At 42.0% G+C, this 50,509-nt stretch carries 48 protein-coding genes and 1 other annotated feature; of the genes, 10 read left to right on the forward strand and 38 right to left on the reverse strand.

What is annotated here, in order from left to right; genetic code table 11:
- From QZ158_RS01465 to trpX, 19 genes are all read right to left on the reverse strand, one after another.
- Positions 1-571, reverse strand: a 571-nt coding sequence (locus QZ158_RS01465; RefSeq protein WP_366928167.1) for an FtsX-like permease family protein, incomplete at its 3' end; no start/stop codon positions are given.
- A 3-nt stretch (positions 572-574) separates the two neighbouring features.
- Positions 575-1,255, reverse strand: a complete 681-nt coding sequence (locus QZ158_RS01470) for an ABC transporter ATP-binding protein (protein WP_293873652.1) — start codon at positions 1,253-1,255, stop codon at positions 575-577.
- Complete coding sequence (locus QZ158_RS01475; RefSeq protein ID WP_293873655.1) at positions 1,252-1,827, reverse strand: TetR family transcriptional regulator; 576 nt, start codon at positions 1,825-1,827, stop codon at positions 1,252-1,254. The genes QZ158_RS01470 and QZ158_RS01475 overlap by 4 nt, the downstream gene beginning before the upstream one ends.
- 151 nt (positions 1,828-1,978) lie before the next feature.
- Positions 1,979-2,902: an aldo/keto reductase gene (locus tag QZ158_RS01480; RefSeq protein WP_293873658.1), complete on the reverse strand. Its 924-nt coding sequence runs from the start codon at positions 2,900-2,902 to the stop codon at positions 1,979-1,981.
- A 111-nt stretch (positions 2,903-3,013) separates the two neighbouring features.
- Entirely contained in the window at positions 3,014-3,637 is a 624-nt protein-coding gene (locus QZ158_RS01485) for a hypothetical protein (RefSeq protein WP_293873661.1), read from the reverse strand.
- Positions 3,634-4,242: a hypothetical protein gene (locus tag QZ158_RS01490; protein WP_293873664.1), complete on the reverse strand. Its 609-nt coding sequence runs from the start codon at positions 4,240-4,242 to the stop codon at positions 3,634-3,636. Before QZ158_RS01490 ends, QZ158_RS01485 begins: the two co-directional genes overlap by 4 nt.
- 10 nt (positions 4,243-4,252) lie before the next feature.
- Positions 4,253-5,857 (reverse strand): virulence protein, encoded by a 1,605-nt coding sequence (locus tag QZ158_RS01495; protein WP_293873667.1) that lies wholly within the window; start codon positions 5,855-5,857, stop codon positions 4,253-4,255.
- Entirely contained in the window at positions 5,848-6,210 is a 363-nt protein-coding gene (locus tag QZ158_RS01500) for a cingulin (RefSeq protein ID WP_293873670.1), read from the reverse strand. Before QZ158_RS01500 ends, QZ158_RS01495 begins: the two co-directional genes overlap by 10 nt.
- A complete protein-coding gene (locus QZ158_RS01505; protein WP_126404513.1) occupies positions 6,198-6,476 on the reverse strand; it encodes a TIGR04197 family type VII secretion effector in 279 nt (92 codons plus the stop codon). Before QZ158_RS01505 ends, QZ158_RS01500 begins: the two co-directional genes overlap by 13 nt.
- Before the next feature lie 207 nt (positions 6,477-6,683).
- The gene (locus QZ158_RS01510) at positions 6,684-7,898 is read right to left on the reverse strand and encodes an ABC transporter permease (RefSeq protein WP_293873680.1); all 1,215 of its coding nucleotides are present in this window, start codon (positions 7,896-7,898) and stop codon (positions 6,684-6,686) included.
- The gene (locus tag QZ158_RS01515; protein WP_048789195.1) at positions 7,895-8,788 is read right to left on the reverse strand and encodes an ABC transporter ATP-binding protein; all 894 of its coding nucleotides are present in this window, start codon (positions 8,786-8,788) and stop codon (positions 7,895-7,897) included. The genes QZ158_RS01510 and QZ158_RS01515 overlap by 4 nt, the downstream gene beginning before the upstream one ends.
- A gap of 11 nt (positions 8,789-8,799) precedes the next feature.
- Positions 8,800-9,522 carry a DUF3169 family protein gene (locus tag QZ158_RS01520; protein ID WP_293873687.1) on the reverse strand — a complete coding sequence of 241 codons (723 nt, stop codon included), beginning with the start codon at positions 9,520-9,522 and terminating at the stop codon, positions 8,800-8,802.
- 53 nt (positions 9,523-9,575) lie between these two features.
- A complete protein-coding gene (locus tag QZ158_RS01525; RefSeq protein WP_003002675.1) occupies positions 9,576-9,785 on the reverse strand; it encodes a helix-turn-helix transcriptional regulator in 210 nt (69 codons plus the stop codon).
- Positions 9,786-9,798: 13 nt separating this feature from the next.
- Positions 9,799-10,107 (reverse strand): hypothetical protein, encoded by a 309-nt coding sequence (locus QZ158_RS08205; protein ID WP_061455075.1) that lies wholly within the window; start codon positions 10,105-10,107, stop codon positions 9,799-9,801.
- 234 nt (positions 10,108-10,341) lie between these two features.
- On the reverse strand, positions 10,342-12,747 hold the full coding sequence (gene pheT / locus QZ158_RS01535; protein ID WP_293873718.1) for a phenylalanine--tRNA ligase subunit beta: 2,406 nt from the start codon (positions 12,745-12,747) through the stop codon (positions 10,342-10,344).
- A gap of 172 nt (positions 12,748-12,919) precedes the next feature.
- Complete coding sequence (locus QZ158_RS01540; protein WP_048691034.1) at positions 12,920-13,435, reverse strand: N-acetyltransferase; 516 nt, start codon at positions 13,433-13,435, stop codon at positions 12,920-12,922.
- Positions 13,436-13,437: 2 nt separating this feature from the next.
- Positions 13,438-14,484, reverse strand: coding sequence for a phenylalanine--tRNA ligase subunit alpha (gene pheS, locus QZ158_RS01545; protein ID WP_048691032.1), 1,047 nt, complete (start codon positions 14,482-14,484; stop codon positions 13,438-13,440).
- Positions 14,485-14,797: 313 nt separating this feature from the next.
- A complete protein-coding gene (locus QZ158_RS01550) occupies positions 14,798-15,217 on the reverse strand; it encodes a hypothetical protein (protein ID WP_048714892.1) in 420 nt (139 codons plus the stop codon).
- Between the two features lie 123 nt (positions 15,218-15,340).
- Positions 15,341-16,345 carry a tryptophan ABC transporter substrate-binding protein gene (trpX, locus tag QZ158_RS01555; RefSeq protein WP_048714894.1) on the reverse strand — a complete coding sequence of 335 codons (1,005 nt, stop codon included), beginning with the start codon at positions 16,343-16,345 and terminating at the stop codon, positions 15,341-15,343.
- A 130-nt stretch (positions 16,346-16,475) separates the two neighbouring features.
- Positions 16,476-16,710: a binding site (T-box leader), on the reverse strand.
- A 179-nt stretch (positions 16,711-16,889) separates the two neighbouring features.
- Between trpX and QZ158_RS01560 the strand changes: the two genes are divergently transcribed.
- Positions 16,890-18,551, forward strand: a complete 1,662-nt coding sequence (locus tag QZ158_RS01560) for an NFACT RNA binding domain-containing protein (RefSeq protein ID WP_293873725.1) — start codon at positions 16,890-16,892, stop codon at positions 18,549-18,551.
- Positions 18,552-18,586: 35 nt separating this feature from the next.
- Here the strand turns inward: QZ158_RS01560 and budA are convergent, their stop codons facing one another.
- The 3 genes from budA to QZ158_RS01575 all read right to left on the reverse strand — a co-directional run bounded on the left by budA (position 18,587) and on the right by QZ158_RS01575 (position 21,850).
- The gene (gene budA / locus QZ158_RS01565) at positions 18,587-19,303 is read right to left on the reverse strand and encodes an acetolactate decarboxylase (protein WP_048714898.1); all 717 of its coding nucleotides are present in this window, start codon (positions 19,301-19,303) and stop codon (positions 18,587-18,589) included.
- A gap of 149 nt (positions 19,304-19,452) precedes the next feature.
- Positions 19,453-20,691, reverse strand: a complete 1,239-nt coding sequence (locus QZ158_RS01570; RefSeq protein ID WP_293873728.1) for a tetratricopeptide repeat protein — start codon at positions 20,689-20,691, stop codon at positions 19,453-19,455.
- A complete protein-coding gene (locus tag QZ158_RS01575) occupies positions 20,681-21,850 on the reverse strand; it encodes an AI-2E family transporter (RefSeq protein ID WP_293873730.1) in 1,170 nt (389 codons plus the stop codon). Before QZ158_RS01575 ends, QZ158_RS01570 begins: the two co-directional genes overlap by 11 nt.
- 174 nt (positions 21,851-22,024) lie before the next feature.
- Here QZ158_RS01575 and QZ158_RS01580 point away from each other — a divergent pair, with 174 nt between their 5' ends.
- Complete coding sequence (locus QZ158_RS01580) at positions 22,025-23,035, forward strand: lactonase family protein (RefSeq protein WP_293873732.1); 1,011 nt, start codon at positions 22,025-22,027, stop codon at positions 23,033-23,035.
- A 76-nt stretch (positions 23,036-23,111) separates the two neighbouring features.
- Positions 23,112-23,297: a hypothetical protein gene (locus tag QZ158_RS01585; RefSeq protein WP_135782540.1), complete on the forward strand. Its 186-nt coding sequence runs from the start codon at positions 23,112-23,114 to the stop codon at positions 23,295-23,297.
- A gap of 103 nt (positions 23,298-23,400) precedes the next feature.
- Here QZ158_RS01585 and eno read toward each other — a convergent pair whose 3' ends face one another.
- Positions 23,401-24,705: a surface-displayed alpha-enolase gene (gene eno, locus QZ158_RS01590; protein WP_293873737.1), complete on the reverse strand. Its 1,305-nt coding sequence runs from the start codon at positions 24,703-24,705 to the stop codon at positions 23,401-23,403.
- A 187-nt stretch (positions 24,706-24,892) separates the two neighbouring features.
- On the opposite strand from eno, the gene QZ158_RS01595 reads away from it, so the two are divergent.
- Complete coding sequence (locus tag QZ158_RS01595) at positions 24,893-25,336, forward strand: DUF1694 domain-containing protein (RefSeq protein ID WP_293873740.1); 444 nt, start codon at positions 24,893-24,895, stop codon at positions 25,334-25,336.
- A 57-nt stretch (positions 25,337-25,393) separates the two neighbouring features.
- On the opposite strand, the gene QZ158_RS01600 is transcribed toward QZ158_RS01595, so the two are convergent.
- The 8 genes from QZ158_RS01600 to QZ158_RS01635 all read right to left on the reverse strand — a co-directional run bounded on the left by QZ158_RS01600 (position 25,394) and on the right by QZ158_RS01635 (position 36,408).
- Positions 25,394-26,512, reverse strand: a complete 1,119-nt coding sequence (locus tag QZ158_RS01600; RefSeq protein WP_293873743.1) for a glycerate kinase — start codon at positions 26,510-26,512, stop codon at positions 25,394-25,396.
- A 91-nt stretch (positions 26,513-26,603) separates the two neighbouring features.
- Positions 26,604-28,328, reverse strand: coding sequence for a septation ring formation regulator EzrA (gene ezrA / locus QZ158_RS01605; RefSeq protein WP_293873746.1), 1,725 nt, complete (start codon positions 28,326-28,328; stop codon positions 26,604-26,606).
- Positions 28,329-28,414: 86 nt separating this feature from the next.
- The gene (gene gyrB, locus QZ158_RS01610) at positions 28,415-30,364 is read right to left on the reverse strand and encodes a DNA topoisomerase (ATP-hydrolyzing) subunit B (protein WP_293873749.1); all 1,950 of its coding nucleotides are present in this window, start codon (positions 30,362-30,364) and stop codon (positions 28,415-28,417) included.
- Between the two features lie 12 nt (positions 30,365-30,376).
- On the reverse strand, positions 30,377-30,940 hold the full coding sequence (locus QZ158_RS01615) for an HAD-IA family hydrolase (RefSeq protein ID WP_293873752.1): 564 nt from the start codon (positions 30,938-30,940) through the stop codon (positions 30,377-30,379).
- A 179-nt stretch (positions 30,941-31,119) separates the two neighbouring features.
- The gene (locus QZ158_RS01620; protein WP_293873755.1) at positions 31,120-31,677 is read right to left on the reverse strand and encodes a DJ-1 family glyoxalase III; all 558 of its coding nucleotides are present in this window, start codon (positions 31,675-31,677) and stop codon (positions 31,120-31,122) included.
- Position 31,678: 1 nt separating this feature from the next.
- Positions 31,679-32,923, reverse strand: coding sequence for an FtsW/RodA/SpoVE family cell cycle protein (locus tag QZ158_RS01625; RefSeq protein WP_048789357.1), 1,245 nt, complete (start codon positions 32,921-32,923; stop codon positions 31,679-31,681).
- 16 nt (positions 32,924-32,939) lie between these two features.
- Positions 32,940-33,947, reverse strand: coding sequence for a YeiH family protein (locus QZ158_RS01630; RefSeq protein ID WP_293873763.1), 1,008 nt, complete (start codon positions 33,945-33,947; stop codon positions 32,940-32,942).
- 1 nt (position 33,948) lies between these two features.
- Positions 33,949-36,408, reverse strand: a complete 2,460-nt coding sequence (locus QZ158_RS01635) for a bifunctional DnaQ family exonuclease/ATP-dependent helicase (RefSeq protein ID WP_293873766.1) — start codon at positions 36,406-36,408, stop codon at positions 33,949-33,951.
- Between the two features lie 158 nt (positions 36,409-36,566).
- Here QZ158_RS01635 and QZ158_RS01640 point away from each other — a divergent pair, with 158 nt between their 5' ends.
- On the forward strand, positions 36,567-37,208 hold the full coding sequence (locus QZ158_RS01640) for an MBL fold metallo-hydrolase (protein WP_293873769.1): 642 nt from the start codon (positions 36,567-36,569) through the stop codon (positions 37,206-37,208).
- Between the two features lie 38 nt (positions 37,209-37,246).
- Here QZ158_RS01640 and ftsX read toward each other — a convergent pair whose 3' ends face one another.
- From ftsX to prfB, 3 genes are all read right to left on the reverse strand, one after another.
- Positions 37,247-38,173 carry a permease-like cell division protein FtsX gene (gene ftsX / locus QZ158_RS01645; protein WP_195348348.1) on the reverse strand — a complete coding sequence of 309 codons (927 nt, stop codon included), beginning with the start codon at positions 38,171-38,173 and terminating at the stop codon, positions 37,247-37,249.
- The gene (gene ftsE / locus QZ158_RS01650) at positions 38,166-38,858 is read right to left on the reverse strand and encodes a cell division ATP-binding protein FtsE (RefSeq protein WP_293873777.1); all 693 of its coding nucleotides are present in this window, start codon (positions 38,856-38,858) and stop codon (positions 38,166-38,168) included. The genes ftsX and ftsE overlap by 8 nt, the downstream gene beginning before the upstream one ends.
- Positions 38,859-38,900: 42 nt before the next feature.
- Positions 38,901-39,996, reverse strand: a protein-coding gene (gene prfB / locus QZ158_RS01655) for a peptide chain release factor 2 (protein ID WP_293873780.1) whose coding sequence is annotated in 2 segments (ribosomal slippage) — positions 38,901-39,923 and positions 39,925-39,996 — 1,095 coding nt in all. Because the reading frame shifts where the segments join, the coding sequence is not laid out codon by codon here.
- A 197-nt stretch (positions 39,997-40,193) separates the two neighbouring features.
- Here prfB and QZ158_RS01660 point away from each other — a divergent pair.
- Positions 40,194-41,051, forward strand: a complete 858-nt coding sequence (locus tag QZ158_RS01660; RefSeq protein ID WP_293873782.1) for a metallophosphoesterase — start codon at positions 40,194-40,196, stop codon at positions 41,049-41,051.
- Between the two features lie 56 nt (positions 41,052-41,107).
- Here the strand turns inward: QZ158_RS01660 and QZ158_RS01665 are convergent, their stop codons facing one another.
- The 3 genes from QZ158_RS01665 to QZ158_RS01675 form a co-directional block, all read right to left on the reverse strand.
- A complete protein-coding gene (locus QZ158_RS01665) occupies positions 41,108-41,776 on the reverse strand; it encodes an MIP/aquaporin family protein (RefSeq protein WP_293873785.1) in 669 nt (222 codons plus the stop codon).
- Positions 41,777-41,899: 123 nt separating this feature from the next.
- A complete protein-coding gene (locus QZ158_RS01670) occupies positions 41,900-44,584 on the reverse strand; it encodes a cation-translocating P-type ATPase (RefSeq protein ID WP_293873788.1) in 2,685 nt (894 codons plus the stop codon).
- A 194-nt stretch (positions 44,585-44,778) separates the two neighbouring features.
- Entirely contained in the window at positions 44,779-45,162 is a 384-nt protein-coding gene (locus tag QZ158_RS01675; protein WP_293873791.1) for a DUF1934 domain-containing protein, read from the reverse strand.
- A gap of 110 nt (positions 45,163-45,272) precedes the next feature.
- On the opposite strand from QZ158_RS01675, the gene QZ158_RS01680 reads away from it, so the two are divergent.
- Genes QZ158_RS01680 through QZ158_RS01695 form a run of 4 tightly spaced genes read left to right on the forward strand, consistent with a single transcriptional unit; the run spans position 45,273 to position 49,780 of the window.
- Positions 45,273-46,583, forward strand: coding sequence for an HD domain-containing protein (locus QZ158_RS01680; RefSeq protein ID WP_233331314.1), 1,311 nt, complete (start codon positions 45,273-45,275; stop codon positions 46,581-46,583).
- Positions 46,573-47,382, forward strand: a complete 810-nt coding sequence (gene yidA / locus QZ158_RS01685) for a sugar-phosphatase (protein ID WP_293873801.1) — start codon at positions 46,573-46,575, stop codon at positions 47,380-47,382. Before QZ158_RS01680 ends, yidA begins: the two co-directional genes overlap by 11 nt.
- A complete protein-coding gene (locus QZ158_RS01690) occupies positions 47,382-48,596 on the forward strand; it encodes an aminoacyltransferase (RefSeq protein ID WP_293873804.1) in 1,215 nt (404 codons plus the stop codon). The genes yidA and QZ158_RS01690 overlap by 1 nt, the downstream gene beginning before the upstream one ends.
- Positions 48,597-48,604: 8 nt before the next feature.
- Entirely contained in the window at positions 48,605-49,780 is a 1,176-nt protein-coding gene (locus QZ158_RS01695; protein ID WP_293873807.1) for an aminoacyltransferase, read from the forward strand.
- A 232-nt stretch (positions 49,781-50,012) separates the two neighbouring features.
- On the opposite strand, the gene tpiA is transcribed toward QZ158_RS01695, so the two are convergent.
- Positions 50,013-50,509, reverse strand: a 497-nt coding sequence (tpiA, locus tag QZ158_RS01700) for a triose-phosphate isomerase (RefSeq protein WP_293873810.1), incomplete at its 5' end; no start/stop codon positions are given.

Below are 50,509 nucleotides of genomic sequence, written 5' to 3' on the forward strand. Positions count from 1 at the left end.
TTGGAGATTTTTTCAATAAGCGAAGGGCCGGCGTTTGTAGTTGTCTTCTAGCATAGCCAATCGCAAGAACCATAAAGAAGGTCGTTGGCAGCATCACCAAAGCAACTAAGAGCTGCCAGTGAAAATGAATAGTAATTTCTGGCAAAATCCCCTTCTCATTGCGGAAGTCATAAAAATGTCCCATCATGAGAAAGGAAGCGAAATAGCCAAGAAGCGCTCCAACTCCAAAACTGAGTCCAAAGGCCCAAAATCGTTTAGCCAACTGGCCATTGCTATAGCCCAAAGCCTTTAAAATCCCTAATTGTTCCTTGTGGTCATCGACAAATTGTTTAATATAAAAACACATGAGAAGGATCGACGTCAAGGACAAGACCACCCCACTGACCATAGCCACCATCCAAGATAGCGAAACCTGGGCATCATAGTAGGTCTGAATCATCGGATTGGTTTTAGAAATCTCCAACTGCTCGATATCCAGGTAAAAATTCAAGAAGAGATTGGCCACAAAGACCGCACAGGCCCCAATGATGCTGACGACAACTAATTTTCGAATATCTTTTACTGAAAACATGGCTTACCATCCAATCTCATAGGCAGTCTGAGGTTGATCATTAGTCACCACTTGAGTAATCTTGCCACTATTAACGCGAATGATGGTTCTGGCCATATCCGCAATATTTTGGTTGTGCGTCACCATGATCAGGGTAAAGCCCTGCTTTTCCTTCAACTTCCAGATATAGTCAAGAATCTTGCGCCCTGTTTCTTCATCGAGAGCTCCCGTCGGCTCATCTAAGAAAAGAATCTCTGGCTTTTTGGCCAAGGCCCGAGCAATAGACACTCTTTGCTGTTCCCCACCAGACAATTCACTCGGATACTTGTCCAGCTTATCGCCAAGCCCCAAATCCTCGATGATCTGCAAAAAATCATGATTGCTCGCCAAGTCAGCTCCCATCTTTACATTCTGTCTAACCGTTAGATTAGGCAATAAATAATATTGCTGGAAAATAAAGGCAATTTTCTCACGTCTAAAGGCTGTCAATTGAGCATCCGTGAGTTGCGATAAATCCTGTCCTTGAATGAGAATATGACCTTCGTCTACCTTTTCTAATCCGGATAATACATTTAAGAGGGTTGACTTGCCCGATCCAGAAGGGCCTAAGATAACCACATCATCCTGGTCTTGAATCTGCAGACCAATCCCCTTTAAGACCTTGGTTTGGCCATAGCTTTTGTGAACATTTTCTAGTTGAATCATTTCTTTCCTACCATTTCTTTGATGAGAGATTGACAAACTTCTGTCAATAATCCAATCACTTCTTCCATGCTGAACTGATAAATACCAGAAGCAACCATAGAGGCCATCCCGTGTGAGTAGATAAATAGATGCTGGTACAAGCGACTAGCCTCCTCTAACGTCAACGGATAGTCTGCAACAATCGAATCCAGAACCAATTGGTAGCTATAATCCTTCATGGGAAGAAAATCTTGAAAGCGACGAATCGGATCTTTGCTAGGATTTTGGAAAAGCAATTGAAAAAGTTGGGGCTCTTTTGAAGCGAACAGGATATAAGCAACCCCGACAGATCGAAAGGGCTTCTCATCTTCTAAGGCTTTGCGAATATACTCCACCACTACCATTTCCGCAGCAACAATAACCTCTGCTTGTAACTCAGACATATTAGCAAATTGCCCAAAAATGACTCTTGGTGTAGCCCCCAGTTTCTCTGCTAATGCCCTAGCCGTCAAACTAGCCAGGCCCTCTTCTCTCACCAATTGTAAAGCCGTCCCAATCATAGTCTCTTTACTAAATTTAACCTTTGGTGGCATAAGACTCCTTTCGCGCAACAGTTGTTACGCAACATGTGTTGCATAAAGAATACCATAACAAAGAAAGAATTGTCAAGAAAAATCCGTAAAGCATAGAACAAAAAAAACCAGCCCACTGATACAAGTGAAGTCTGGTCTACTAACAAATATTCTATGGCAAATCATTTCCTGCAGCTAGGTATATTTGATACCATTCCTTGCGCGTTAGGGTGACTGTTGCTACTTTCCCCGCTTCAAGGACATGCTGGGGTTTGGTCGTTCCGATGACGGCCTGCATCTTACCTGGATAGCGGAGGACCCAAGCTAGGGCAATGGCTGTCGGAGTGACTTGGTATTTTTTCGCCAAGTCATTGAGGACGTGATTGAGGGCCGCAAACTCTTCCTTGCCGACAAAATTTCCCTTGAAATAGCCATGCTGGAGGACAGACCAAGCTTGGATCACCGTATCTGTTAAGCGACAATACTCAAAGACACTGCCATCTCGCACGGTTGCTTTTGGCCCTTCCATATTGACATGAAAACCAGCCTCAAAGCTCGGTGTAAAGGCGGCACTCAACTGCAACTGGTTGACCTTGAGTGGTTGTTTGACAGCCGTTTTGAGCAATTCCATCATCATAGGATTTTGATTGGACACCCCAAAATGACGGACCTTGCCCGCTTGCTCCAAGTGATCAAAAGCTGCTGCTACTTCTTCAGGCTCCATGAGAGCATCCGGTCTGTGAAGGAGAAGACTATCTAAGCGCTCGATCTGCAGACGCTCGAGGATACCGTCGACGGAGTCCAAAATATAGTCCTTAGAAAAATCAAAATAGGTAAAGCCGTCTTTGCGAATCCCACACTTGGACTGGATCCACATCTGATCCCGAAGATCCGGACGGCGCTTGAGAACCTTACCCAGCAGGATCTCACACTGGCCATCGCCATAGATGTCCGCCAGATCAAAGGTGTTGATCCCAATCGACAAGGCCGCCTCCACCAAGGCCTCCACCTCATCTTCACTCATCTGGCTGATCCGCATCATCCCAAGGACAATCGTGGACAGACGCTCATTTTCAGCAAACTCAATATAGTTCATGTCCGCCTCCTTTTCTGTAGTTCTATTGTAGTGAAAAGGCTTGCAAAAGTCAATTTGAAATCAAAAAGCCCTCAGCAATAACTGAGGGCTCTCTGGTTGAAATAGAATTTCTTATTCTTCCTCGTCATCCAACTCCACTTCTCCATGAATTTTGATGTATTCTTCACGAAGGCGTTCTTCTTCATCCCACAAAGGATCTTCTATAGCTCTCATACTTTTCAGTTCCTCCACACTGATATCAGTTGCTTGATCGTAGGTTAGTGATAAGACATCCTTGTGCAACTCCTTAAAAGTCTCTACATCCATCCAGATTTCTTTGTCATATTCGCTGATCTGCCCATCTATTGCACCTGCAACTTCGACTGCCATGATATACATAGCACGTTTGTCTACTGTTAAAATGTCTGTATGTGTTGTAGCAATCCTAAGGTTTTCGCCACGTTCTCTCCCATCAGTGATAAAATCATTTTCAAATTCCAATTGAATATTTTCATCAGAAAACGAATTCCATGGATTATTCTTGTCATATGGTATATGATTCCACCGTTTATCATTAAATCGCCATTTATCAAATTGAACTCCAAAAAAGAAATCATCTTGTAGCATCTCATCATCACCGACGTTCGAGTATGTAATAGGATGACCATGGCATTCCTTAAACCACATTTTCCAGAGCAACTCTCTTGTCGTAAAGGTTATTTTTTTCTGAAAATTACTTTTGATATAGAGTCTCATAAATCTGAGATATCGCCTCCATGTGCTAGTATATATTCTTTTCGACGATTGGCTTCTTCCTCCCAAAGAGGATCGTCTACAACATCCATTGTTTGAATTTCTACCAAACTTCGTTCATTTGCTTCTTCAAAAGTTAGAGATAGAATCGACTCATGTTTTCTTTTAAACTCTTCAATTGTCAACCAGCTAGCCTTATCATCTTCGCTAATTTGCCCATCAATCACCTTGGCAATCTCAAGCGCCATAATATACATAGCGCGTTTATCAACTGTCAAAACTTCCAGATGGCTGGTTAAAATACGGAGATAGTCCCCCTTTTCATTATAATCTGTAGCAAATGCATCTTCAAAATTAATTTCAATACATTCTTTAATATGTGAAAAGAGTCTTCGTACCCCTTCCTTTAGGGGGACACTAGACCATCTCTTGTCCGCAGTACTTTTCCTCAAGGATAAATTTGAGAAAAAATCTTCTTGTAATGCATCATTGTTCCCAGCATTTGAGTAAGAAATTTGCTCATCCTCTGGAAACCACATTTTACCAGCAAGCTCTAGATAACCATAAGGTATCTTTTTTGTATAATCGCCTTTTAAATATAATCTCATTCTTCCCTCCTTATTGCATCAACCAGTTAAAAGCCTTCCACATATTTTTTATAACTTCTTCTTTAGCTCCTTTTCCAAGTCCATTTAGTTCAGATTGTTTATTTACCCAGTTTACAATATCCTGCCTACTTGAAATAGTTGAGGCTTCGATATCTATGTCGAGATCATAACCTGACTTTCCACTCCCCGACTGAACTTGGATTTTCCCACTATTTGGCTCCGCATCAACTCGAATATTATCGACTTTTTTACCGTTAACTCGTCCAGAAATCTTTTTTCCAAAAGACTTACTTGTCGGTTTATTGGCCTGCCAGCTGTCGTAGTTGCTAGAATAATTGACTTGAATTTCAGCGTTTGCGCTACCTGTTTTACTAATAGCGGATCCTACAGATACTACACCACTAAATATGAGTGCGTTGCCTGCATCTAAAGCAACCTCTGCTGCAGTTGTTCCAGCAATAAAACTTGCCCCACCTGTCTCAGGAGCTAAAGCTAAACCTCCAGCTTCTGCTGCTGCGCTAGCAAAGTCAAGTAGTAATCCTGATAACATCTGACTAACTCCACCCCAAAATTCAGCAGAATTAGCTTCAAAATTTTTTTGAATAAGTTCTTGATATTTTTCGTTGATCAATCTCGTAGAAGCACTATCATACTTCCCATTTTTTAGCACAGAAAAGTTATCATCTTTTTGATAATGTCGATCTTTATAAGCACTATTATCAAAAATTTCAATTAAATTTCCTTCATTGTCAATTTTTAGAGTATGGTTATAATCATCAATAATTTTTTTCCACTGTGACCGATCCTGTCCTTTTAAGCGTTTTTTTAGCTCTTCCCGATAATAGGTATCACCATCCTCTGATAATAACATATCTCTCGATGCTTGATTCAAAGTCCTTGTTAAGGCATCCTGATAGTCTCTCTTAGCGTAGGAAACAACTTTTGTTTGTTTCATTTTGTCAAACCAAGTCATGTCGACACCATCCACATAGTAATTTCCGTTGCTATCAACTATAATTTGACTTAGTTGTCCCGCTCCTTCAATTGCTAAATTAAGAATTTCAAGACTGTCTGAAAAATACTGATTGACTTGCTCAACAAACCACTCTAATTTTTCAATTTTTTCTTCCACATCTTTGATTTGCATCCGTGTTTTATCAGCCAATTCATGAAGTACTCTATTATCTGATAAGTTTTGACCCAGATTTCCGGTAAGAAATGCTCCTACACGATTCCAAAAATCTTCATTCTTTCTGATTTGTTCTTGATACTTTAAAAGCTGTTTTTCCCAACTTTGCTTTTGTGTCTTCAGATCATCTAAATCCATGTTACCATATTGGGATACAACCGCATCTGCGTTTTTGTACGAATTTAGTTCAATTTGAATATCATCAATCGCTTCTTGTAATTTTTTGATACTAGGGACAATTAAGTTTCCAAATAAATTTTTTCCTGCCTCATATGCAGCACCTTGAAGTTTACCAGCTTCAATCTCCGCTATTAAATAATCACTCCCACTAGTAAGTTTTTCTGTAATTTGCTTAGCAATTTGAATATTTCCACTCATAGCCTCAATCAAGGCAGCAGATTCTGATGAACTGTATCTCACTCCCACGGCAAACGACTCCTTTCTTTCATTAATCTTTCCTTCTTAATACTTAATTTTTTTAACGCTGTCCCACTCTCCTCACTAAAGGCTTCCATCTGTTTAGCCACATATCTTCTTGCTATTAAATCCATTTCATACTTTTCTTTGAAAAACAATTCATTTTGAGAAGAAGAAGACAATCTCATCTCTGCTTCTCTTGTTATTAATGAAATATCTTCTAAAAATTCATCTAAACTTTTTTGATAATCACGAGTTAAATCCAAAATAATATCTTCCTGTTTTTCTATATTTACTATCTCTTGAAATAGTTTATCTCGTTTATCTTTATTAACATCCTCCACCATGATTAATTCCCCCATCTTTTAGCTTGCTCAATATCCCTTTCTTCAATTTTAATTGCAATCTGAGGAAATTTATTTGCTTGTATTAAAACAGCCTCAGTAAAATTACTCACTGCTTGAAGCATGTTATTTGTCAATTCCTTACCTTTTTCCATTCCTGGAATACCAGAAGAATAACTGAATTCAATAAGCATATTTTTTTGATCAGATACATCAACACCGGTTAATTCAGCAATAGCCTCTTTCGCATTAATAGTACTAGACTTAATATTATGTTTTTTCATTCTTACCATCTCTCACCTTCAATTTATAGTACTATTCTACCATATTAACAAGTAAAGAACATTGTTAATTTTACGTCCAGCTCACCACAGTAATTCATGCATTTCACTCTTTAAGTATATCTACTATGATTTGCTTATATTCTTACACTTCACAATCTAAAGTATTTTACATAAAAACACCTTCAGCATCTACTGAAGGTGTCTCTGTTAGCGATAACTCAAGGCTTTTTTGACTGTTTTGACCAAGCCTAAATCATCCGTTTGTAAGATGAGGCTAGAATAGATTTTTCCAATGATCATGGTGCCAAGGAGCGTGAAGGCCAAGGCGATTCCGAATGAACCCCATGATTCAAGTCCACTTGCATAGCCATTGATCGTACGGAATGGCATAAAGAAGGTTGAAATGAATGGAATGTAAGACCCAATCTTCAATAGAGGGACATCACCTGCGCTACCCAAGGTAGTCACTCCAAAGAATCCAACCATTACCAACATCATCAGTGGAGAGAGGGCCTTTCCTGTATCTTCAGGACGAGCAACTGTTGACCCTAGGAAAGCTGAGAGAACTACGTACATGAAGATTCCGAGAATGATAAAGAAGAAGGTATTCAAGGAAATGGATTGTCCAATATGTTGAGTAATAGGAGAGTCTGGTGATAATACATCTTTCACAAGAGGAATGGAATCTCTAAACATCCAAACACCTCCCAAGCCTACTGCATAGATACCAATATGGGTAAAAATTACTCCGAAAAGACCAATCATACGAGCATAGAAATAGTGAGTTGCGCGAATGCTTGAGAAGACCACTTCCATGATCTTGGTTCCTTTTTCACTAGCTACCTCTTGAGCAGTGATACTTGAATAAAAGATCAGAATCATGTAGAGAAGAAAACCGATTCCTCCAGCTACCATGGTTTGCACCATTTTCAGCCCTTCTTTCTTCTCATCAATCTTTTCAGTCAATGAGACCTGTTGCGAAAGAGCTGTTAACTGCTCTTGGCTTAAATCCGCCTTAGAAACATTGAGCATTTGTTGAACCTGACTCAATTTTGCCATGACGATTGATTTGAAACCTGGCTTCATGGCATCCTCACTCTGGTAGCGGGCTTCTAATTGGCCATCCTTTTCTTCAACTGTGAGGATTCCCTTGATTTCTTCCTCTTTCATGGCCTTCTTAGCTGCTGCTTCATCCTTATAGTCAAAGGTCAAGCCATCGGTTCCTTTCAAGCCTTCTTTGACAGGAGCTTGATCTGTAATCAAGGCGATGTTGCTTTTAGCAGAGGTAGAAGAGCCAACGAAGTAGTTCACTCCGATCGTCAATCCAATAAAGAGAAAGGGAGAAAGAACCATCAGGAAAAAGCTCCATGATTTCACTTGGCGTAAATAAGTTTCTTTGATAACAATCAGCATCTGTTTCATACTTCTACTCCTGATTCTAGTTTAAAGATTTCATCAATGGTTGGGGCTTGTTGGTCAAAGGTTGCCAGATAGCGACCCTTGGTCAACTGGTCAAAGAGGTCTGGACCTGCTGTCTCATCATCCAAGACCAACTTCCATAGACCTTGCTTGGTCATGGTCACCTTGGTCACATGAGGCAATACTTCCAACTCCTCTTTACTGAAGTCATTGGATACGAAGAGACGAGTCTTCCCGAAGCTATTGCGAACTTCTTGTACGGGACCTGAAAGAATCACAGATCCATCACGAATCATAACCAACTCATCACAGAGTTCTTCCACATTGGTCATGACGTGGTCAGAGAAGATAATGGTCGCACCGCGTTCTTTTTCTTCAAAGATGACCTGCTTGAGCACTTCTGTATTGACGGGATCCAGTCCACTAAATGGCTCATCTAAGATGATCAATTTTGGCTCATGGATCATGGTAATAATCAATTGAACCTTTTGCTGATTCCCTTTTGAAAGGCTCTTAATCTTATCGGTTAATTTCCCTTTTACTTGGAGCTTTTCCATCCAGATCGGAAGTTTCTCCTTGACCTCAGCAGTTGACATTCCTTTGAGATTAGCAAGGTAACGGACTTGCTCGTAGATAGTCAACTTAGGCATGAGGCTCCGCTCTTCTGGCAGGTAGCCGATTTCCTTATAGGTTTCTTGGCTAATCGCTTTGCCATCCAATTGGATATCACCACTGTAGTCAAGGAAGCGGAGGATACTATGGAAGATGGTGGTCTTCCCTGCTCCGTTCTTCCCGATCAAACCTAAGATGGATCCTTTTTTCGCAGTCAAGTCAATCCCGAACAAGACTTGCTTCTTGCCAAAACTCTTTTCTAAATTTCTGATTTCTAACATAGAAAACTCCTCTACTCTTTATAGTAACGTTTGGTAATCTTGTACTGAGAGACCAAGATATAGACATAAATCAGTGATACAACTACTAATGCTAACAAGATATCTGTCTGGAATGTAATCCCAACTAAGAATATCGCCATTAAGGAAATCGGTAAGACATAATTGCTTAACTTGAAAACAATGTCGAAGTTCTCCTCGTAGCAAATTTGTTTTTCTGCTTCATCCATCATACTCATTATTAATTCACGGACTTCTGCTCCGCTAGAATTACGTGGAATCGCTTTTCCATAAATCTGTTTAAACGTCTTCCGAAACTGATGTTCCAATCCAAAAGTAAGGAGAAGCAAACCGAGGAAAATAAGCGGGATGGTGTATTTCCCAAAAGCACCTGTTAGTTTTTCTTCATAGACTAGCTTTTGGCAAGAGAAGTAAATCACTAATAGATAGGGAACAATCATGACGCCTTTGAAAATCGTAGCCAAGTCATAAAGCCTTCTCGTTTGACTTTCATAATGGTAGGCTTCGTCCTCATCTTCTGCCTCATCCATCATCTGATAAGACTGGCGGGATGAGATGAGGTAGGTAGACGCAATCCCGAAAATCACCAGATATAAAATGATTGACCCTATATAGAGCATATCTCGATCAAATAGCTTTTGGAATTCAATAGGATGGTCTGAACCAAAATAACCTGTCAAAAAGCCAATGATTAATCCTAAAAGGATCAAGGCCATGTTTCTCCAAAAACGAAAACGGGCTGACCTTTCTTTATACTTCTTTTTCACATTTATTCCTCTCCCTCTACTAGACTAAAAACATTCTCCACCGGTTCCTTGAAAATCTGGGCGATGGTGATAGCAATGATAACCGAAGGGGTGTATTCCCCTCGCTCCAAGAGACTGATGGACTGGCGCGAGACCCCTGCTAGCTTAGCTAGCTCGGATTGGTTGAGCCCATCACGCGCCCTCAGCTCTTTCAGTCGATTTTTTAAGATCATGGCTTTCGCCCCCTTATAGTTGAATACCTTGAATATCTTCGATGCGAACTAATTTTGTCTCCCTTTGTTGTTTATTATTCACACGAGTCAGTTTGACCCAATCTTCGTCGATATCCAAAATTTCATACTCGAACCCAACACCACTCACTGTAACAGTGGCCGTTTGGCCTTTCAATTCTTCTAAAATTCTAGACATGTCTTGATTTCCTTTCACTTGTTTTTCTAATCGTCTAATGCGTTTGTTCAACCTTTTAATCTTCTTTTCTGAGCTCGCATAAACCATAATCAGAAAAGGGATAAAAAGAATCCATATGGCTCCCATAAGAAACCTCCCCTTCTTTCAACTAAAATCATTGTAACACTTCTTTTTCTTTTTGACAAGTATATTAATCAAAAAAATAAAAATATTTGTCAAAAATAGAAAGATGGTTGACATGGATATTTTGAGTCCTTAAAGGAATTTCTTTATTTTTATAGGGTTTTAAGCTCTATATCAAGTAAATTCTGTAAGAAAAAAACAGCTGAGAAATTCTCAACTGTTTCAAATTTTTACGATTTACCGCACTTCTGCGTCTACTTTTTCTTCAAGGGAAGCTTGGATTTTTTCCATGTAGCGTGCAACTTCTTCGTCTGTCAAGCTATCTTCTGGATTTTGGAAGGTCAGACTGTAGGCCATAGACTTCATTCCGACACCCAGTTTTTCACCTGAGAAGACGTCAAAGAGCTTGATGTCTGTCAAGCGTTTCACGCCCGCAGCTCTTATGGCATCGACCACTTCTTGGTGGGTCACTTCAGCTTTGAGGAGAAGGGCGATATCACGGCTCACCGCTGGGAACTTGGTGATTTCCACAAATGGAGCGGCTGGTTGAAGGGCTGCTTCGATAGCTGAAAGGTTAAGCTCTGCTACATACGTCTCTGGAATATCATAAGCCTTAGCCGTTACAGGATGCACTTGACCGAGGAAACCAAGGACTTGGTCACCGAGTGAAATCAAGGCTGTCCGTCCTGGGTGAAGACTCTTGATCTCTTGCGTTGCTGTATAAGTCACCTCAAGACCCAAGCGAGCAAAGAGGGCTTCCAAAATTCCTTTAGCATAGAAGAAATCAACTGGAACAGCTGCCGTTTGGAAGTCTTTTTCAGCGACTAAACCTGTCAAAGCAAAGGCAAAACTGTTGATTTCGTTTGGCAAGTCTTCTTTTGGATTACCCGTTTGCTCGAAGACTTTTCCAATCTCATAAAGAGCCAAGTTTTTGTTCTTACGCGCAACGTTGTAGGCAACTGTATCCAAAATACCTGAAACCATATTTTGACGGAGAACTGAACGTTCCACAGTCATTGGCCACATAAGTTCTGTTAGGTTGCTTGGTGCAGTCGTAAATTCAACGGCTTTTTCAGGAGTTGTCAGAGCGTAGGTAATGATTTCAGTCAATCCAGCCCCTTCAGCAATCGTCCGAACCTGACGACGCAATTTTTGAGTCGCAGTCAACTCACCTGCTGTCCCATCGTCTTTTGGAAGACTGGTTGGCAAGCGGTCATAACCATAGATACGTGCGATTTCTTCAAAAAGATCAGCTTCAATAGTGATGTCCCAACGGCGACGTGGAACACTCACAGTAAAGGAATCAGCATTTCCAGAAAGGCCAAAACCAAGGCGACGGAAGACATCTTCAATATCTGCGTAGGAAAGCTCTGTACCAAGGACACGGTTGACGTCAGCAAGAGTGGAAGATACTTCTACATCTGAAGTATCCAATTCACCTGCTGAAACGATGCCCTTACGCACGGTTGCACCTGCAAGCTCTGCTATCATGCTTGCTGCCGCATCAAGGGCTTCATTGACAGTTGCCACGTTGATGCCTTTTTCAAAACGAGAAGATGATTCAGAACGAAGGTTGAGACGACCGCTGGTCTTGCGGATAGATTTGCCATTGAAGACAGCGGCTTCAAGGACGACACGACTAGACTTTTCAGAAATTTCTGTAGCCTGACCACCCATAACACCGGCAAGGGCTACTGGCTTGTCAGCCACAGTAATGACTAGGTCATTCGTCTCCAACTCACGCTCTTCCCCGTCCAAGGTCACCAATTTTTCACCCGCACGCGCTTCACGGACACGGATCTCGTTTCCTTCAAAGGTATCCAAGTCAAAGGCATGCATAGGCTGACCAAAGTAGAGTAGGATATAGTTGGTCACGTCAACGACATTGTTGATCGGACGAATACCTTCATTCATGAGGAGGTTTTGCAACCATTGTGGACTTGGTGCGATGGTCACATTGTCCAAGATACGAGCAGCATAGTATGGCGCCTTGTCTGTGTCAATGCTGACAGAAAGAGCGTCTGCTGCAGCTTGGTCTGTTTCAGTCAAAGCAAAGTCTTTGAAATTGACTGCCTTGTCATAAATCGCTGCTACTTCGTGCGCTACCCCACGCATAGAAAGAGCGTCTGCACGGTTAGGCGTGATGGAAAGTTCGATGATTTCATCATCCAAGTCTAGGTAAGAGAATACTTCCTCACCTGGTACTGCATCATCCGGCAAGATTTGGATGCCATCTGCAAATTCCTTAGGTACAACGGAATCAGAAATGCCCAATTCACCAAGTGAACAGATCATCCCTAGTGACTCTAAGCCACGGATTTTCCCTTTTTTAATCTTGTAGTTATCCGCGATGCGAGCACCTGGAAGAGCCACCATAACCTTGATTCCTGCACGCACATTTGGTGCTCCACAGACGATTTGACGAGCTTCTTCTTCGCCCACATTGACTTGGCAAACATGAAGATGAGTTTCTGGCACATCTTCGCAAGACAAGACTTCTCCGACGACAATTTTTGAGAGGCCAGCAGCTGGTGATTCGACACCTTCTACTTCAATCCCTGTGGTTGACATTTTTTCAGCCAACTCTTGTGATGGCACATCAATGTCCACCAATTCTTTTAACCATTTATAACTAACTAACATATGTAAGATACCAAGGGCTAAGCAGAAATCTAGATATCTTTCCTAGATCTCCATCCACCCTCGTTTTGATCCTTTCATTTTGTGTTTTCCAGCTCGAGGCTAGCTTAGGAAGGTCTAATAACCTCCCCTTCTCTAGAATGGAAGCTTCCAATTCTGAGACTTCTTGTCCATTCTAGATCAATTTCTTTCTCAACAACCAGTCTGTATCCACGGTATCTCCGGTAACATACTGGTGTTCACTAAATCGTTCAAAACCAAAGCGATAGTAAAAATCTTGCGCCTTAAAGTTGCGTTCCCAGACACCTAGCCAGGCCCACTCAAAGCCCCGGCTCTTGGCTTGATCCAGCGCAAAGATAAACATTTCCTTGCCAAAACCAGCCCCATGAAATTCCTTTTTGACATAGATCCGTTGGATCTCAAAGGACTTGTCCATCTCTACTGGCTCCGTCTGTGCTTGCCCCCAATTGATCTTGAGAAAACCACAGATTTCTTGTTCTTCATTGAGGACAAAATAGATTTCAGATTCTGGATCTAGCAGATCCTTCTCGATTTGCTCCAAAGAGAGCACGGTAGAGAAGTACTCTTCCAAGTCTTCCTCAACAATATAGGGACCAAAGGTCTCCCGATAGGTTTCCACCTCTAGGTCACGTAAGGTCTGTAATTGATCGATTTTTACTCTAACTAACATGATTATTTAAACTGTTCTGAGAAGCGAACATCTCCTTGATAAAAGCCACGGATATCATTGATTCCATAACGAAGCATGGCTACACGCTCCTGACCAAGTCCAAAGGCGAATCCTGAATAGACTGTCGAATCAATGCCACTCATCTCGAGCACGCGTGGGTGAACCATACCGGCCCCCATGATTTCGATCCAACCTGTCTTCTTACATACATTACATCCCGCTCCACCACATTTGAAGCAAGATACATCGACCTCAACGGATGGCTCGGTGAATGGGAAGTAAGAAGGACGCAGACGGATTTGACGTTCTGCACCAAACATCTTTTGCACGATCAACTGAAGCGTTCCTTGAAGGTCCGCCATAGAAATGTTCTTCCCAACAACCAAGCCTTCGATCTGATGGAACTGGTGGCTGTGGGTCGCATCATCTGTATCCCGACGGAAAACACGGCCTGGAGAAATCATTTTCAAAGGTCCCTTGCTAAAGTCATGCGCATCCATTGCACGCGCCTGAACTGGTGATGTGTGGGTCCGAAGCAAGATTTCTTCTGTGATATAGAAGGTATCCTGCATATCACGAGCTGGGTGATCCTTTGGCAAGTTCATGCGTTCAAAGTTGTAGTAGTCTTTTTCGACTTCAAAGCCATCTACAACTTGGTAGCCCATCCCGATAAAGATATCTTCGATTTCTTCACTGGTTTGGGTCAAGACATGGCGATGACCAACTGCGACTGGACGTCCCGGAAGGGTCACATCGATACTCTCACTAGCTAATTTGGCTTGGACTTTCTTTTCTTCCAAGAGCTTAGCTGTTTCTTCAAAGGCAGCCGTCAAAACATCACGGGCTTCATTAACGTGTTTCCCGATGACCGGACGCATCTCAGCAGAGACATCTTTCATCCCTTTGAGGATCTCGGTTAGAGAGCCTTTCTTCCCAAGGACAGAGACGCGTAGCTCTTGCATCTCTTTTTTATTTTCAGCAGAGATCTGCTTCAAGGCTGCCAGCGTTTCTTCTCGAAGCGCTTTTAGTTGTTCTTCAATCGTTGACATATTTCCTCCATCATGGTCCTCACTCAGACATAGAAAAAACCACGCGCCACATCCATATTCGGAGCGTTGACACGCGGTACCATCCGTTTTTTATCTGAAACTCAGACCTTAATTTCTAAATCCTTGCGCAAGTGAATTCACTCAGCTTTCATGCAAAGAGCTTTCAGTCACGGCTCTTCTCCCTGTTGCACTTCCCTTGAGGTACTAGTCTTGCAGATTTCTATTCAATTACTATCTAGTTTAGCAGATTTTTAGTTAAAAAACAAGTTAGATGAGACTAATTTCAATAGACAAAGAAACAAGACCCAGGGCATTATTTATTTGCCTTGTCTGTTTCATCTGCTTTCCTTTTCAATAGAAGAGTTGCTGCTTGGTTAAAACCATCACACCAGTTATACCATTTTGCTTCATACTCATCTTGAGGTAAGATACGATGTTTTAAATCCAAAACAGAGGATATCTTTCTTTCCTCACAAGCTTGCGCATAGAGATGATAAATTTCATCACCACCATCTTTATCAAACTCAGCAGAAATCGTATCCCGACCTGCCAATAAAGACTGATAAGCCCTGTGATGCCCGTTTGTAATCAAGAAGCAATTTCCAAACGCAAGAATACTAATTGGATCCACATTGATGATTTCCGCCGATTGATCAAGCATCTGGATATCATGTAACTTCTTTTCTGATAAATATAGTTGGGTCGGATGAAGATCTGTTATTTTGATTTTCAATTCTTTCTCCTCTACCAAGAGTAAAATAAGCTGGTCCTGGGCACTGGTGAACATTTTTAAAGGTCAGGATTTAAAGACCTGCCAAAGCCAAATTCCTCTGCCGTTCTTGTTATCCGTTTGTTTTTATTCGATGACTTGTCCAGCTTCTTTCAAGACAGATTCTGGAATGGTAATGCCTAATTCTTCTGCCACTTTTTTGTTGATGACAGATTTACCATCTGTGAAGATTTCGACTGGTGTATCACCTGGTTTTTGACCTTTCAAGATTTTCGCAGCCATTTTACCAGTTGCCACTCCAAGATCGTGTTGATCGACAACGACTGAGCCTAAACCACCAGCTTCGACCATGGCTGTCGCACTTGGGAAGATTGGTTTTTTAGCTGTTTTGTTTGCTTCGACTACCGTTGAGAAGGCTGAAGCGATGGTGTTGTCAATTGGAACCCAGATAGCATCCACTTTACCAGTCATGACAGAAACCGTTGAAGCAATTTCATTTGTAGAAGGGACTGAATAAGGAACCACCTTGTAGCCTGCTTTTTCAGCCAATTTTGTAAATTCTTCTACTTGCGTTTTAGAATTATCTTCACTGGTTGAGTAAAGGACACCGATTGTTTTCACGTTTGGAGTCAACTCTTTGATCAATTTCAACTGTTGTTCCGTTGGGTTGTGGTCAGATACTCCTGTGATATTGCCACCTGGTTTTTTCAAATCTTTGACCAAGTTAGCGCCGACTGGGTCTGTGATAGCACCCATGACGATTGGTTTGTCCTTGGTTGCACTAGCCAAACCTTGAGCAGATGGGGTTGCGATTCCGATCAAAACGTCGTTGTTGTTTTGGACCAATTGCTTACTCATGGTAGCAACCTTGTTTTGGTCCCCTTCTGCATTGAGGAATTCAATCTCAATCTTGTCCTTGTCATAGCCTTCTTCAGCCAAGCCATCTTGAATCCCCTTGTAGATTTCGTCTAGCGATGGGTGGCTGACCAACTGCAAGACACCGACTTTTACCTTTTTAGTTCCATCTGCTTTATTAGCTTCATTTTTATTGTTTAACATTGGATAGACTACTGCTACTAAAATAATAGCTAGCAAAGCACCAATCATTCCCAATACACGTTTGTTTTTCATTTTCTTTACCTCAATTATTTATTTTTTCGTTTTTTCGCATCTTTGTTAAAGACTGAGTCGCCATCGTTTCTTCATCTTCTTTTCTCCCTTCTTTTTGAAACAAAAACACGCCCACACATAGCTATAGCTATGTGAGGACGTGTCATCGCGGTGCCACCTCACTTATGGGAAAATGGATATACTCCTCCCATGTCTCTGTCTTGTCTAGCAACAAGTTGCACGATAAGGTGTGCCGACCGAATTTTTATTGTTTCAAATTCATCTCATCATTAGTCCAATTTCATAAATGTCCACTACCCACTTCCACCAACCGTGAGCTCTCTATTAAATTTTCATTTATTACTTTTCTAATTGAATCCATTGTAAATGTTTCCGTAAGCCTTGTCAATACTTTTTTATGTTTTTTTTGAAAACGTTCGTCATTTCCTGAAATTCATTTTCTAACGGATGCTTTTACAAGGATTGAAAACCGCCTTCTTACTGGGTTTTCAGGCACTTTTTTGATATAATTTACTAGAATTAGTCTAGAATGTTGAGGAACCCCATGTCTTTTGATGGATTTTTTTTACACCATATGGTGAATGAATTACAAAGCGAACTCCTATATGGTCGCATCCAAAAAATTAACCAACCCTTTGAACAAGAGTTGGTTTTACAAATTCGTAGCAATCGCAAGAATCAAAAACTCTTGCTGTCTTCCCACTCTGTTTTTGGTCGGATCCAACGGACTCAGACCAATTTTGAGAATCCTGCCTTCCCTAATACCTTTATCATGGTCATGCGCAAGTATCTCCAAGGGGCAGTCATTGAGCAGATCCAGCAACTGGAGAATGACCGTATTTTAGAAATTGCCGTCTCCAATAAAAATGAGATTGGGGATGATATATCTGTAACCCTGATTATTGAAATCATGGGTAAGCACAGCAATATCATTCTTCTGGACAAGGCAACTGGAAAAATCATCGAAGCAATCAAGCATGTGGGCTTCTCACAAAATAGCTACCGGACCATTCTCCCTGGATCAACCTATGTAGCTCCTCCAAAAACCGAAGCGGTCAACCCCTTTACCATTAAAGACGAAGCCTTATTCGCCTTTCTTCACCGAGAAGAGTTGACACCTAAAAACCTTCAAACCCATTTCCAGGGTCTTGGTCGAGATACTGCTCAAGAATTGGCAGGTCGATTAGAAACGGGAGAAAAATTAAAAACCTTCCGAGCTTTCTTTGAAGCTCCAACAGATCCCCGTCTAACAAAAAAATCTTTTGCTACTCTCGCTTTTGCAGATAGCCAGGAGGATACCTTCGAGACCTTATCAGATCTACTCGACCACTACTACTTGGACAAGGCTGAGCGCGACCGGGTCCAGCAACAAGCTGGGGAACTGATCCGCAAGGTGGATAATGAGCTAGAAAAGAACCGGAAAAAATTGGCCAAACAGGAAGCCGAACTGGCAGCGACAGAAAATGCCGAAGAGTTCCGTCAAAAAGGCGAACTGCTTACTACTTTCCTCCATCAAGTCCCAAATGATCAAGACCAAGTCACCTTAGACAACTACTATACCAACCAGCCTATTACCATTGCTTTGGATAAGGCCTTGACCCCCAGTCAAAATGCGCAACGCTACTTCAAGCGCTACCAAAAGCTAAAAGAGGCCGTTAAACATTTGACTTCTCTTATCCAGGAAACCAAGGAAACCATCTCCTACCTGGAAACAGTCGAAACCGCTTTGGCCCAAGCCAGCCTTTCTGAAGTAGCCGAGATTCGAGAAGAGCTGATTCAAACAGGCTTCATCAAACGACGTAACCGAGAAAAGATCCACAAACGAAAAAAACCAGAGAAGTATTTAGCATCAGACGGCAAAACCATTATCCTGGTCGGCCGGAACAATCTTCAAAACGAAGAATTGACCTTCAAAATGGCTAAAAAGGACGAACTCTGGTTCCACGCTAAGGATATTCCAGGTAGTCACGTGGTCATTACAGGTAATCTCAACCCTTCTGATGAGGTCAAAACCGATGCAGCTGAGCTTGCAGCCTATTTCTCTAAGGGACGCCTGTCCAATCTGGTCCAAGTCGACATGATTGAAACAAAAAAACTCAACAAACCGACCGGAGGAAAACCTGGATTTGTAACCTATACCGGTCAGAAAACCCTACGGGTCACCCCTGAAGAAGAAAAGATCAAATCTATGCGCATCAATGAGTAATAAAAAGGGCTGAGAATCATCTCAGCCCTTTTGTTTTATTCTGATTTGTGGATATCCTCTTTGACCTGGTCAACGTTGAACTTGGCAAAGAGATACTGGCGGTCCTGGACAGGAAAGCGTTGGTCCAATTGATCAATGGCTCCAACTTCGACGATGCCCTCTTTGATGACAAAATCCATAACATGTCCTCCAAAGGTATGGTCATCTGAGATAAAGTGAAGGTGATAGCCTGCTACACTGACCCCATGAAACATCTCTGGCGTCCAAAAACCAACAATGGTTCCTGTAACATTTTCTCGTGTAAATTCTGGCTGATGGGTTGCTACATCTGCAAACTTGGTCTCCGAAGTTGATTTGGGAATCATGCGCACATGCATTTTGGCGAAATCACCGTGAATCTTGATGGAACGAAACAAATTTTCGCCATCGTAATAAGATTCAATGCGAGCCTCTAACTCCTCATCTGTCATTTCAAAGCGTTGTCGAAAAATCACTTCGGCCTGGTGGGGAACAATGGCTGCATAGGGGACAGTCGCATCTGAAGATACTTCCACAATCTCTGGTTCCTCTCCTGAACCCTTAGCTTGATAAGCCTTACCATCTAAGACAATCAATTCGCCATCGATTGAGTCCAGGGTCCCAATTCCTAAATCTCCATGCTCTAGTAATTCTTTAACCGTAAAGGATCCTCCATAGAGACCAGCCATCAAAGCCCCCAAGGTATTGTATTGAAACAATTTCACCGGTTCCATTATCTTCTCCCTCATTCATCTTGTCTTCTTTTTAGCCCTTCCAGTATACCATATTCTCAAGGACAATAACAGAAAGACTGATTAAAAAAGAGCGGGACCGAACCATGATACAAACTTGTTCTGATTCCCGCCCTTCAAGGGTCAAGTAGTTAATCTTCTAACAGGCTCTCATAGAAAGCTTGCATTTGCCCATCATCTGGGACTAGCTGCAAATAGCCTTCTGCCACTTCCCGGGCTTTTGCGATTTGTCCCAACTCTCTCAAGAGGTAACTATAGCTTTCTAAGTACTCTGGATTTTCTTTCAAATCTGGGTAGAGCTCTTCATAGATCGGAGCCGCTTTTTCAACCTCTTCGAGTGCTACCAAGGCACGAGCGATATTCCAACGGGTGACGACATTTTCCACTTCCACTTCTTGCCATTCAAGGACGTCTTCATAACGTTCCTGTTCCAGATAAAGAGTTGTCAGACGAAGGGCGATATCTTCAAGATCCTCAGCCACTTCTTTGGCTTCTAACAAATACTTCTCTGCTTTTTCTGGCTGGTGCAACTCGTAGGCCAATTGGGAGGCTAGAAGGAGGAGATAAGCGTCAAAAGGATTCTTTTGGATTCCTTGCTCTGCTATTGCTAACGCTGTTTCTCGGTCATTCTCAGCTTGTAGAGCCAAGGCATAGCCGTATTCATACCCTTCAAAGTCTGGCGACAGTGTATCAATCTGCTTGAAGTAGATCAGAGAACGTTGATACTCTTCTCGGTCAGAGAGAAGGGTTGCCAATTCATAGGCAATCTGGTCATCAAACTCAATTTCCAAGGCCTTTTCTAAAAACTCAATAGCAGACTCAAACCGACCCAGATTCGCATAAGCATAGCCAATCCGCTGGTATGTGGAAATGCCCGTTTCTTCTAAAATGAGACGGTTGTCTAACTGAGCATACTCTTGAATGGCTTCTTGGTAATTTTCAAGTTCTAAATCAATCTCTGCCAAGCCTAGTTGAATAATAGGGTCATCTGAAAGAGTCGCTGCTTCCATCAGTTTTTCTCGAGCCACATCTGCCAAGCCCTCACTTTGGTAGAGGTCTGCCTTGACTAAGAGACTGGCTAGATACCATTCCGAACTTTCAGGGATTTCTTCCAAATAAGCAAAGGCTTCTTCCATTAGTCCATCTTCCGCTACGATAGTGGCTAGACTCAGATAGACCTCTGGATAATCATCTCTCAGATGCAAGTAGGTTTGCTTGGCTTCTGGGTAAAAACCAATACTTTCAAAATATTGTCCCAATTCTAACAAGGTAGCTGGATCGTCCTCTACCAAAGCCTTCTCCAAATAAGCTGGCAGACGATCTAGCTCTTGTTTCTCAATTGCTTCTAGAATTTTTTGACTATTCTTCACTTTGAATTTCCTCAACTTCGTCCTTTTCGTACAAACCACTGACCTCTTTATACCATTCAAATAGAGCACTGATGACTACTTTAGCCGAAGCATAAACCGGGATTCCTAAGAAGACTCCCCAGATTCCAAACATAGAGCCAGAAGTAATCAATACAAACAGAATCGTGATTGGGTGGATATTGAGCTGACTCCCCAAGACAAGTGGGGAAACGAAACGTCCCTCGATTGTTTGCTCAACAATAAAGACAATGACGACTTTGACAAACATCTCTGGTCCTGCCACCAACCCCAAGACTAAGGCTGGGAGCATGGCCAAGAAGCTGCCCAAGTATGGTATCAAGTTCAAAAAACCAGCGGTTACACCGAGTGTCACAGCGTAACGAAGCCCAATGATCTTAAGCAGAAGAATAAACATTAAAGCTACGATGATAGCAACAGTAATCTGACCTCTGACATAATTAGCCAATTGTGTATTGACATCAGACAGTACTTTGTCTGCAGATTTACGAATCTTGGTTGGCAAGAAACGGATGATTTGCCCTTTTAAGTTCTTTCCATCTCTCAAAAGATAGAAGACGATAAAAGGCATAATAATCAAAGCGATAATGACCTGAGAGGCGACAGTAATCAGATTGCTGACCCAGTTGACTGCACGGGCAGAGAAGGAACTCGCCCAACTAGTAATATTTTGCGACAACTGGCTGGTCCATTCATCCAGTTGAGGCTTGATTTCTGGCGACACTTTGTTGTCTAAGAAATCATCAATGGTCATATTGGCCTTTTCCAAGTAATCCGGCAGATTCTTCATAAAACTGAGCACCTGACGCTGAATGGCTGGAATAGCGACGGCCAAGCCCCATAAAATGAGAAGGGCAATCAAGATGAAGACGATGGAAATCGCAATAATCCGCTTGACCCGGTGCCTTTCCAAAAAGTCAACAATTGGATTTAACAAATAATAGAGGAGGCCTGAAATAATGACGGGTAGCATGACCGCTGCTCCAAACTCTAACAGAGGTGTAAAAATAAAACTAATCTTGCTCAGAACTAAAATATTTAATCCCATTAGCAAGGCTACTAAGAAAACAGTAATGGCCTTATTATCAACAAACCATTTAAAAAACCAGGATAAACTAAAATCTTTTTCTTTATGTTCCACAGGAATCTCCTTCGTTTTCAATATGTTTTTATTTTAGCATTTTTAGTTCATAATTTCACGGTATAGGCAAAGGTGAGGTACATTTTGTTCCTGAACTCCTCAATCCTTCACCTAATCGTTTTCCATCCCCTTCTTTTCTGATATAATGGAGCTATCAACAAAGTCGAGGTGCATGTGATGCAAGATATTTATTTCGGAACCTATACCAAACGAGACTCCAAAGGAATTTACAAAGCTTCCTTCGATGAAAGAACTGGTCAGCTTAGCGACTTGCAACTAGTTGCGCAAGAGCCAAATCCAACCTATCTCGCTTTTTCAAAAGCTGGTTTCTTATACAGTGTAGGAGCCGAAGAGGGTCTTGGTGGCATTGCGAGCTTTAACCCTGACCACCAGTTGATTAATCACGTGGTCGAGGAAGGAGCCCCCCTCTGTTATGTCTCTGTTGATGAAGCGCGTGGATTGGTCTATGGAGCTAACTATCACAAGGGGCAAGTCCTCTCTTATCGCATTCATGAGGATGGTCATTTGACCTTGGTCGATCAAGCCACTCATCAGGGTTCTGGACCTCACGAAAACCAAGCTAGTCCTCATGTTCATTATGCAGATCTCACTCCTGATAAACTGCTTATTACTTGTGATTTGGGGACTGATCAAGTAGTGGTCTACCAAGTCGATGATCTTGGGAAACTGACGGAAGCTCAAACCTACCAAACTGCTCCAGGTGCTGGTCCGCGTCATATCATTTTCCATACTCATTACAAGACGACTTACCTGATTAATGAATTAAACGCCACCATCGATGTCCTTTTCTATGATGGACTTGGCTACTTTGAACATTTCCAAACCATCTCCACCCTACCAGAAGATTATGAAGGTCAAAAATGGGCTGCTGCTATTCGCCTCTCCGAGGATGGGAAATTCCTCTATGCCTCAAATCGAGCTCATAACTCCATTGCAGTCTATGAAATCTTGGCAGATGGTAGCCTAGTGCTTCTAGAAATCGTTCCAACCAATGGACTCAATCCACGCGATTTCATTCTTAGTCCAGACCAAGAATACCTCATTGCAGTTCATCAAGATTCAGACAATGCTACTGTTTTTAAACGCGACAATACGAGTGGTAGATTGACTGAATTGAGCCATGATTTCTACGTACCAGAGGCGGTTTGCGTCCTCTTCAACTAAGAATCAAAACGCTTGCTAGTTTAGTTGAAAAATGATTAAATAGTGATATTAATAAATAGTTTATAGGAGAAGCCTCATGAACCCAATGGATTTGTTTAACCAAGTCAAAGAAATGATCGAAAAGAAAGATTTCGATGCTGCTAAAAAATTTATCGATGACAACAAGGAGAACCTTGGTGACTACTTAGAACAAGCGAAAGCCCTTGTTGCTGGAAACGATCTCGTCAGCGGTGCTGTTGATAAAATCAAAGGCTTGTTCTAATAAAACGATTCCTCAACTATCTAGTTGAGGATTTTTTGTTTGGCTCGATAACAAAAAAGATCTTTGAGAAAACTCAAGGATCTTTTGTATCTAGTTAACTAGATTATTTTTTCAAGTTGTAGAATGATTTCAATCCACGGTATTCAGCTACTTCACCAAGTTGGTCTTCGATACGAAGCAATTGGTTGTATTTAGCGATACGGTCTGTACGTGAAAGTGAACCAGTCTTGATTTGTCCTGCGTTTGTTGCAACTGCGATGTCAGCGATTGTTGAATCTTCAGTTTCACCTGAACGGTGTGATACAACGGCAGTGTAACCAGCTTCTTTAGCCATTTCGATAGCTTCGAAAGTTTCAGTAAGAGTACCGATTTGGTTAACTTTGATAAGGATTGAGTTAGCAGCACCTTCTTTGATACCACGTGCAAGGTAGTCAGTGTTTGTTACGAAGAAGTCGTCACCAACAAGTTGTACTTTCTTACCAAGACGTTCAGTAAGAGCTTTCCAACCATCCCAGTCGTTTTCATCCATACCATCTTCGATAGTGATGATTGGGTATTTGTTAACCAATTCTTCAAGGTAGTCGATTTGTTCTGCAGATGTACGAACAGCAGCGCCTTCACCTTCAAATTTAGTGTAGTCGTATACTTTGCGTTCTTTATCGTAGAATTCTGATGATGCACAGTCAAATCCGATAAATACGTCTTTACCTGGAACATAACCAGCAGCTTCGATAGCAGCAATGATAGTTTCTACACCATCTTCAGTTCCTTCAAAACGAGGAGCGAATCCACCTTCGTCACCTACGGCAGTTTCCAAACCACGAGATTTAAGGATTTTCTTAAGAGCGTGGAAGATTTCAGCACCGTAACGAAGAGCTTCTTTAAATGTTGGAGCACCAACTGGCAAGATCATGAACTCTTGGAAAGCGATTGGAGCATCTGAGTGAGATCCACCGTTGATGATGTTCATCATTGGAGTTGGAAGAACTTTAGTGTTGAATCCACCAAGGTAGCTGTAAAGTGGGATTTCAAGGTAGTCAGCAGCAGCACGAGCTACAGCGATAGACACACCAAGGATTGCGTTTGCACCCAATTTACCTTTGTTAGGAGTACCGTCAAGAGCGATCATTGCACGGTCAATAGCTTGTTGATCACGTACATCGTAACCGATGATAGCTTCAGCAATGATGTTGTTTACATTGTCAACAGCTTTTTGAGTTCCAAGACCACCGTAACGAGATTTGTCACCGTCGCGAAGTTCAACTGCTTCGTGTTCACCAGTAGAAGCTCCTGATGGAACCATACCACGTCCGAAAGCACCTGATTCAGTATAAACTTCTACTTCAAGTGTTGGGTTACCGCGTGAGTCTAGGACTTCGCGAGCGTAAACATCAGTAATAATTGACATTTCTTACTCTCCTTATTGAGTTAAATTTTTTACACCTCTATGATACCTTAAAAATACGCGTTTTTCAAGAAAAAACGTTATCTTTGTGCAGATTTTCCTTAACTTTATCAAGAAATCGCTTTCTTTTTGTTTGCATCAGCCTTTATTCGTTTGGCATTTTCAACCTAAAGTATGATATACTATTCTTATGACTGATCTATCTAAAGAAATTATGGAAAAGGCTAACGGTGGCCTAAAATTAAATCCTGATGAACAGCGTCGCTTTCTAGGTACATTTGAAGAGCGCGTTCTAGGATATGCCGATTTAAAAACAAGCAATAGCCCTCAGCTTCAAAAGGGCTTTTTGAAGGTGCTGAAAAGCTTGAATGAACAAGCTGACCCTCTCTTTGTAAAGATCTCTCCAAATGTTGATTCTAGCGTCCAGTTGAGCTATCTAAAACAAGCAAAAGAATTTGGTTGCCAGGCTACAATTGTTTCGGAGGAACACGACTCCTCTCCTTTTGGGCTCGTGATTCATACAGATGCACCAGTGACCACTACTGACAAGGACATCCGTTCTTCTTTTGCAGATCTCTGGGAGGAAGAAAAGAAACCGACCAAACCTTCTCTTTGGAAGAAATGGTTTGGTTGATCAGAGCTGTCCCTTAGACATTTTATTAGTATTTAACATTAGATAGAAAAAAGCGGTTTAACCGCTTTTTTCTATGCTTAATAGATTACCGATATTTCTAGCTGTAAAGAGAAGATTTCCCCTCGCATCCTTCAGAAGTTGCTCTAAACTATCGGGATATTTCGTAATAGAAAAGGCACCGACTATATTTTCAAATGGGAGACTTGGTAAATCATCTGAAAGACTACCACAAATGGCTATTACTGGGATTCCTTTTGGGGTTCGTCTCGCAACCCCTATCGGAGCTTTCCCGGATAGACTCTGATGGTCCAGTCGTCCTTCACCGACAATAACCAAGTCTGCGTTGGCTACTTTGGAGTCAAAGTCGATCAGATCTAAACAGCTATCGATCCCTGATACCAGTTTCGCTTGCGCGAAGGCATAAAGACCCGCAGCAAGCCCTCCACCAGCTCCCATCCCTGCTTGAGTCAAAATACTTGAACAGTGCTTTTCGTAAAAGCTGTAAATAGCTTGATCCACTTGCTCAAACATATTGGGACTGAGCCCCTTTTGTTTTCCAAAAATATAGGTCGCACCATCTAGTCCACATAAGGGATTGGAAACATCTGCTAAAATCTGTATCTGGACATCATCTGGGACCTTGAACGCTTCCTCTTTACGGATGGAATCCCATTCTAAAAGACTTTGTCCACAGGCCTTTAATTCTCTTCCTTCTCGATCATAGAATTGGTAGCCTAGTCCTACTGCAAGTCCCAGGCCCCCATCATTGGTCGCTGTTCCTCCAACCCCGATATAAATCTCCTTTTTCCCCTGTTTGATTAAATAACAAATCAGTTCACCAATTCCTCGGGTTTCTAGGTCAAGTGGACGGCGTTGATTAACTGGAATTTTTCCTAAACCGATCAAGTCGGCTACTTCAAAGAGAACCAAAGAATCCTTCTCCATATACCGCATTTCTACCGGCTCTCCAAATGGACCTGTGACAAGGGTAAAAGTTTCCTTCAATCCCAATGAGTAGCTGATGGCATCCACTGTCCCTTCCCCACCATCTCCAACAGGACAGGTGTGCGGTTCTACATCGAGGAGAGACTGACGCAAGCCTTCTGCAATAATTTCCGCTACATCTTTCGCAGGTAAGCTTTCTTTGAATGAATCTGGAGCTATTAAAACTTTCATGGACTCATCTCCTTTTTCTATCCTTCCCTTTCCCATCACAGCTTCATTTCCATAAAAAAACATCCAGGAATATTCTCCTGGATGTTTTAGATTAGAATCGGATGGATTCTCTTGTTTTTTCAAATGAGGTAACAAATCTCTCTGTTACTCCTGGTTCAACTGTTTCCAATGCTTCTGAAATGACTTTGAATGAAGCAGGATAGTCGTACTCTTTTTCAAAGATGTACAAGGCTTCATCAAACGCTGCTTGGACATGATCGTCGAATGAACGATAGCGATTTGAGTATTGAAGCAACTGCTCTGTTAGAGTAGCATATTGTACTAATTTGTAAGTTTCTTCCTCTAACTCTGTCATATCGTTGGTCAAAATATCCAGGAGACGGTTGGCGTTTTCGATATTGACACGACGACCTTCTAACTCAGCCAAGAGAGCTTCTGTGTTATCACTTGCAGTGAAGAAGATAGTAAGGAAGGATTGAGGGATTCCAGGTAAGTTACGCTTATCCATGTAACGCTTAATGGCATGTAAACGGTTGGCGTAGATATTTACCTTTTGACGAGCATTTGTGTCGTCTTTCTCAATCTTAGACAAGGTTTCGCTCAAAGCAATTTGATCATCTTCAATCTCTTTCAAACGTTCTTCAATCGCTTCTAACTCTTCTTGAAGGATAGAGTAGGCTTTTTGAGTTTCAGATGTATCCTTCAAGGCATCTTCTACAACGAGCTCTTGAGCAGTTAATTCAGCTTCTAACTCTTTCAAATGATTTTCCTTGAGTTCTTTGCTTTCAAATGTTTTGCTGAGACGTTCAACTTCTTCTGCTAAACTCTTGTTATTTTCCTTCGCATGGGCAAGGTAACCTGGTAAGGCTTTGACCAATTTTTCAACAACTTTGTGTGATTCAATTTCACGAGTGAAAATATCATACAAAGCGTTGATTTCTTCTTGAATTTGCTCATTTTCATAGAGCGCATTATCTAATTCAAGAGCAGCAACATTTTGTAGGTTGGCTTTCAAAGCTGCATGCAATTGTTGGAACCGTGCTTCCAAATCAGTCTCTGTAAAATGATAACCAGATTCCAAAAGTTTGCGATGACCAGCTTCCAAATCTTCCAATTGATCAGGAAGAGTTGTTTGGACATCCTTCACAATTGCAGGAACTTTTTCAACAATATGCGTCAAGGCTACAATGTGGTTTTCAGCTGTATCCAAAATTTCAGCAGCTTCAACAGGGTCACCTGATGAATTCAAGGTTACAAATTTTGAAAACTCAACTTGAATATTTTCAGCTTGCTTCTCAATTTCGGGAAGCGCTGGGCCGTATGCATCTTGATCAGAAGCTACTTGTTTTTGCAAGTTTTCAAACATATCCAAGGCATGAACAACCCGACCGCTATTCATTTCTTCTTTTTCTTTTAATTCAGATAAAGCTTGACGGATGGCCTTGATGTCTTCATCAATTAATTGAACCTGACTCTCAATATTTCCAATTGCTTGCTTGGCTTTTAAAAAGCGGAAAGAATTGTTGTAGCCTTCTGCTTCAAAGAGGTTGTTCTCGATATCAGCAAAAGAATTGAGGGATAGGTCCACCCATTTTTGATTCCATTCACGAAATGCAACTTGACTTTGACCAATCAAATGCATATTCTTCACTTCTTCTACTTCATCATTTACCGGAAGGTTATACAACTCTTCTTTTCGTTCTTCCAGAGATGCCAGTAAGGCTTCGTTACGCTTTCTCAATAAGATTGCCACTACATATCCTAAAATCAAGAGGACCCCAATGACAATAATGAGAATAATTAGTCCACGAGACATATAAAAACTCCTTCATTAAATTACTTGAAAGTAATCGTAGTTATTATATCATAAATATTCGAATAATTGGCAAATATCGCAGAATTTTATACATCAAGTGTACTAAATTCGGCATTTTCTTCGATAAATTCACGACGAGGTTCTACTCGATCCCCCATGAGCATATCAAAGATTTTATCTGCTTCTGCTGCATCATCAACTGTCACACGCGCCATGAGGCGATGTTCTGGGTTCATCGTTGTTTCCCAGAGCTGATGATCATCCATCTCACCCAAACCTTTGTATCGTTGAATCGTTGGTTTGGAACGACCTTCAGAATAGCGCTCCAAGGCTTCAGCCAATTCTGCTTCTTGGTTGGCTCCTGGTTGGATGTATTCTTTGATTTCACTACCGACTTTTACACCATAGATTGGTGGTTGGGCGATGTAAACATAGCCTGCCTCCAAAACTGGTTTCATATAGCGATAGATCAAGGTTAAGAGGAGGGTTCGAATATGGGCTCCATCGACATCGGCATCTGTCATGATGACTAATTTTTGATAACGGGCTTTCGATACGTCAAATTCTGCACCAAAACCGGTTCCCATAGCTGTGAAAAGACTACGAATTTCTTCATTGGCTAAAATCTTGTCCATGCTGGCTTTTTCCACGTTGAGGATTTTCCCTCGAATAGGGAGAATCGCCTGGAACTCCCGGTTTCGACCTGATTTAGCAGATCCTCCGGCAGAGTCTCCTTCAACGATGAAGAGTTCTGTCTCAGCTGGATTGTTAGATGAACAGTCTGCTAATTTACCAGGAAGGTTTGAGATTTCTAAACCAGATTTCTTACGGGTGACTTCACGGGCGCGCTTAGCAGCAACACGCGCTTTGGCAGCCAAAATTCCCTTTTCGACAATTTTCTTAGCAATCTGCGGATTTTCCAACAAGAAATCAGAGAAGGCATCGCTGAACAAGCGGTTGGTAATCTTCACCACTTCAGAGTTTCCAAGTTTGGTCTTGGTTTGTCCTTCAAACTGTGGATTTGGATGTTTGACAGAAATCACTGCCGTCAACCCTTCCCGGACATCTTCCCCTGTTAGATTTTCTTCATTGTCTTTGAGAAGTTTATTCTTACGCGCATAGTCGTTGATAACACGGGTCAAAGCTGTACGGAAACCTTGTTCATGAGTCCCCCCTTCATGGGTATGGATGTTATTGGCAAAACTCATGACGGTTTCGTGGTAACCAGTCGTATACTGCATGGCTACTTCAACCGTGATATCATCCAATTCTCCATCGGTATAAATCGGAGTTTCGAAGATGACATCCTTGTTTTCGTTGATGTATTCTACATAACTAGCAATCCCACCCTCATAGTGGTAATCTTTTGTTTGCTCCTGCCCTTCACGCTTGTCTGTGATCGAGATCCGTAAGCCACGGTTCAAGAAGGCTAGCTCTTGAATCCGTTTGTTCAACTTGTCAAAGTCAAATTCAGTGGTTTCTGTGAAAATCTCTGGGTCTGGAGTAAAATGAACGGTTGTACCAGTTCGATCAGTTTCACCGATCACTTCAAGATCTGCAACGACTTGCCCACGTTTGTATTCTTGGTAATGAATTTGGCCATTCTTATGGACGTGAACATCTAACTGAGTCGACAAGGCATTTACGACGGATGATCCAACTCCATGGAGTCCACCTGAAACCTTGTACCCACCACCGCCAAATTTTCCTCCCGCATGGAGAACGGTAAAGACAGTCTCAACCGCTGGACGACCCGTTTTTTCTTGAATGTCAACCGGAATCCCCCGTCCATCATCGACGACTGTAATCGAATTGTCCGCTTCGATAAAGACTTCGATATGGCTAGCAAATCCTGCAAGGGCCTCATCGATTGAGTTATCGACGATTTCCCAGACCAAATGGTGAAGACCTTCTTTAGAAGTGGATCCAATATACATCCCCGGACGCATCCGAACTGCTTCTAAACCTTCTAAAACCTGAATCTGACTGGCATCATATTCTTGACCAGTCGTTTCTTGCTTCAATTCTTCTGTCATTCTTTCCCTTTTCTAATTAAAAATATAGGCACTTAATTGATCCATTGAGTCGAACAAATAGGTCGCCATGCCAGCTCTCTGACCAGCTTCGATATCAATCGGGCGATCTCCAATCACCAAGCCAGACTCAATCGCATACTTGTCTTTTAGATACAACATGGACGTAGGATCTGGTTTACGTGGAAAACCATCATCAGCTGTCACAACTTCTGTAAAGTAATGACGAATCCCTGTTTTTTCTAAGATGGTCTCTACATGATGGTCACGGTGAGAAACCAAAAAATGACGGGCTCCGACTGCTGTCAGACGATGCAATAACTCCTCAGTCCCCTCGAATAAGCAGGGGATTTCAAGAGCTTCTTTCTCTCGCTGTTTATACTCTCCCAAAAAGTCTGGAAGGTCTGAGGCAAACTGCTGAACAGCATAATCCGTGGAAACCTTTAAAGCTGCATAAACGGAATCATGATCAGCCTCCCTTTGGAAATACTTTAAGGTCGCTACAAAAGCTTTTGTAGAGATCTCATAATTGTCCAATAAAGTCCCACCAAGATCCCATATAAAATCATGATAATCCATAGCTTCAATTATACCATAATTTTCAAAAAATTGCTTGTAAAGTCAATGTTTTCACGGTTTTTTTACAGTCATCTCCCACCTGTTTTACTTTCATTCAGAAAGCATTTACATTTTGGCAAAAGTAGCCTATAAAAAAATGAAGACAGGAATTTTCCTACCTTCATTTTTCTTCTCAACAACTATGGGGCCGATGTTCCAAAAACATCTTGATAGAGCATCCCTTCTCTCAATGCTGTGGCATCTCCACCAAAATGGTTGACCAGGGCATAGGAAAAAGCAAGTGCTGTTGCAGGACCCCGACTGGTCAAAATGTGACCATCCTGAACCACTGCTTCCTTCACATAATGCTCTCTTCCAATTTCTTTTTCGAAGCCATCATAGCAGGTATAGCGTTTTTCATCAAGTAGTCCAGCTCGATCCAACACAATCGGAGCTGCACAAATAGCTGCTAGACTTTTTCCTTGGTCATGGGCTTCTTTTAAAGACTGGATCAAGCCTTCATGGTCGCGTAGATTTGCTGCTCCCGGCATCCCTCCTGGAAGGACAATGCCATCAAAATGATCCAACGAACCAGACCAGACCTCATCTACCTTCACTGTGATCCCATGAGAACCTGTCACTTCTGGATCAAATCCAACCATCAAACACTCGATTGCTGCTCTTCGCAAGACATCGACAACGGTCAGAGCTTCGATTTCCTCGAAACCATTTGCTAACATCACTGCTACTTTTGTCATATCAAATTATTCCTTTCTCGTGTAGTCGACTCAATTGTTTCTGTCTCAAGAGTCGACTTTCTTTTTTCCGTTCTTCACTCACCCTATTTTGATGGCTCATGGATAACAATAAGCCAATCCCAATGAGGTTACTCACAATAGCGGATCCTCCTTGTGAGATAAAAGGCAAGGGAATTCCAGTGAGAGGCAAGATTCCAGTTACAGCCCCAATATTCTCAAATATGTGGAAGACCAGCATCATGATGAAACCAGTTGAGATATAGGTGTAAAATTGATTATTGGATTTCAGGGTAATGCGCAACATCTTATAAACTAGAAACATGTATAAGAGAAGGAGACACAGTCCTCCTACAAACCCAAAATCTTCCGCGATGACCGTAAAAATCATATCACTCTCCCTGACCGGGATTAACAGATTGGATACATTAAAACCTTGCCCCAATAGACCACCGCTTGCAATGGCCAGCTGTCCCTGAGCCTGTTGGAAGGTCATGGTTTGTGCATAATCAAAAGGATTCAACCAGGCTAAAATGCGGTTCATCTGATAGGTGGGCATCCCCAGAGTTTGATGGAGAAAAGCCCGCCCACCGTCGGATAAAAAGACGGCCAAAAAGAGAGCAATTCCACCTGCGAGGGTCAAAAAGACTGGTAAAATGATTTTCCAAGAGACCCCTGAAATAAGGACTACTCCTGAGAAGATAGCCATAAATACCAAGGAGGTTCCAAAATCATGTTGAAAGGCTAGAAGCCCTAGGACCGGTATGGTATAGGCAGCAATTTGGAGAATGAGAAAAAAGTCTTTTTTTAGCGTCCGATTTTCTTCCCTATTGTTTCGTAAAAAATGAACAATCGCACGAGAGACCATCAAGATATAAGAAATTTTCATAAACTCTGATGGCTGAAAAAGGCTGATCCCCTTGTAGGCCACCCAGTTTTTAGAACCGGTCGAAGCAACCAGATTTGGGTTGTAAAAATAAAGGGGCAAGACCATTAAGACCAAGCCAAAGACATACAAGTAAGGCGTTACTTTCCATAAAAATTCTGTATTAAAGAGCATAACGACAAAACTAATCATACATCCTAAAACAATCCAGGCAACCTGTTGGCCTAAAATAGACCAAACCAAGTCAGGATAATCATTCGAAACTGCAATGTAGACTGCCACCACACCAAATGCTAATAATAACAAAACAGTGGTGATCAAGGAGAAATCTCCTCTAAGTTTGAAAGACTGACGTCTCTTCATTTCATCTCCCTTTCATTTAGATTCCTAAAACGTGTTGAAGTAGCAAACTAGAAATGGACACAGCTACCCAGGCCACAAGGCCGATGAGGAGAGGAGCCACCCCCTGCTTACGGAAGGCCTGAATAGACACTTGACTTCCAATGCCAACCAAGGCCATAGCCATTAAATATTGTGACAACCATTTACAGAAGGGAATCCAAGAATTTGGAAACCAGCCAAAGGACGTCACTAAAGAAGCCAAAAGGAAGTAGAAAATAAACCAAGGAACAATTTTACTCAATGCCACTTGCTTCCCTTCTCGATCCTGTTTCGACCGTCCTAGAAGTTTTAGTCCCAACATCCCAAAACAGATTGGAATAATCATCAAAGCTCGGGTCAACTTCACAACCGTAGCCACTTCACCCGCTGCTTTACTATAGGAAAATGCGGCCGCTACAACAGATGAGGTATCATTAATGGCTGTTCCTGCCCAAAAACCAAATTGCCGATCCGTCATAGCAAGGAGGTGACCAAAGAATGGAAAGAGGAAAACCGCTAGGATATTAAAGAAAAAGATGGTCGACATAGACAGAGCGATTTCATTTTCATCAGCTTCTAGAACGGGAGAGGCTGCCGCGATTGCAGAGCCTCCACAAATAGCTGTCCCCATTCCAACCAAGGCTGTTAAGATCTTCGGAGCTTTTAAGAGGTAGCCCATTGCAAAAGCAGAGAAAAAGGCAATACTGATGGTCGGTAGACTAATGACCAAAGAAGACAGGCCCAATTGGGTCACCTTTTGAAAGGACATGGTAAAGCCCATCAAGATAATGGAATATTGCAAGAGTTTTTTCCCCGAATAGGCTAGACCCGGCCTACTATTTTGAGGCAAGAGTTGACTAGCATTCAAGAGGATCCCACATAGGATAGCAAAAAGACTAGAGCCAAGGATAGGTACTGCTTTTCCTAACACCATAGATAGTCCTGCTGTAAGAGCGGCTAGCAAGACACCGGGAACATACTGAGTTCCATTGGGTTTTTGATTCATGTTAACTCCTAAATTGTTCAACAACTTCTTTTACTTCTCCTGTCTTAGCAATGACAAGAGGAGCTATTTTCTCTAAACTAGCTTGAATCTTCGAACCATATTGACGATTTAATAAGCGTTGATCTAATAAAATGACCAGAGATTCTTGCTCGCTCGAACGACTCGAGCGTCCAAGAGCCTGCTTCAAGCGTAAGATAGCTAGTGGCAAACTATAATCATAGAAAGGATTTTTCCCTTCTAGGCGCAAGGTTTCATGCAGCTTTTGTACAAAGAAATCACTTGGATTATCAAAAGGAATGCGAGGAATGACTTGAATGATTTTTGCTTGCTGGGCAAAATCGACCCCTTCCCAAAAACTACCGGATCCTAAAAGGACGGAAGCTTCCCCTCTATCAAATCGGCGTTTAATAGTTGCTGCTTCACCATTCTTATACTGAGCCAGATGACCCACTGTCATCAGCTGAGAAGTTGCTAAAAGCAAGTCCTTGGAAGTGAACAAGGCAAAGAGAGGCAAGCCAGTAGCTGCTAGATCATCCAAATAACTTGCTAAAGAGCCAGCTAATTCCTCTTGCGTCAAATTGGTCAAATCAGGAAATTCTCGATCGATGAAGATGGTTTGCCCTTGATGGTAGGACAGTTCTTTCCCAATGAATTGGTAATTCTCAATTCCTAAAATCGAGGCTAGATTGACCTTTTTACTAATGGATAAGGTAGCTGAGACCAAGAGAAGTCTGGTAGTTGTTGGAATAAAGTCTTGAAGGGAAACCAAGCCCTCTCTTCCAGACTGCAAGCGAATTATCAGATGCTGATTCTCTTGTGTACGATCAATCCAAAAAATTTGAAAACGAGGATCAAAGACCGTTTTTAATGCAGCCAAGACTGGACTATCTAGTTCAGATAAATCCTGGCGAATTTTTTTCACCTGTTCCGCTGTTAGTTCGACCTTTCTGCTACCCGATTCAAGATGCTTGAGTAGAGCATTCAATTCAAATTGGAGACTTTCAAGGATCCGTCGTTTCAGCAAGGATTTTTCTATTTCTATCTCCCGTTGCAGATCTAGCATGAAATCTGATAATGATAAGGAAGCCCTTGAAAACTGCTCCAATGAAAAATAAAGTTTTTGTGCTTCATCCACCACTAGAGTCCGATTTTCTACTAGAGAAGGATCATCCTCTAATCGAGTCAATAAATAAGCATGATTAGTGAGCAAGACTCGACTCATTTTAGCTTTTTCTTGACCGAGACGCCAAAAATCTTCTGTGTAAAATAAAGATTTTTTTGATAGCTTCCCATCATGACGGATTCGTTGAACAAAATTCCCGTAACGATGGAGCTGTCCCACTTCGTTTAGATCACCCGTCCTTGTTTGGGTCAACCAGACTAGCAATTGCATTTTGAACCGATTCCAGAGGCGATTATCCTCAGGTTCATGCAAGATTCGAAAGAACTCACCCAGTTTTAAATAATTTTGAGGACTCTTCAGGCTATGAAAAGAAGTCTGAAAAACGTCCTCAATCGTCTTAGCTTCCTGTTGCATGATTTGGTCTTGTAAGACCTTGGTTGGAACACTGACAACAATCTGGTCCTTTGTATGCGCTAGTAAGGGAAGGAGATAGCCATAGGTTTTTCCAATCCCAGTAGGTCCCTCGATAAAGGTTGCTACTTCTCTTGAAGACTGAAGACTTTCTTCAATTGACTGGGCAAACTCTTGCTGCAAGGGACGGGGTTCCATGCCCATTAACTGGATATTAATAGCAAACTGATCAGAAAAATTCTTGGCATCTCTTTTGATCAGTGGCTTACGAAGAAAAATCCCATGGTGAGATGTCAAGTCCTCTTTATGAAAAGCTCCCGCATCCTCGAATGCATCCTCTATCAAGAGTCTCGACTCGTAAATCAGATTATCAGAAAATGACAGCAAGGTTTCAACCAATTCTCTTGGTAAGGAAGCAATCGTTTCACGAAGCTTAAGAAATAGCTGGGCGGTTGCTTCCGCATCAGAAATAGCTGAGTGAGCATGGTCTAGAGGAATCGCCAATTCTTCACACAGGCTACTTAAATTATATCTTTCTAGGGTTGGGAAAAAGACTTGGGCCAATTCAACCGTATCGATCCGGGGGGTTATGAGCTCAAAGCCTTCCCAAAACAATGATTCTGCCAAGAGATTGGCATCAAATTTGACATTATGAGCCACAAAGACAGCATCTTCAATCAGTTCGTATACTTGTCTGGCTACCTGTGAAAAGTCAGGGGCCTTCTTTAGTTGCTGATTGGTAATCCCAGTCAGTTGGCGAATATGTTCGTCTAGTTCCTCATGGGGGTTGACATAAGTCTCATAGGTCTCTACAATCTGCCCATCTTGAATGATGACAATCCCGATTTGAATAATTTTTGCATTGCTGCTTGCACTGGTCGCTTCCAGGTCCACGACAGCATATTTTCTTTTAACATTCGTCGTCATAGCACTTAAAATTATATCATTTTCCGAGTCGCTTTGCTTGGTATTTTATGACATTGAAGAGGCCAAATCCAGCCAAGCGACGATTCTTCGGTTTCTAGAGGCGTTTTAGTCAGCTATTTTACAATATTTTTGATAGACTAATAGAGAAAGGAGCTCTTATGAAAATCCACCGCATTGTCAATCCCATCGCTTATGAAAACACCTACTTGCTTGAAAACGAGGACTATCTTTTGGTCGTTGATCCCGGGAGTGCTTGGGAACAAATTCGTAGCCGCATCGATCAACTCGCAAAACCAATTGCTGCTATTCTCCTCACCCATACCCACTACGACCATATCATGAGCTTAGAAAGGGTGCGGGAAACTTATGGCCATCCACCTGTTTATGTAGATGCTCATGAAGCAGCCTGGCTTCAAAGTCCTGTGGACAATCTTTCCGGTTTAGACCGTCATTCTGATTTAATGGATGTGGTCTGCCAGCCAGCCGAAGAGCATTTTGACTATCAAACAGCTTATCATTTGAAGGACTTCCATTTTTATGTCCTTCACACACCTGGACATTCCATCGGAGGGGTCTCTTTGGTCTTTCCTGATGACCACCTTGTCTTGACAGGAGATGCCCTTTTCCGAGAAACCATTGGACGGACCGATTTGCCGACAGGAAGTGGTCCCCAACTCCTTGAAAGTATTGAGATACAGTTGCTCACTCTTCCATCCTCTTACGCAGTATACCCAGGACATGGGAATGATACCACTATCGGTCATGAAAAAATGTTTAATCCCTTCTTTCGAAATCGATAAAAAAGGAAGTTCTTTTGAACTTCCTTTTTTGTATAATCTTAAATCTTCAAGAAACGTCTCATTGAAATAGATGAGCCAAGTGCTCCAATTAAAATACCGAGACCAAACAGTCCTCCGACCATAATCGGAACAAGAAGGTTTGGACTATATAAGAACAATTTCTGATCTTGTAGAGTATTGTACATAGACTTGTAGACAATATTATAGACATAATAAAGCAAGAGAGCTGGTGGAATTGCACCAATCAAGCCAATCCAGGCACCTTCCAAAAGGAATGGAGCACGAATATAGCCACTCTTAGCACCAACCAGACGCATAATCTTGATTTCTCGACTTCGTGAAATAATGGTAATCCGAATCGTATTAGAAATCAAGAAGACCGCGATAAAGATTAGTAAACCAGCACCAATCAAGCCCCAAATACGGATGAAGTTTCCGAGAGCAAAGAGGCGTTGAGTATCAACTCCCCCATCTTTTACTTCAGATACCCCTTCGATCTTCTTAGCGGCTTTAGAAACTTCTTTTACGTACTTAGGAGCCGTTGTCTCTACAAAATAGGCATCATAGAGTGGATTGGCATCCCCGTCAAAAATTTTCCAGTTGTTACCAGCAGTCTTGATCAAGTTTTCATATTGTTCTTCCTTGCTAGAGAACTCAACTTTATCAACATTCTTCATGGCTGTCAACGCATTATAGACTTTCTTGTAGTCCTCATTATCAACCATCTGGCCTTCTTTTTCGATCTGCTGGCTTTGATCTTGGATATCCTTGCGCATATAGACAACAATCCGTACACTATTTTGAATATCATCTGATAGCTTGATCGTATTCGCAATAACTGAGGCAAAAATCGCTACAAGTCCAAGTGTAATCATCACCGAACTAACCGCAGCAATGGTCATCCAGCCATTCCGTTTTAAACTTTTAAATGATTCAATGAGATGGCGGAAAAATCTTCTAATCATCGTATCCGTACTCTCCTTCCGCTTCATCCCGTACAACACGGCCATTTTCAATGGCGATAACACGGTGACGAAGTGTATTTACAATTTGGCTATTATGAGTCGCCATCAAAACAGTGGTACCTTGCAAATTAATTCGCTCTAAGAGGTTCATAATTTCCCAAGAGTTATCTGGGTCCAAGTTCCCTGTTGGTTCGTCCGCAATCAATACTTTAGGATTGTTGACGATGGAACGCGCGATAGCGATCCGTTGTTGCTCACCACCTGAAAGCTCATTTGGGAATGAACGAACCTTGTGTTTCAAACCAACAAGGTCTAAAACTTCCATTACGCGTTTTTTAATGTTGCGACGACGCTCTCCGATTACTTCCATTGCGTAGGCAATATTTTCATAAACGGTCTTTTTAGGAAGCAATTTGTAATCTTGGAAGACTACCCCAACGTTCCGACGCAACATCGGAATATCGCGTTTTTTGATTTTATCTAAATCAAAACCAGCAACTTTCAAGCTACCTTTATCATGCTTCACCTCACGGTAAAGCAAGCGAATAAAGGTTGATTTACCTGCACCAGAAGGTCCTACAATATAGGCAAATTCTCCTGGTTCAATATGAACGGTCACTCCTCGAAGAGCTGTCGTTCCGTTGTCATACTTTTTGACAACATCTTTCATTTCAATCATTGACATGTATTGAAAATTCCTTTCCACATTTTATATAGAAGGAGGACTTTAATTGAGACGCCATTTTAAATAGGCATCAATAAAGCCATCAATATCTCCGTCCATTACTTTATCAACTTGGGCTACTTCATAGCTTGTACGGTGATCCTTCACCATGGTATATGGTGTAAAGACGTAGGAGCGAATCTGACTTCCCCAGGTGATTTCTTTTTTATCACCCTTTAAGGAATCCACTTCAGCTGCCTTCTTTTCTTGCTCCAATTGATAAAGTTTCGCCTGCAACATTTTCATTGCACGGTCACGGTTTCCGTACTGAGTCCGGTCAACAGTCGAAGCAACTACAATCCCTGTTGGGATGTGAGTCAAACGAACACCTGTAGAAACCTTATTGACATTTTGTCCACCAGCTCCACCCGAACGGAAGGTATCCATCTTGATATCATCATCTCGGACTTCAACTTCAATGGTATCATCCAATTCTGGCATGACTTCAACTGATGTGAAGGATGTATGGCGACGTTTAGCTGAGTCGAATGGCGAGATCCGTACCAAACGGTGAACGCCCATTTCAGATTTCAACAAGCCATAGGCATGCGGTCCTTCGAAAGACAAGGTAACGGATTTAATCCCAGCCTCGTCTCCTGCCTGGTAGTCCAAAACTTCCACCTTGAAACCATGAGCATTTCCGAAGCGGGTATACATCCGAAGAAGCATATCTCCCCAGTCCTGAGCCTCAGTACCACCAGATCCCGGATGGATTTCCAAGATTGCATTATTATTATCATAGGGTTCTGATAAGAGAAGCATCATCTCATAACTGGTCATCATCTTATCCAACTCTATCAACTTCTCTTCTAGCTCTTCGTGAACGGATTCATCTTCTGAGAGAAACTCAAGAAGGATTTCGGATTCATCAAACAAGTCTGTCATTTGATGGAAATTCTCATAGGTTTGTTTCAACTCATTTAATTCCTGGGACGTTTTTTGCGCCGCAATATTATCATCCCAAAAATCAGGTTCTGTCATTTTGTTTTCCAAAATGGCAATTTCTTCTTCCAGACCCTCTAAGTCAAAGAGACCCCCTGAAAGAAGCTAATTTTTCACGATTCGCGTCAATTTTCTGACGGATTTCTGAAATATCCATAAGTACCTCTTTCTAAGTATCAGTCTATTATACCACAAACCCCGTCATTTGCACATAGTAAGAGATAGTAAGAATGGTTTACCCTACAAAAATCGCATAAAATCAGTTCGTTGTCACCTCCCTTGTTACATAATTGTTAGATTTGTTACATGTTGGTTACCTTTCTCTTTCTCATCAACTTATGATACACTAGTGATATGACACGTATTGGTTTTATGAGTGACCTGCACCTGGATTCCAATCAGTTGGGCGAGGCCGAACGCATGCAACTCCTGCAGGTCCTACAAGAAGAACAAATTGACCACCTTCATCTAGCTGGAGACATCTCTAATGACTTTAAACAGATAAGCCTTCCCTTCATTCAGGACCTCCAAAGACAGCTTCCTGTCTCCTTTAACCTGGGCAATCACGATATGCTATTTCTTTCAGAAGAAGAAATCAAACAGTACGATTTTCAGGTCCAAACCTTTGGGGATAACCATTTAGTATCTCTTGCTGGATGGTACGATTATAGCTTTGTTCCTGAAAAGAGCAAGGAGGCCCATCTACGTACCAAGAATACTTTCTGGTTTGATCGAAGATTGGAACGTCCTTTAGATGATCCAACCATCACCCAAGAAGTTCTCTTCCGATTGGATCAGGTCCTCGCTTCTTTAGATGGTAGAATCATCGTCGCTCTTCACTTTGTCCCCCACAAGGACTTCCTCGTTAGTCACCCCTACTTTCAGAAATTCAACGCCTTCTTAGGTAGTCAAGCTTTTCACGATCTCTTTGTAAAGCACGAGGTAGCGGATGTCGTCTTCGGACACTTGCATCATCGCCATCCTTCCAGAGCCATCGATAACGTCCATTATCACATGCGGCCTCTTGGCTATATTCGAGAATGGCAACTGACAGAAGACTTTTTCAAAGTCTATCCACAGTACAAGATCCCTCACATGTATCGTCTTCATAAACGCTACAACGCTGTGAAAGACTTACCTGAATTTCATCAATACAAAAGACAACAGTTAGCAAGCGAATTTCGTCAGGCTTTAACCATCCTTGACTGCTAAAAAGAAAAAGATTTCGACCCCATAGGGAATCGAAATCTTTTTTTCGTTAAAATAGCTTAAGCTTCAGTTTCAAGGAGATTCTTTGCAACAAGCGCTGCCAAGACTCCACCAACGATTGGAGCAAGGATAAAGATCCAAATTTGTTGGAGGGCTGCACCACCTACAAAGAGTGCAGGAGCCAAGCTACGAGCCGGGTTAACAGAAAGACCTGTAATGTTCAAACCCACAAGAATGATCAAGGTCAAGCTCAAACCGATGACAAGACCAGCAATCTTCCCGTTTCCTTTAGAAGCTGATGTCACTGTCATGATGACCAAGATAAAGATAAAGGATGCAATCACTTCAAACAAGAAACCGCCAAATGGAGTTACTCCTTTAGCCAAGGCATTTTCACCAAGACTAGTGGTTGACATACCGGAATTGGACAAAAGGAAGAAGACAGAAGCAGTTGCAAGGAAAGCTCCTACTACTTGCGCTACAATGTAGTTGACTAAGTCTTTTGAAGACAAGCGTTTGTTGACAAACATAGCAATCGAAACAGCAGGATTCAAGTGAGCACCAGAAACAGTCCCAATAGAGTATGCAGCTGCAACAATGGACAAACCAAATGCCAAGGCAATTCCTAAATGCCCAAGACCTTCTGTCCCATTTCCAAAAACAACTGCGCCAGTCCCGATAAAGACAAGCATAAATGTGCCGATTACTTCAGCAAAAAACTTTTTCATAATATAAGTTTCCTTTCTTCAAACTGTTGTCTAGTTTATCAAAAATCCAGTCTTGCCTCAAGAAATATGCCCAGACATCTCTGCACACAAAAAAGCCATCCGAAGATGACTTTTGATACGCGTTTAAATGGCGTTTTTATCCTTACCAAGTGCACGTTGAACGGCTTTGACAATCTCAACCAAAACAACAATCATAAGGGCACCTACAGCAACAACTAACCATTGCGTCAAGCTCAAATGAGACACGTGGAAGAGTTTATTGAATCCAGGTACCATAATCGTCGCCATTAAGAGAATAAAGGCAACTGGGATGGACCAGTTCAAGGTCTTGTTCTTGAAGAGTCCCACTTTAAAGATAGATTGGTAAACAGACTTGACGTTAAAGGCATGGAGTAATTGGATCAATCCAAGAGTCGCAAAGGCCATGGTCAAAGCATCTGCATGGATTTCTGCTCGGGTAGAGTGTTCAGGAAAAATCAAAGCCCAACCGTAAACACCAAGAACCAGCATAGTTTGGAAGATTCCTTGATAGAGGATCGCTCCGAAGACCCCACCGTCAAAGAAGTTAGACTTACGTCCACGAGGTTTGTGGGTCATGACACCTGGCTCAGCTGGTTCCACACCAAGAGCGATGGCTGGAAGCGTATCGGTTACCAAGTTGATCCAGAGAAGATGTACTGGTTGCAACACATCCCAACCAAAGAGGGTTGCAAAGAAGATGGTGAATACTTCAGCCATATTGGCAGACAAGAGGTATTGGATAGATTTTTGGATATTGGAGAAGACCTTACGTCCTTCTTCTACCGCTACGATAATAGTGGCGAAGTTATCATCGGCAAGGACCATGTCAGAAGCACCCTTAGAAACCTCTGTACCTGTAATCCCCATACCGATACCGATATCAGCTGTTTTAAGCGATGGAGCATCGTTAACCCCGTCACCAGTCATGGCAACAACTTTACCTTCATTTTGCCATGCTTTCACGATCCGAACCTTGTGTTCAGGTGATACACGTGCGTATACAGAGTATTGCTTGAAGACTTTTTGGAATTCTTCATCAGTGAGTTCATTCAACTCAGCACCCGTGAAGACATGGTCTTCTGTATCATTTGGATCGATGATTCCAAGACGTTTGGCAATAGCTTCTGCTGTATCTTGGTGGTCACCCGTAATCATGATTGGACGGATACCTGCTTCTTTAGCGACACGTACAGCTTCTGCAGCTTCTGGACGCTCAGGGTCAATCATGCCGACCAAACCTGAGAAGATGAGGTCAGATTCAACAATTTCAGATTCCAAGGTTGGGATTTCCTTGCTTGTCTTATAAGCCATCATCAAGACACGAAGGGCTTGTTTGGCCAAGTCTTTGTTGATTGCAAGGATAGCTTTCTTGTCTTCTTCTGTGATAGGGCGAACTTCTCCATTGACTTCAATACGTGTCACACGCTTGAGCAATTGGTCAGGGGCACCCTTCACAGCGATAAAGTAAGAACCATCTGCTTCCTTGTGGATGGTAGACATGAGTTTACGATCAGAGTCAAATGGCAATTCAGCCACACGAGGCTCATCCTTCAAGACTTCACGAACGTCAAAATTGTGGTCCAAGCCAAACTGTACAAGAGCTGTCTCAGTTGGATCCCCAATCAATTTGCCAGATGGGTCCACCTTGGTATCATTGGCAAAGTTCATGATACGAAGGGTATTGTTGCTAGCAGCAATTTCAGCTGCCGAACTTTGCAATTGACCGTTGGTATAGACTTTTTCAACCGTCATTTGGTTCATGGTCAAAGTACCTGTTTTATCAGATGCGATGATTTCTGTTGAACCAAGAGTTTCAACCGCTGGTAATTTACGAACGATTGAATTGCGTTTAGCAAGAGTAGTTGTTCCTAAAGATAGAACGATAGTTACAATGGCAGGAAGTCCTTCTGGAATCGCCGCCACCGCAAGGGCTACCGCAACCATCAAGCCTTCTAATGGATGCTCTCCACGAACGAAGACACCAACTAAGAAAGTAATGACCGCAATTACAACGATTAAGTAAGTCAAGGCTTTAGATAATTGTTCCAAGCTTTGCTTCAATGGTGTTTCAGTCTCATCGGCATTAGCCAACATATCTGCAATCTTACCAACTTCTGTATACATACCAGTGTTGGTCACGACACCAATACCACGACCGTAAGTTACGTTTGAGTTTTGGTAACCCATATTAACGCGGTCCCCGATTCCAGCATCTGCTTCAACAAGTCCAGTCACATCTTTTTCAACTGGGACAGATTCCCCTGTAAGAGCTGCTTCTTCGATTTTAAGGGAAGCTGCTTCAAACAAGCGCATATCAGCAGGCACGACATCCCCTGCTTCTAGCAAGACGATGTCCCCAGGCACCAATTCTTTTGAGTCAATCTCAATGACATGACCGTCACGACGAACACGGGCCATCGGGCTAGACATATTTTTCAGCGCTTCAATGGCTGCTTCAGCTTGCCCTTCTTGGTAAACACCAAAGGCAGCATTCAAGACAACAACGGCCAAGATGATAATGGCATCCGTTAGACCGTCCATTCCTTCTGTAATCACAGAAAGTGCCGCTGCCGCAAGCAAGATGATAATCATCAAATCCTTAAATTGATCAAGGAATTTAGCTAGTAGGCTACGTTTTTCGCCCTCTTCCAACTCATTACGACCATAAGTCGCTAAGCGTTCTTGAGCCTGGGCGGTTGACAAACCTTCGACAGATGAGTCCAAGTTCTTTAGGACTTCCTCAGAAGATTGCGTGTAAAACAAATCTTTATTTTGTTCTTTTGACAAAACAGTCTCCTCCTTTTTGGCCTCTTTTTACAAAAAAAGAGACCTGTTTTTTAAAAAAACAAGTCTCGCTGTTTAATATAGTGCCGGAAATAATTCGGAATGACGACACTATCGCGGGAAATCCGCCAGCTACTCCCTTGAGTGGTTTCATTATACCACAACTCGTAAAAAAATCAAGAAAAACTACTGATAAACTAGTCTTCCCATGTCAATTCTAAGCGATAGGTAGCAAACTGTTGACTTCCGTCTGCCGTTAACAACTGATAAGACAAACCAAGCTTATTTTGCTCCAATCTATATTCCTGAGTATCAATCACAAACTGCTGCATGCCTAGGGGAGTTGGAATGAGCGCATGACCTTTCTCTGAAGCTATAAATTTCATGATGGATTTTGGCGTTGAAAAGCGAGTCATGGTCAATTCTTGATCATGAAATTTCAAAGCGACTTTTTCTCCTTCTTCGTTTACGTAAAGCAGATAGTAATAGCCGCCTTTTTCCTTCCATTCCCCTTCGTAATATTGGTCCATCACTTCCACTTGATCATCAAATTGAATCTGATTTTGTATTCTAATCTTCAAAAGTTCCCATCCTTTCCCTCTTTCCTTTATTTTACCAAAAACTTCTTTCTTTTTGCTATTGCAACCATCTCTCGATACCAATTTAGGCCGTTTTCTGCTATAATAGAGGCATGAATGAAAAAGTATTTCGGGATCCTGTGCACAACTATATTCACGTGGATCACCCAGTCATTTACAAGCTCATTAATACAAAAGAATTTCAACGACTACGTCGCATCAAACAGTTAGGAACCTCTGGGTTTACCTTTCATGGGGGCGAGCATAGTCGTTTTTCGCACTGTCTAGGAGCCTATGAAATTGCTCGGCGCATCCTATCAATCTTTGATGAGAAATACACCGACCAATGGGACTCAAGCGAATCCCTTCTCACCATGGTTGCCGCCTTGCTCCATGATATCGGACACGGTGCTTATTCGCATACCTTTGAAGGGCTATTTGATACAGATCATGAAAAAATGACCCAGGAAATTATTACCTGTCCTGAAACAGAAATCTACCAGATATTAATTCAAGTAGCACCTGATTTTCCTCAAAAGGTAGCCAGTGTTATCGACCACACCTACCCTAATAAACAGGTAGTGCAGTTAATCTCTAGTCAGATTGATGTCGATCGCATGGATTACCTTCTAAGAGACGCCTACTTCACTGGGGCTTCTTACGGAAATTTCGATTTAACTCGTATATTGCGTGTCATTCGCCCAGTAGAAAACGGAATTGCTTTTCAGGTCAATGGGATGCATGCGGTTGAAGATTATGTTGTTTCTCGCTATCAAATGTATATGCAGGTCTACTTTCATCCAGCCACCAGAGCAATGGAAGTCCTATTGCAGAACCTGCTCAAGCGGGCACGTCATCTCTACCTTGCGCATAAAGAGTTCTTTCAAGCGACTTCTCCTCGACTGATTCCTTTTTTTGAGCATCAAGTTAGCCTGGCCGATTACTTGGCTTTGGACGACGGCGTTATGAATACCTACTTTCAATCTTGGATGGAGAGTCCTGACTCCGTACTCTCTGATTTGGCCCAACGTTTTATCAATCGCAAGGTTTTCAAATCCATTCTCTTTCAAGATAAGGATGAAGAACAATTAGCTGCTCTCAAACAACTGATTCAAGAGGTCGGTTTTGATCCAACCTATTATACGGCTATTCATCGAAACTTTGACCTTCCTTACGACGTTTACCGACCAGATTCAGAAAAACCTCGTACTCAAATTGAGATCATTCAGAAGGATGGAAATTTAGCTGAACTATCCCTTCTCTCTCCTATCGTTGCTTCCTTAGCCGGTAGCAGACAAGGGGATAACCGCTTCTATTTCCCAAAAGAAATGTTGCTTGAAAATAGCTTATTTACACCTCAACTACAATTATTCCAGTCCTATATTGTTAACGATACCTTCACAGGAGAAAAAGATGAACATTAAACTTGTTGCACTTGATATCGATGGGACTCTTTTAACATCTGACGGCCAAATAACCCCCGAAGTTTTTCAAGCCATCCAAGATGCCAAAGCTCAAGGGGTCCATGTTGTCTTAGCAACTGGTCGTCCTCGTTCTGGTGTCCTTCGATTGTTAGAAGAACTTCATTTGGATCAACCAGGTGACCTGGTCATCACCTTCAATGGAGGACTGATTCAAGACGCCCATACTGGCGAAACGCTCTATGAAGAACACCTCTCCTACAATGACTATTTAGATATTGAAGCGCTAGCTCGCAAATTAGCGGTTCCTATGCACGCTAGTACCAAGTCTGGCATTTATACAGCTAATCGTAACATTGGTACCTACACTGTCCATGAAGCCAAACTGGTCCACTCGGATCTTTTCTACCGCACTCCTAAAGAAATGGAGCATCATACAGTGCTCAAATGTATGTATGTCGATGAACCGGAAGTCTTAGAAAGAATCATCTCCTCTATTCCAGATAGTTTTTACGACCGTTTTACGATTGTTCGTTCTGCACCTTTTTACCTTGAGATTTTGCCTAAAACAGTTGATAAGGGTCAGGCCCTCTTACACTTAGCGTCCAAGTTAAACCTAAGTCCAGACCAGGTGATGGCGGTCGGCGATCAAGAAAACGATCAGGCCATGCTAGAGGTTGCTGGTCTCCCAGTCGCGATGGACAATGCTAGTCCTGAATTAAAAAAGATTGCGAAAGTTGTTACGCGATCCAACGATGAGTCGGGTGTTGCTTACGCCCTTAGAAAGTGGGTACTCCATTAATGTATACTTACAAAATCGGCATTACTGCCGAGGAACATGATGAATTCGTTAAAACTAGCCCCCAAACCAATTTGCTTCAGAGCTCCGATTGGGCAAAGATCAAAGACAACTGGGGCAATGAGCGCCTTGGCGTTTACCAAGATCACAAACTAGTCGCTGTCGCAAGTATTTTAATCCAGCCACTTCCACTTGGTTTTACCATGCTCTATATCCCACGTGGACCTATTATGGATTACCAAAACAGCGAATTAGTAGCCTTCATGCTCCAATCCATCAAAACATATGCTAAAAGCAAGCGTGCTGTCTTCGCCAAGTTTGATCCCTCTCTTTTCCTAAGAAAAGGATTAATCGGCCAAGAAGTAAAAGATCAAGAGGCTACTTTAGCGATTATCCAATCCTTAAAAGAATGTGGAGCCGAATGGGTTGGACGGACAGAAGACATGGGAGAAACCATTCAACCACGTTTCCAGGCCAATATCTATAAGGAATACTTCACTGAGGACCAACTGTCCAAATCCACCAAGCAAGCCATTCGGACTGCTCGAAATAAAGGAGTTGAAGTCATCTTTGGAGGCACTGAACTCTTAGACGAATTTGCAGCTCTGATGAAAAAGACAGAAGCACGAAAAGGCATCCATCTTCGTGGAAGAGACTATTATGAGAAACTGCTAACAACCTATGCAGGACAATCTTATATCACTCTCTCAAGAATTAACTTAGCTCAACGTCTTGCTTCACTCAAAGAACAGCTTGAAAAAAATCAAGCCGAAGCTAGTCGTTTTAACGAAAAAACAAAACCAGGCAAGATCGATAATAACCGTCAAGAAAAAGAACGCTTGGAAGAAGAAATCCAATTTCTCCTTCAAGAGCTAAAAGCAGGCCAAGAGATTGTTTCTCTTTCTGGAACCTTAACTCTTGAATTTGGAGGCACTTCAGAGAATGTCTATGCAGGAATGGATGAGAACTTCCGCCGCTATCAACCAGCTATTTTGACTTGGTATGAAACAGCCCAGCATGCCTTTGACCGTGGAGCTACTTGGCAAAATATGGGAGGAGTTGAGAACCAGTTAGATGGGGGACTCTACCACTTCAAGTCAAAATTTAATCCAATGATAGAAGAATTTGTTGGCGAATTCAACCTCCCAACTAGCATGCTATATCCCCTTGTTAACAAGGCCTATCAATTACGAAAAAAACTAAGAAATAAACAGTAAGGTGACCCATGACATTCAAGATTATTAGTAGGGAAGATTTTTACCAACACTCTCTTACTACTTCCAATCACTCTTTTTTACAGAGTATTGAAATGGCTGATTTGCTTCATAAAAGAGGCGCAACTATTCATTATATTGGATGGGAAGAGCAAGGAACATTAGCTATCTCTGCCATTTTATACAGCCTACCTATGACGGGAGGCCTGCATTACGAAATCAATAGCGGGCCAATCGTTACGGATACTCGCTACCTACCAGATTTTTACAAAGCAGTACAGGCTTATGTAAAAGAAAATGGTGGCATCGAATTCATTTTAAAACCCTATGGCCACTATCAAGTTTTCGATAGCAATGGCAATCCGACTAAAGAAGAGCAAAAACAGCTTCTCCAATCATTACTGGATCTTGGCTATCAATTTGATGGCTTACAAGTGGGCTATCCTGGAGGAGAGCCTGTTTGGCATTATCTGAAGGACCTCACCGATTTTGATGCCAAATCTCTCCTAAAATCCTTCAACAAGAACTGTAGTCGGAATATTACGACTGCTCTCAACTATGATATTTCCATTCGAAATATTAGGAGAGAGGAAATCCCTCAGTTTAAACAAATTATTGAGGAAACTGGAAAACGTCAAGGCTTTGAAGACAAGAGCCTGGACTACTACTACGATCTCTATGATACCTTTGGAGACAAGGCAGAATTTCTCATTGCTGAAATCAATACAGCTGATGCACTCGCTTATTTAGACCAGAAGATTTCCTTGCTCAATCCTTCATCCAAACAATATGAGCAACAGCTGCAAAAATTAGAGAAACAAAAGACAATTGTCCGGGAAACCTTGGCTAACGAAACAGCTGAAACAGTGCCCTTGGCCTGTGCCCTGATCATCTATAATCCATCAGAAGTGACCTATTTGTTTGGTGGTTCGTATACCAAATACCAAAAATTTTCTGCAGCCTTCCTGATTCAATACCATGCCATGAAGCGTGCATTAGAAAAAGGAATCACCTTATACAATTTCCTTGGTATTCAAGGGGTCTTCGACGGCTCAGACGGCGTTCTTCGTTTCAAGCAGAACTTCAACGGCTATATCGTTCGTAAGATGGGAACCTTCCGTTATTACCCAAATCCTCTGAAATTCAAAGCCTTGTCCTTGATCAAACGAATCTTAGGACGCTCATAAAAAACAAAACCAGCCTTCTAGCTGGTTTTTTAAGACAAGAAAAGAGGCTGGGACAAAAGTCCTAGCCTCTCAATTGTTTTTGGATTGTCGAGCAAGACGCAGTGGTTGAGTGGGCTCTACTACGCTGATTTCATCAGCTTTTACAGCCCTACTCAACTGTGCGGAGGTGGGACGACGAAATCGAATTCTAACGAATTACCGATTTCTGTCCCACTCTCTTTTTCTTGTTCGATTAGTTTACGAAGTTCAACAATGCCAAGAAGCTTTCTGGATCAAGTGATGCACCACCAACAAGAGCTCCATCAACGTCTGGACAAGCCATGTATTCAGCAACGTTTTCAGGTTTCACTGAACCACCGTATTGAACACGTACTTTGTCAGCTACTTCTTGACCGAAGTCAGCAGCTACAACGTCACGAACAACTTTACACATTTTTTGTGCGTCGTCTTGTGAAGCTGATTTACCAGTACCGATCGCCCAGATTGGCTCGTAAGCGATAACTGATGCAGCAACTTGATCAGAAGTCAAACCAGCCAAAGCAGCAGATACTTGAGCACCTACGAATTCAGCCGCTTTACCTGCTTCGTAAGTTTCAAGACTTTCACCACAACAGATGATTGGAAGCAAACCATTAGCAAAGATAGCTTTTGCTTTTTTGTTGATGTCTTCGTCTGTTTCGTGGAAGTAGTCACGACGTTCTGAGTGACCGATTACCACGTAGTCCGTAC

The sequence above is a fragment of the Streptococcus sp. A12 genome (assembly GCF_905372335.1).
Taxonomy (GTDB): domain Bacteria; phylum Bacillota; class Bacilli; order Lactobacillales; family Streptococcaceae; genus Streptococcus.

Bases quoted from the DNA above. Each gene is read 5' to 3' on its own strand.
- pheS (WP_048691032.1), bottom strand. From the start codon at position 14,484: ATGTCAACGATTGAAGAACAACTAAAAGCGCTTCGAGAAGAAACGCTG.
- QZ158_RS01500 (WP_293873670.1), bottom strand. From the start codon at position 6,210: ATGGGGGAATTAATCATGGTGGAGGATGTTAATAAAGATAAACGAGAT.
- pheT (WP_293873718.1), bottom strand. From the start codon at position 12,747: ATGTTAGTTAGTTATAAATGGTTAAAAGAATTGGTGGACATTGATGTG.
- QZ158_RS01485 (WP_293873661.1), bottom strand. From the start codon at position 3,637: ATGAGACTCTATATCAAAAGTAATTTTCAGAAAAAAATAACCTTTACG.
- QZ158_RS01640 (WP_293873769.1), top strand. From the start codon at position 36,567: ATGAAAATCCACCGCATTGTCAATCCCATCGCTTATGAAAACACCTAC.
- QZ158_RS01660 (WP_293873782.1), top strand. From the start codon at position 40,194: ATGACACGTATTGGTTTTATGAGTGACCTGCACCTGGATTCCAATCAG.
- budA (WP_048714898.1), bottom strand. From the start codon at position 19,303: ATGGAACCGGTGAAATTGTTTCAATACAATACCTTGGGGGCTTTGATG.
- QZ158_RS01665 (WP_293873785.1), bottom strand. From the start codon at position 41,776: ATGAAAAAGTTTTTTGCTGAAGTAATCGGCACATTTATGCTTGTCTTT.
- QZ158_RS01680 (WP_233331314.1), top strand. From the start codon at position 45,273: ATGAATGAAAAAGTATTTCGGGATCCTGTGCACAACTATATTCACGTG.
- QZ158_RS01540 (WP_048691034.1), bottom strand. From the start codon at position 13,435: ATGTTAGTTAGAGTAAAAATCGATCAATTACAGACCTTACGTGACCTA.
- QZ158_RS01630 (WP_293873763.1), bottom strand. From the start codon at position 33,947: ATGAATCAAAAACCCAATGGAACTCAGTATGTTCCCGGTGTCTTGCTA.
- QZ158_RS01515 (WP_048789195.1), bottom strand. From the start codon at position 8,788: ATGTTAGAAATCAGAAATTTAGAAAAGAGTTTTGGCAAGAAGCAAGTC.
- QZ158_RS01525 (WP_003002675.1), bottom strand. From the start codon at position 9,785: ATGATCTTAAAAAATCGACTGAAAGAGCTGAGGGCGCGTGATGGGCTC.
- QZ158_RS01600 (WP_293873743.1), bottom strand. From the start codon at position 26,512: ATGAAAGTTTTAATAGCTCCAGATTCATTCAAAGAAAGCTTACCTGCG.
- QZ158_RS01585 (WP_135782540.1), top strand. From the start codon at position 23,112: ATGAACCCAATGGATTTGTTTAACCAAGTCAAAGAAATGATCGAAAAG.
- QZ158_RS01595 (WP_293873740.1), top strand. From the start codon at position 24,893: ATGACTGATCTATCTAAAGAAATTATGGAAAAGGCTAACGGTGGCCTA.
- QZ158_RS01475 (WP_293873655.1), bottom strand. From the start codon at position 1,827: ATGCCACCAAAGGTTAAATTTAGTAAAGAGACTATGATTGGGACGGCT.
- QZ158_RS01615 (WP_293873752.1), bottom strand. From the start codon at position 30,940: ATGGATTATCATGATTTTATATGGGATCTTGGTGGGACTTTATTGGAC.
- QZ158_RS01560 (WP_293873725.1), top strand. From the start codon at position 16,890: ATGTCTTTTGATGGATTTTTTTTACACCATATGGTGAATGAATTACAA.
- QZ158_RS01505 (WP_126404513.1), bottom strand. From the start codon at position 6,476: ATGAAAAAACATAATATTAAGTCTAGTACTATTAATGCGAAAGAGGCT.
- QZ158_RS01490 (WP_293873664.1), bottom strand. From the start codon at position 4,242: ATGAGATTATATTTAAAAGGCGATTATACAAAAAAGATACCTTATGGT.
- QZ158_RS01510 (WP_293873680.1), bottom strand. From the start codon at position 7,898: ATGAAACAGATGCTGATTGTTATCAAAGAAACTTATTTACGCCAAGTG.
- QZ158_RS01695 (WP_293873807.1), top strand. From the start codon at position 48,605: ATGACATTCAAGATTATTAGTAGGGAAGATTTTTACCAACACTCTCTT.
- QZ158_RS01470 (WP_293873652.1), bottom strand. From the start codon at position 1,255: ATGATTCAACTAGAAAATGTTCACAAAAGCTATGGCCAAACCAAGGTC.
- QZ158_RS01635 (WP_293873766.1), bottom strand. From the start codon at position 36,408: ATGACGACGAATGTTAAAAGAAAATATGCTGTCGTGGACCTGGAAGCG.
- yidA (WP_293873801.1), top strand. From the start codon at position 46,573: ATGAACATTAAACTTGTTGCACTTGATATCGATGGGACTCTTTTAACA.
- eno (WP_293873737.1), bottom strand. From the start codon at position 24,705: ATGTCAATTATTACTGATGTTTACGCTCGCGAAGTCCTAGACTCACGC.
- QZ158_RS01620 (WP_293873755.1), bottom strand. From the start codon at position 31,677: ATGACAAAAGTAGCAGTGATGTTAGCAAATGGTTTCGAGGAAATCGAA.
- QZ158_RS01520 (WP_293873687.1), bottom strand. From the start codon at position 9,522: ATGGCCTTGATCCTTTTAGGATTAATCATTGGCTTTTTGACAGGTTAT.
- gyrB (WP_293873749.1), bottom strand. From the start codon at position 30,364: ATGACAGAAGAATTGAAGCAAGAAACGACTGGTCAAGAATATGATGCC.
- QZ158_RS01625 (WP_048789357.1), bottom strand. From the start codon at position 32,923: ATGAAGAGACGTCAGTCTTTCAAACTTAGAGGAGATTTCTCCTTGATC.
- ftsE (WP_293873777.1), bottom strand. From the start codon at position 38,858: ATGTCAATGATTGAAATGAAAGATGTTGTCAAAAAGTATGACAACGGA.
- ftsX (WP_195348348.1), bottom strand. From the start codon at position 38,173: ATGATTAGAAGATTTTTCCGCCATCTCATTGAATCATTTAAAAGTTTA.
- trpX (WP_048714894.1), bottom strand. From the start codon at position 16,345: ATGAAAAACAAACGTGTATTGGGAATGATTGGTGCTTTGCTAGCTATT.
- ezrA (WP_293873746.1), bottom strand. From the start codon at position 28,328: ATGTCTCGTGGACTAATTATTCTCATTATTGTCATTGGGGTCCTCTTG.
- QZ158_RS01480 (WP_293873658.1), bottom strand. From the start codon at position 2,902: ATGAACTATATTGAGTTTGCTGAAAATGAGCGTCTGTCCACGATTGTC.
- QZ158_RS01690 (WP_293873804.1), top strand. From the start codon at position 47,382: ATGTATACTTACAAAATCGGCATTACTGCCGAGGAACATGATGAATTC.
- QZ158_RS08205 (WP_061455075.1), bottom strand. From the start codon at position 10,107: ATGGGAGCCATATGGATTCTTTTTATCCCTTTTCTGATTATGGTTTAT.